The 57,671-nt window shown below is 49.5% G+C and carries 51 protein-coding genes and 9 tRNA genes (1 of these 60 running past the window's edge); 21 read left to right on the top strand and 39 right to left on the bottom strand.

Annotated elements, in window-relative coordinates; genetic code table 11:
* Nucleotides 1-854 carry the 5' portion of a methyl-accepting chemotaxis protein gene (locus G5S52_RS18655; protein ID WP_002542333.1) on the bottom strand. It extends 787 nt beyond the left edge of the window, so 854 of the gene's 1,641 nt are visible here — the first part of the coding sequence; it begins with the start codon at nucleotides 852-854; its stop codon lies off the left edge, out of view.
* A gap of 991 nt (nucleotides 855-1,845) precedes the next feature.
* On the opposite strand from G5S52_RS18655, the gene G5S52_RS18650 reads away from it, so the two are divergent.
* From G5S52_RS18650 to G5S52_RS18620, 7 genes are all read left to right on the top strand, one after another.
* Nucleotides 1,846-3,132, top strand: coding sequence for an NCS2 family permease (locus G5S52_RS18650; protein ID WP_165017283.1), 1,287 nt, complete (start codon nucleotides 1,846-1,848; stop codon nucleotides 3,130-3,132).
* 63 nt (nucleotides 3,133-3,195) lie between these two features.
* Nucleotides 3,196-3,654, top strand: coding sequence for a xanthine phosphoribosyltransferase (gene gpt, locus G5S52_RS18645; protein ID WP_002542331.1), 459 nt, complete (start codon nucleotides 3,196-3,198; stop codon nucleotides 3,652-3,654).
* A gap of 143 nt (nucleotides 3,655-3,797) precedes the next feature.
* Nucleotides 3,798-5,051: an esterase FrsA gene (gene frsA, locus G5S52_RS18640; RefSeq protein WP_165017280.1), complete on the top strand. Its 1,254-nt coding sequence runs from the start codon at nucleotides 3,798-3,800 to the stop codon at nucleotides 5,049-5,051.
* A gap of 210 nt (nucleotides 5,052-5,261) precedes the next feature.
* Nucleotides 5,262-5,666, top strand: coding sequence for a sigma factor-binding protein Crl (gene crl / locus G5S52_RS18635; protein WP_165017277.1), 405 nt, complete (start codon nucleotides 5,262-5,264; stop codon nucleotides 5,664-5,666).
* Between the two features lie 105 nt (nucleotides 5,667-5,771).
* A complete protein-coding gene (gene proB, locus G5S52_RS18630; protein WP_165017274.1) occupies nucleotides 5,772-6,929 on the top strand; it encodes a glutamate 5-kinase in 1,158 nt (385 codons plus the stop codon).
* A gap of 51 nt (nucleotides 6,930-6,980) precedes the next feature.
* On the top strand, nucleotides 6,981-8,234 hold the full coding sequence (locus G5S52_RS18625; RefSeq protein WP_165017272.1) for a glutamate-5-semialdehyde dehydrogenase: 1,254 nt from the start codon (nucleotides 6,981-6,983) through the stop codon (nucleotides 8,232-8,234).
* A 110-nt stretch (nucleotides 8,235-8,344) separates the two neighbouring features.
* Nucleotides 8,345-9,259, top strand: coding sequence for a LysR family transcriptional regulator (locus G5S52_RS18620; protein ID WP_165017269.1), 915 nt, complete (start codon nucleotides 8,345-8,347; stop codon nucleotides 9,257-9,259).
* Between the two features lie 25 nt (nucleotides 9,260-9,284).
* Here G5S52_RS18620 and G5S52_RS18615 read toward each other — a convergent pair whose 3' ends face one another.
* Complete coding sequence (locus G5S52_RS18615; protein WP_165017266.1) at nucleotides 9,285-10,166, bottom strand: YjjW family glycine radical enzyme activase; 882 nt, start codon at nucleotides 10,164-10,166, stop codon at nucleotides 9,285-9,287.
* 26 nt (nucleotides 10,167-10,192) lie between these two features.
* A complete protein-coding gene (locus G5S52_RS18610; RefSeq protein WP_165017263.1) occupies nucleotides 10,193-11,734 on the bottom strand; it encodes a YjjI family glycine radical enzyme in 1,542 nt (513 codons plus the stop codon).
* 408 nt (nucleotides 11,735-12,142) lie between these two features.
* Here G5S52_RS18610 and G5S52_RS18605 point away from each other — a divergent pair, with 408 nt between their 5' ends.
* On the top strand, nucleotides 12,143-13,459 hold the full coding sequence (locus G5S52_RS18605; protein ID WP_165017260.1) for a serine hydrolase domain-containing protein: 1,317 nt from the start codon (nucleotides 12,143-12,145) through the stop codon (nucleotides 13,457-13,459).
* Nucleotides 13,460-13,564: 105 nt separating this feature from the next.
* On the opposite strand, the gene lipA is transcribed toward G5S52_RS18605, so the two are convergent.
* The 12 genes from lipA to leuS all read right to left on the bottom strand — a co-directional run bounded on the left by lipA (nucleotide 13,565) and on the right by leuS (nucleotide 26,286).
* Nucleotides 13,565-14,530: a lipoyl synthase gene (lipA, locus tag G5S52_RS18600; RefSeq protein ID WP_165017257.1), complete on the bottom strand. Its 966-nt coding sequence runs from the start codon at nucleotides 14,528-14,530 to the stop codon at nucleotides 13,565-13,567.
* Nucleotides 14,527-15,180 (bottom strand): lipoyl(octanoyl) transferase LipB, encoded by a 654-nt coding sequence (gene lipB / locus G5S52_RS18595; RefSeq protein ID WP_165017255.1) that lies wholly within the window; start codon nucleotides 15,178-15,180, stop codon nucleotides 14,527-14,529. The genes lipA and lipB overlap by 4 nt, the downstream gene beginning before the upstream one ends.
* Nucleotides 15,181-15,305: 125 nt before the next feature.
* Nucleotides 15,306-15,575 (bottom strand): DUF493 family protein YbeD, encoded by a 270-nt coding sequence (ybeD, locus tag G5S52_RS18590; RefSeq protein WP_002542316.1) that lies wholly within the window; start codon nucleotides 15,573-15,575, stop codon nucleotides 15,306-15,308.
* 372 nt (nucleotides 15,576-15,947) lie between these two features.
* Nucleotides 15,948-17,120 carry a serine hydrolase gene (locus tag G5S52_RS18585; protein WP_165017252.1) on the bottom strand — a complete coding sequence of 391 codons (1,173 nt, stop codon included), beginning with the start codon at nucleotides 17,118-17,120 and terminating at the stop codon, nucleotides 15,948-15,950.
* Nucleotides 17,121-17,244: 124 nt separating this feature from the next.
* The gene (locus tag G5S52_RS18580; RefSeq protein ID WP_165017249.1) at nucleotides 17,245-18,060 is read right to left on the bottom strand and encodes a septal ring lytic transglycosylase RlpA family protein; all 816 of its coding nucleotides are present in this window, start codon (nucleotides 18,058-18,060) and stop codon (nucleotides 17,245-17,247) included.
* Entirely contained in the window at nucleotides 18,060-19,181 is a 1,122-nt protein-coding gene (gene mrdB, locus G5S52_RS18575; protein ID WP_165017246.1) for a peptidoglycan glycosyltransferase MrdB, read from the bottom strand. Before mrdB ends, G5S52_RS18580 begins: the two co-directional genes overlap by 1 nt.
* A complete protein-coding gene (mrdA, locus tag G5S52_RS18570) occupies nucleotides 19,178-21,079 on the bottom strand; it encodes a penicillin-binding protein 2 (protein WP_165017243.1) in 1,902 nt (633 codons plus the stop codon). Before mrdA ends, mrdB begins: the two co-directional genes overlap by 4 nt.
* Nucleotides 21,080-21,082: 3 nt before the next feature.
* Nucleotides 21,083-21,553, bottom strand: a complete 471-nt coding sequence (gene rlmH, locus G5S52_RS18565) for a 23S rRNA (pseudouridine(1915)-N(3))-methyltransferase RlmH (protein WP_062660649.1) — start codon at nucleotides 21,551-21,553, stop codon at nucleotides 21,083-21,085.
* Nucleotides 21,554-21,557: 4 nt separating this feature from the next.
* Entirely contained in the window at nucleotides 21,558-21,875 is a 318-nt protein-coding gene (gene rsfS / locus G5S52_RS18560; RefSeq protein ID WP_002542309.1) for a ribosome silencing factor, read from the bottom strand.
* A 122-nt stretch (nucleotides 21,876-21,997) separates the two neighbouring features.
* Entirely contained in the window at nucleotides 21,998-23,026 is a 1,029-nt protein-coding gene (gene holA, locus G5S52_RS18555; protein ID WP_165017240.1) for a DNA polymerase III subunit delta, read from the bottom strand.
* Nucleotides 23,023-23,697: an LPS-assembly lipoprotein LptE gene (locus G5S52_RS18550; RefSeq protein WP_165017237.1), complete on the bottom strand. Its 675-nt coding sequence runs from the start codon at nucleotides 23,695-23,697 to the stop codon at nucleotides 23,023-23,025. Before G5S52_RS18550 ends, holA begins: the two co-directional genes overlap by 4 nt.
* A gap of 15 nt (nucleotides 23,698-23,712) precedes the next feature.
* On the bottom strand, nucleotides 23,713-26,286 hold the full coding sequence (gene leuS / locus G5S52_RS18545) for a leucine--tRNA ligase (RefSeq protein WP_165017234.1): 2,574 nt from the start codon (nucleotides 26,284-26,286) through the stop codon (nucleotides 23,713-23,715).
* 107 nt (nucleotides 26,287-26,393) lie between these two features.
* Here leuS and G5S52_RS18540 point away from each other — a divergent pair, with 107 nt between their 5' ends.
* Nucleotides 26,394-26,879 (top strand): zinc ribbon-containing protein, encoded by a 486-nt coding sequence (locus G5S52_RS18540; RefSeq protein ID WP_002542305.1) that lies wholly within the window; start codon nucleotides 26,394-26,396, stop codon nucleotides 26,877-26,879.
* A 96-nt stretch (nucleotides 26,880-26,975) separates the two neighbouring features.
* Here G5S52_RS18540 and G5S52_RS18535 read toward each other — a convergent pair whose 3' ends face one another.
* The 6 genes from G5S52_RS18535 to miaB form a co-directional block, all read right to left on the bottom strand.
* Nucleotides 26,976-27,563 (bottom strand): lipid-binding SYLF domain-containing protein, encoded by a 588-nt coding sequence (locus G5S52_RS18535; RefSeq protein WP_165017231.1) that lies wholly within the window; start codon nucleotides 27,561-27,563, stop codon nucleotides 26,976-26,978.
* Nucleotides 27,564-27,660: 97 nt separating this feature from the next.
* On the bottom strand, nucleotides 27,661-29,211 hold the full coding sequence (gene lnt, locus G5S52_RS18530) for an apolipoprotein N-acyltransferase (protein ID WP_165017228.1): 1,551 nt from the start codon (nucleotides 29,209-29,211) through the stop codon (nucleotides 27,661-27,663).
* Nucleotides 29,212-29,218: 7 nt separating this feature from the next.
* Nucleotides 29,219-30,085: a CNNM family magnesium/cobalt transport protein CorC gene (corC, locus tag G5S52_RS18525; protein ID WP_046307981.1), complete on the bottom strand. Its 867-nt coding sequence runs from the start codon at nucleotides 30,083-30,085 to the stop codon at nucleotides 29,219-29,221.
* A gap of 25 nt (nucleotides 30,086-30,110) precedes the next feature.
* The gene (gene ybeY / locus G5S52_RS18520) at nucleotides 30,111-30,575 is read right to left on the bottom strand and encodes an rRNA maturation RNase YbeY (RefSeq protein ID WP_002542301.1); all 465 of its coding nucleotides are present in this window, start codon (nucleotides 30,573-30,575) and stop codon (nucleotides 30,111-30,113) included.
* Nucleotides 30,576-31,652 (bottom strand): PhoH family protein, encoded by a 1,077-nt coding sequence (locus G5S52_RS18515; RefSeq protein WP_165017226.1) that lies wholly within the window; start codon nucleotides 31,650-31,652, stop codon nucleotides 30,576-30,578.
* 102 nt (nucleotides 31,653-31,754) lie between these two features.
* Complete coding sequence (miaB, locus tag G5S52_RS18510) at nucleotides 31,755-33,179, bottom strand: tRNA (N6-isopentenyl adenosine(37)-C2)-methylthiotransferase MiaB (RefSeq protein WP_062660657.1); 1,425 nt, start codon at nucleotides 33,177-33,179, stop codon at nucleotides 31,755-31,757.
* A gap of 294 nt (nucleotides 33,180-33,473) precedes the next feature.
* Between miaB and G5S52_RS18505 the strand changes: the two genes are divergently transcribed.
* Nucleotides 33,474-34,634 carry a 2-octaprenyl-3-methyl-6-methoxy-1,4-benzoquinol hydroxylase gene (locus G5S52_RS18505; protein WP_165017224.1) on the top strand — a complete coding sequence of 387 codons (1,161 nt, stop codon included), beginning with the start codon at nucleotides 33,474-33,476 and terminating at the stop codon, nucleotides 34,632-34,634.
* Between the two features lie 85 nt (nucleotides 34,635-34,719).
* Here the strand turns inward: G5S52_RS18505 and G5S52_RS18500 are convergent, their stop codons facing one another.
* The 15 genes from G5S52_RS18500 to lolB form a co-directional block, all read right to left on the bottom strand.
* A complete protein-coding gene (locus tag G5S52_RS18500) occupies nucleotides 34,720-36,192 on the bottom strand; it encodes a protein adenylyltransferase SelO (RefSeq protein ID WP_165017221.1) in 1,473 nt (490 codons plus the stop codon).
* Between the two features lie 145 nt (nucleotides 36,193-36,337).
* Nucleotides 36,338-36,412 (bottom strand) — tRNA-Gln (locus tag G5S52_RS18495).
* A gap of 28 nt (nucleotides 36,413-36,440) precedes the next feature.
* Nucleotides 36,441-36,527: transfer RNA gene (locus tag G5S52_RS18490), tRNA-Leu, on the bottom strand.
* Nucleotides 36,528-36,585: 58 nt separating this feature from the next.
* Nucleotides 36,586-36,672, bottom strand: a tRNA-Leu gene (locus G5S52_RS18485).
* A 56-nt stretch (nucleotides 36,673-36,728) separates the two neighbouring features.
* Nucleotides 36,729-36,815: transfer RNA gene (locus G5S52_RS18480), tRNA-Leu, on the bottom strand.
* Between the two features lie 91 nt (nucleotides 36,816-36,906).
* A tRNA-Met gene (locus G5S52_RS18475) sits at nucleotides 36,907-36,983 on the bottom strand.
* Between the two features lie 11 nt (nucleotides 36,984-36,994).
* Nucleotides 36,995-37,069, bottom strand: a tRNA-Gln gene (locus G5S52_RS18470).
* Between the two features lie 26 nt (nucleotides 37,070-37,095).
* Nucleotides 37,096-37,182: transfer RNA gene (locus tag G5S52_RS18465), tRNA-Leu, on the bottom strand.
* Between the two features lie 21 nt (nucleotides 37,183-37,203).
* A tRNA-Met gene (locus G5S52_RS18460) sits at nucleotides 37,204-37,280 on the bottom strand.
* 496 nt (nucleotides 37,281-37,776) lie between these two features.
* Nucleotides 37,777-38,868 carry a redox-regulated ATPase YchF gene (gene ychF / locus G5S52_RS18455; protein ID WP_002542409.1) on the bottom strand — a complete coding sequence of 364 codons (1,092 nt, stop codon included), beginning with the start codon at nucleotides 38,866-38,868 and terminating at the stop codon, nucleotides 37,777-37,779.
* Nucleotides 38,869-38,919: 51 nt separating this feature from the next.
* Nucleotides 38,920-39,510, bottom strand: a complete 591-nt coding sequence (pth, locus tag G5S52_RS18450; protein WP_165017219.1) for an aminoacyl-tRNA hydrolase — start codon at nucleotides 39,508-39,510, stop codon at nucleotides 38,920-38,922.
* 175 nt (nucleotides 39,511-39,685) lie between these two features.
* On the bottom strand, nucleotides 39,686-40,510 hold the full coding sequence (locus G5S52_RS18445) for a hypothetical protein (protein WP_165017217.1): 825 nt from the start codon (nucleotides 40,508-40,510) through the stop codon (nucleotides 39,686-39,688).
* Between the two features lie 200 nt (nucleotides 40,511-40,710).
* Nucleotides 40,711-41,658: a ribose-phosphate pyrophosphokinase gene (locus tag G5S52_RS18440; RefSeq protein ID WP_002542407.1), complete on the bottom strand. Its 948-nt coding sequence runs from the start codon at nucleotides 41,656-41,658 to the stop codon at nucleotides 40,711-40,713.
* A 42-nt stretch (nucleotides 41,659-41,700) separates the two neighbouring features.
* On the bottom strand, nucleotides 41,701-42,564 hold the full coding sequence (gene ispE / locus G5S52_RS18435; RefSeq protein ID WP_205743976.1) for a 4-(cytidine 5'-diphospho)-2-C-methyl-D-erythritol kinase: 864 nt from the start codon (nucleotides 42,562-42,564) through the stop codon (nucleotides 41,701-41,703).
* Nucleotides 42,546-43,154: a lipoprotein insertase outer membrane protein LolB gene (gene lolB, locus G5S52_RS18430; RefSeq protein ID WP_165017215.1), complete on the bottom strand. Its 609-nt coding sequence runs from the start codon at nucleotides 43,152-43,154 to the stop codon at nucleotides 42,546-42,548. The genes ispE and lolB overlap by 19 nt, the downstream gene beginning before the upstream one ends.
* A gap of 553 nt (nucleotides 43,155-43,707) precedes the next feature.
* Between lolB and hemA the strand changes: the two genes are divergently transcribed.
* From hemA to kdsA, 6 genes are read left to right on the top strand one after another with little or no spacing between them, the layout of a single operon-like run.
* The gene (hemA, locus tag G5S52_RS18425; RefSeq protein WP_002542404.1) at nucleotides 43,708-44,967 is read left to right on the top strand and encodes a glutamyl-tRNA reductase; all 1,260 of its coding nucleotides are present in this window, start codon (nucleotides 43,708-43,710) and stop codon (nucleotides 44,965-44,967) included.
* 14 nt (nucleotides 44,968-44,981) lie between these two features.
* Entirely contained in the window at nucleotides 44,982-46,070 is a 1,089-nt protein-coding gene (gene prfA, locus G5S52_RS18420) for a peptide chain release factor 1 (protein WP_046307270.1), read from the top strand.
* Nucleotides 46,070-46,915 carry a peptide chain release factor N(5)-glutamine methyltransferase gene (prmC, locus tag G5S52_RS18415; RefSeq protein ID WP_165017213.1) on the top strand — a complete coding sequence of 282 codons (846 nt, stop codon included), beginning with the start codon at nucleotides 46,070-46,072 and terminating at the stop codon, nucleotides 46,913-46,915. Before prfA ends, prmC begins: the two co-directional genes overlap by 1 nt.
* Nucleotides 46,916-46,955: 40 nt before the next feature.
* Entirely contained in the window at nucleotides 46,956-47,339 is a 384-nt protein-coding gene (locus G5S52_RS18410; protein WP_002542401.1) for a SirB2 family protein, read from the top strand.
* Nucleotides 47,340-47,341: 2 nt separating this feature from the next.
* Entirely contained in the window at nucleotides 47,342-48,151 is an 810-nt protein-coding gene (locus G5S52_RS18405) for a SirB1 family protein (protein WP_062712748.1), read from the top strand.
* Between the two features lie 13 nt (nucleotides 48,152-48,164).
* Nucleotides 48,165-49,019 carry a 3-deoxy-8-phosphooctulonate synthase gene (gene kdsA, locus G5S52_RS18400; RefSeq protein ID WP_165017211.1) on the top strand — a complete coding sequence of 285 codons (855 nt, stop codon included), beginning with the start codon at nucleotides 48,165-48,167 and terminating at the stop codon, nucleotides 49,017-49,019.
* A 77-nt stretch (nucleotides 49,020-49,096) separates the two neighbouring features.
* Here kdsA and G5S52_RS18395 read toward each other — a convergent pair whose 3' ends face one another.
* Entirely contained in the window at nucleotides 49,097-50,971 is a 1,875-nt protein-coding gene (locus G5S52_RS18395) for a methyl-accepting chemotaxis protein (RefSeq protein ID WP_165017209.1), read from the bottom strand.
* A 321-nt stretch (nucleotides 50,972-51,292) separates the two neighbouring features.
* On the opposite strand from G5S52_RS18395, the gene G5S52_RS18390 reads away from it, so the two are divergent.
* The 5 genes from G5S52_RS18390 (at nucleotide 51,293) to G5S52_RS18370 (ending at nucleotide 56,188) form a co-directional block, all read left to right on the top strand.
* Nucleotides 51,293-52,642, top strand: coding sequence for a Na+/H+ antiporter NhaC family protein (locus G5S52_RS18390; protein ID WP_438590728.1), 1,350 nt, complete (start codon nucleotides 51,293-51,295; stop codon nucleotides 52,640-52,642).
* A 214-nt stretch (nucleotides 52,643-52,856) separates the two neighbouring features.
* Nucleotides 52,857-54,533 carry a bifunctional UDP-sugar hydrolase/5'-nucleotidase UshA gene (gene ushA, locus G5S52_RS18385; RefSeq protein ID WP_165017205.1) on the top strand — a complete coding sequence of 559 codons (1,677 nt, stop codon included), beginning with the start codon at nucleotides 52,857-52,859 and terminating at the stop codon, nucleotides 54,531-54,533.
* Between the two features lie 141 nt (nucleotides 54,534-54,674).
* Nucleotides 54,675-55,154 carry a Cys-tRNA(Pro) deacylase gene (gene ybaK, locus G5S52_RS18380; protein WP_165017203.1) on the top strand — a complete coding sequence of 160 codons (480 nt, stop codon included), beginning with the start codon at nucleotides 54,675-54,677 and terminating at the stop codon, nucleotides 55,152-55,154.
* A 3-nt stretch (nucleotides 55,155-55,157) separates the two neighbouring features.
* Nucleotides 55,158-55,577, top strand: coding sequence for a lysozyme inhibitor LprI family protein (locus G5S52_RS18375; protein WP_062660668.1), 420 nt, complete (start codon nucleotides 55,158-55,160; stop codon nucleotides 55,575-55,577).
* On the top strand, nucleotides 55,574-56,188 hold the full coding sequence (locus tag G5S52_RS18370) for a LysE family translocator (RefSeq protein ID WP_165017201.1): 615 nt from the start codon (nucleotides 55,574-55,576) through the stop codon (nucleotides 56,186-56,188). The genes G5S52_RS18375 and G5S52_RS18370 overlap by 4 nt, the downstream gene beginning before the upstream one ends.
* A gap of 64 nt (nucleotides 56,189-56,252) precedes the next feature.
* Here the strand turns inward: G5S52_RS18370 and smrA are convergent, their stop codons facing one another.
* Both smrA and G5S52_RS18360 read right to left on the bottom strand, forming a co-directional pair.
* Nucleotides 56,253-56,837: a DNA endonuclease SmrA gene (gene smrA, locus G5S52_RS18365; protein WP_165017199.1), complete on the bottom strand. Its 585-nt coding sequence runs from the start codon at nucleotides 56,835-56,837 to the stop codon at nucleotides 56,253-56,255.
* Nucleotides 56,838-57,521: 684 nt separating this feature from the next.
* Nucleotides 57,522-57,598, bottom strand: a tRNA-Pro gene (locus G5S52_RS18360).
* Nucleotides 57,599-57,671 lie beyond the last annotated feature (73 nt).

Below are 57,671 nucleotides of genomic sequence, written 5' to 3'. Positions count from 1 at the left end.
ATTTCGTCTGCGGATTTTGCCAGTGTGTCAGAGACTGGGTTTATCTCTCCAACTATGCCGCGAATTTGGTCGATAAAGCGGTTAAAGAATCGGGCTATCTGGCTGAGCTCATCGCGACCAGAAGAAGATAATCTATGTGACAGATCTCCTTCACCGCTGGATATGTCCTTTAGCGCTTTGGCTGTTTGGGCACTTGGCGCGACGATGGATTGTCCGATCGCAGCGCTGATAAGCAGAACGATTCCGAGAATGACGGCCACACAGGTGACTAGGAACTTAAGCTCGCCAATAAAAGTGGTCTTTACATCGTCGACATAAATGCCTGTTCCCAGAATCCAGCCCCAAGGTTCGAAAAGCTTTACGTAAGACGTTTTTTGTACTGGTATCTCTGAGCCTGGTTTACTCCAAAAATAATCGACGAAACCCGCACCAGAGCGTTTTGCTGTCGCTGCCATTTCCACAAACAGACGGTTACCTGCTTTATCCTCAAATTGGGAGAGATCCTGACCGTTCAGCTGGGGCTTGATGGGATGGAGGACCATGGCAGGTTTACTGTCGTTGATCCAGAAGTAGTTACTTTGGTCATAGCGTAAAGCAGCAATCGCATCTAACGCGGATTGTTTCGCTTCTTGTTCAGAAATATCCCCATTTTTAAATCGGTTGTAGTGGTGTTCAATCAGCGAGTGTCCGCTATCAACCAGAACCTTGGTTTCGTCTTTTTTATATTCCATCAGCGTTTGATAGTTATGACTGGCAAACAGATAGATGGGAACAACCATGGCACTGAGGGTGATTGCGACCAGAATGAAAACGCGGTGGCGGATTTTGATATTACGAATAGCGTCAACAAGCATCAAAGTACATTCCTATGTTGCGGCTGAAGTGGGCGAGCCCGTTTCAGCCTGTCGCCTCCCTGTACCGCTGATTGCGGCCTAGTGGGAGCGAGTCCTTATTGTTGGTGTCTCATTTATGGTTATGATGTCTACTTTTTCAGCAAGTTGGGGGCGATTCAAGCGATTAAGACTAAATAGCTGGTTGTCTTAACATTTTTCTCAATAACACCTGAAATCGTGTGTAATTAAATTACATAATAGGAAGCTGATCGATAAAAAGTGTGATCATGATCGCTTTTATGGTTGTAATAAAATAACAGATAGGCTAGTATCTCACCGTCCCTTGGATTGGGCTGTTTGCCCGGGACATGGCCATGCGCTTTCATTTGTTTATGGATAAGCCCGAAATTTATTCGTCTCCACGGAACCGAGCTTTTAACGAAGCTGCATTCTTTTCGAATTTTTTTGAGGTAATAAACTGATGAAAGGTAGTTCAGCGTGTCACTACTGGAACCGCGGTTCTGTATACACCACGAATTTTCGGTATCCGGCGACGTTCGGATACAACCGCAAGTAAGCTTACTTGTTCCCCCTGAGGGCTGAGGTCCTCAACTGTAATACCCCGCTCTAACAGATACTTTGTTTCCGCAGTTTGGAAACGCCATTTTTATCTGGCGCCACTTTTAAAGTGGCGTTTTTTTTGCCTGTAGGCTGGTGAAATATTGAGCACCTCTCATTCTGTTGAGTCACTTCTTTATATATCTCTCAGATTTCAACTCAGTACATTTCTTAAGCAGTATTTCCCTCTAACATAATGTGCATAGACCCTTGAGACCCCGGGGTCGCGAAATGTCGTTTAATTCGTCAGCAATCAAGATTTTTAAACAGTTATTCACGCTGGAAATTTTGTGATGTGGCGGGTAATATTCGCGTCAAATTTTCACGCAAACGTTTGTGGAAAACGTTTGCGTCAACTTTTGCCAAATTCTTACTTTCCAAGGAACCGAAAGCCATGCTTGAGCGTCTTTTTAAACTGAAAGAGCAAGGTACAGATATTAAAACCGAGGTTATTGCAGGACTGACAACATTCCTGACAATGGCTTACATCATTTTTGTAAACCCTGCGATTCTGTCTGAAACAGGCATGGATCGTGGTGCAGTCTTCGTTGCAACCTGTTTGGCGGCGGCGATTGGCTGTTTCATTATGGGTCTGGTCGCAAACTATCCTGTTGCTCAGGCACCAGGTATGGGTCTGAACGCCTTCTTCACTTATACCGTTGTTTTCCAAATGGGCTACTCATGGCAGGTCGCACTGGCTGCGGTATTCCTGTCTGGCGTGTGTTTTATCGCGCTGAGTCTGTTCAAGGTGCGTGAGTGGATTATTCATTCTATTCCATTATCGCTGCGTACCGGTATCTCTGCCGGTATCGGTATGTTCCTCGCGCTGATTGCACTGCAAAACTCTGGCATTGTTGTCGATCATCCAGCCACTTTGGTTTCAATGGGTGACCTTTCTTCTTTTGGTCCTGCGATGGCAGCTCTGGGGTTCTTCCTGACCATTGGCCTGGTTAACCGCGGTATCAAAGGTGCAGTAATGATCGCGATTCTTATCGTGACTGCGCTGGGTGTATTGTTTGGTGAAATCCAATACGGCGGCATCATGTCTGTGCCACCAAGCATCGCGCCAACCTTTATGCAGCTCGATTTTGCCGGTGCGATGGAAGTGGGTTTGATTTCTATCGTGTTCGCTTTCTTGTTTGTTGACCTGTTTGATACAGCGGGCACCTTGGTCGGTGTGGCGCAAAAAGCAGAGCTTTTGGATAAAGACGGCAAACTGCCGCGTCTGAACCGTGCGCTGTTGGCTGACAGTACGGCAACTACTGTGGGTGCGGTACTGGGTACATCGAATACCACGTCTTACATTGAAAGCGTGTCAGGTGTTGCTGCGGGTGGCCGTACCGGTCTAACAGCAGTGACAGTAGGCATTATGTTCCTGCTGGCACTTTTCTTCTCGCCACTGGCTGGAATGGTTCCTGCGTATGCGACAGCTGGTGCGCTGTTTTACGTTGCTATTCTTATGATGTCAGGTCTGGTAAGCGTTAACTGGCGTGACCTGACTGAAGCAGCACCTGTTGTGGTTGTGTGTTTGCTGATGCCGTTGACCTATTCAATTGCTCACGGTATCGGTCTGGGCTTTATCTCTTACTGTGCTATCAAAGCGTTCAGCGGTAAAGGACGTGATGTGCCTATCAGTATTTGGGTTCTTGCTGCCCTGTTCTTGCTGAAATTCGTTATGTAAGACACAATACGCCGCAATCGTTTGACTGAGTTAAATTGGCGTCTAACGCCTGAGGTTTTCTAAATGAGCAACAAGTTTGTTATCACCTGGGACAACATGCAAATGTACACCCGTCAACTGGCTGAAAAACTGCTACCTGCAGATCAATGGAAAGGCATTATCGCGGTAAGCCGCGGTGGTCTGGTTCCTTCAGCGATTTTGGCGCGTGAACTGGGTATTCGCCATGTGGATACAGTTTGCATTTCTAGCTACGACCACGATCACCAGCGTGATATGCGTGTTCTGAAGAAAGCAGACGGCGACGGCGAAGGCTTCCTGGTAGTGGACGATCTGGTTGATACTGGCGGTACTGCAGAAGTCATTCGTGAAATGTACCCGAAAGCGAAATTCGTGACTGTTTGTGCGAAGCCAGCAGGTAAACACCTGGTAGATGACTATGTTGTAGACATCCCTCAGGATTGCTGGATTGAGCAACCTTGGGACATGGGCGTAACTTTCGTTGAGCCAATCTCAAAGCGTTAATTGCTAAAGAACTTGAAAAGCCCCTTTATGGGGCTTTTTTTATGTCCAAATTTAGGTGTCTATCATTCAGGTGAGGTCATGGTTTTAAGCATTTTTGGGTATACAATGGTGTCAGTTCAGTTATCTAATCAAGGAGAGGTTCCGTGAGCGAAACCGAATCCGAAAACCTTTCAGTAAAGCTCTTCAAACAGCATAAGCACGCTAGAGAAACATCGACCATTGTTGGGTCGGTCAATCAATCACCAAATGGTGTACACAATGCATTAGATGGGGACAGCGATAACAGCTGGTACCGCACACTTCGTCGTCCACAGTGGATTTGGCAAGGTGTTGACCCGATTGATATGGAAGCCACTCTGGCGCGTATTGCAGGTTCTGATAACAATCGAAGCAATGAGACTCTTCTGGATACCGTTGTTGGCTATCGTCCTGGCAACTGGTCTTATGAATGGACACAGGGGGGCATGAAGCACCAAAAGCTGGCGCAGGACTGTGAAGAACAGGGAAACAAAGTGGAAGCAGCTGAGCATTGGCTACGTGCTTGCACCCATTTCAGTATTGCTGCCTATCCGCACCTAAAAGGCGATCATCTGTCTTTGCAGGCTGAAGTGCTAGCGAACAAAGCATTTCATTCAGCCATTGAAAAGTCCCCATACAAAATCAAAAACGTTGTCACTAAGGTTGATGGCAAGCCGCTGGAGGGCTTTCTGTATCTTCCTCACACTGATGAACCTCTACCGACTGTCATTCTCAGCGGTGGTTTAGATGCGCTGCAAACTGACCTTTGGCGATTATTCGAAACCTACTTTGCTCCGGCGAATATCGCCATGCTGACATTGGACATGCCGTCAGTGGGTCGTAGTAGCCATTGGTCTTTAAGCGAAGACACCAGCAAACTGCATCAGGCGATGCTGAGTGAGCTCGCCTCAGTACCTTGGGTTGATCATCATCGTGTTGGCTGTATGGGTGTGCGTTTTGGTGGTAATGCTGCGGTTCGTATGGCGTTTGTTGAGCAAAACCGGATTAAGTCGTGTGTCTCCATCGGCGGTGTTCTGCATTCAATGTTGAGCGATATGCAGCGTCTTAAGGCTATTCCTCCTATGTATTTGGATACTATTGCTTCGCGTATGGGGAAATCGCAAGCGTCAGCCTCTTTTCTCACCCAGCTCCAGGCGTTGTCTCTTAAAAATCAGGGGCTACTGACAGGCAGGAAAACCAAGGTGCCGGTACTGGCAATGAGTCTTGAAGGAGATCCTGTCTGCCCAGATACAGACAATCAACTGGCCGCGCTTTACAGCTACGGTGGTAAAGCCAAGACGCTTCCCAATAAGCCACTCCATGACGGATATCACAGAATTATGACTGAGGCTGTGAAATGGTTTAAGGATACCTTGTGATCTAGATCTTCTTAACGGCGTGGGGCGTTCATTAAATGCTCAAAGCATTGCTCGATGGGACGATATATTGATCGTAGCGTGTTATACAGACATGAGCTGCTGGTGAAATTACACATAATAAAAACAGGGGCTTTGCGCTAATCAGCCTCTCTTTTTGCCTATATGCAGTCGTGTTGAAACGGACTTTTTCTCGTATTATGGGAGCTTGCTATGACCGATGAAACCAAAACGCTTTCTCATGGGCGTCTGCTGACGCGTTTCGCTCAGATAGGGCCTTACCTGCGCCAAAATAAATGTTCAGAGGAAACCTATTTCTTTGACTGTCTGTCCGCCTGCGTCAATGCTAAAAAATCGCCAGAATGCAGAGAATTCTGGGGCTGGTGGATGGAAATCTCACCCAAAGAGGGCGGGTTTGAGTACGCGTACACTTTCGGGAAATTCGATACCGAGGGTGCGTGGAAAGCGGAGAATGTGCCAAATAAATCCTCTACCGAAGTGAAAGCCTCGCTAGATGCTTTTTATTCAAAAATAACTGAATTTGTCGAAGGTGAACTGGGATTGGAAATCACTGCCAAGCCCTCACTGAAAGAGCCTAAACTGGGTTCTGCAGCCTAAACCTCTCCTTTTGGTGAATTATGTGATTGAGTTGCTTTAATCACTTGTTATCTTGGTCTGGGATTGATAAAAGAAGGGCTTAATCGCTTTTATGTTGTCAATGTCATGTCAGGCCAAGAAAACGTTTCATCTGTCTATTCTGGTGCTGGCGATACTTCTGATCGCCAGACCATTGTCGTCAAACTCGGTACCAGCGTACTGACCGGCGGCTCCAAAAAAATCGACCGCGCACACCTTGTTGAATTGGTGCGTCAATGCGCCATGCTTATCCGTCAGGGACACAAAGTCATTGTTGTCACCTCTGGTGCGATTGCAGCGGGTCGTGAACACCTCAATTATTCCGAACTTGCGCCGACCATTGCCAACAAGCAAATGCTGGCTGCGGTTGGTCAAAGCCGGCTTATTCAGGAATGGGAAAGCATGTTTGCCATTTATGGCATTAACATTGGTCAAATGCTGCTGACCCGTGCTGATTTGGATGACCGCGAACGTTACCTCAATGCACGCGACATGTTGCAAGCTCTGCTGGCAAATAACATTGTGCCTGTGGTGAATGAGAACGATGCGGTTGCGACGGCAGAAATCAAAGTCGGCGACAATGATAACCTGTCAGCACTGGTCGCGATTTTGGCGGAAGCAGACAAGCTTTTATTGCTGACAGACCAACCGGGCCTATTCACTGCTGATCCACGCAGCAATCCTGATGCAGAGCTTATTCGCGAAGTACATACCATCGACGAGACCCTGCACAAACTGGCTGGCGGCAGTGTCAGTGGGTTAGGTACAGGTGGCATGGCAACCAAACTGCAGGCAGCAGATGTTGCCCGCCGTGCAGGTATTGAAGTGACGATCGCAGCAGGCAGTCGTCCGGAAGTGATTCAACATTTGGTGGATGGCAAAGAAGCGGGTACGCGCTTCCTTCCATTGGAATCACCTTTGGAAAGCCGCAAACGCTGGATTCTGGCTGGGCCTCCTCCAGCGGGTAACATCATTATTGACGACGGCGCTGCGAAAGCAGTGGTTGAGCGTCACAGCAGCCTGTTATCAAAAGGCATTACTGGCGTAGAAGGTCATTTTGACCGTGGTTCAGTAGCACGCATCTGTAACCAGAAAGGTAAGCAGCTGGCGCGCGGTATTTGTCGCTACTCAAGCAAAGATCTTAGCGCGATCGCGGGTCGACACAGTCAGGATATTCAAGATATTCTGGGATACGCTCACGGCGCGGTCGCAGTACACTGCGACGACTTGGTCGTTATCGATTAATCAGACTGTGGCAGAAGCCGCAGTTATTCAGGAAGAGCAATAGAGGCTGAAATGAGTCTTCAACAAATGGGACGTGCAGCGAAAGACGCTGCTTACGCACTGGCAACGGCACCGACAGCGCAAAAGAACAAAGCGCTGGCAGTCATTGCTGACGAATTGGAAGCGAACGCAGCAACTATCCTTGCTGCCAATGCAAAAGACATCGATGCGGGACGCGAAGCGGGTTTGCCTGATGCGATGCTGGATCGTCTTTTGCTGAACGAAGCGCGTTTAGCAGGCATTGCTGCTGACGTTCGCAACGTGATTTCGCTATCTGATCCCGTCGGCAGCGAGATTGACTGCAAAGTGCTGGAAAATGGCATGACACTGAGCCGTCGCCGTGAACCCATTGGCGTGATTGGCGTGATCTATGAAGCGCGCCCGAACGTGACCATTGATATCGCTTCTTTGTGTCTGAAAACCGGCAATGCAAGCATTCTGCGCGGTGGTCGTGAAACCTTCCACTCAAACGTTGAGTTAGTGAAAGTGATTCAGACCGCGCTGGAAAAAGCCGATTTACCAGCCGCATCTGTGCAGTACATTGAAAAGCCAGATCGCGAGCTTGTGGGTGAGCTGCTTCGCCTGGACGAGTATGTTGACATGATCATCCCTCGTGGCGGCGCGGGTCTTCACAAAATGTGTAAGGAAAACAGCACGATTCCTGTGATCATTGGCGGCTTCGGCATCAGCCACCTGTTCGTGGACAAAACTGCGGATCTCGAGCGCTCGCTGGATGTGATCATTAATTCCAAGGTTCAACGTCCTTCTGCGTGTAATGCGCTGGATACCTTGCTGGTACACCAAGCAGTTGCCGCTGACGTGCTGCAAAAACTGACGCCACTGTTCAATGACAACAAGCTGAAAATCGTTGCTGATAAAGCGTCGCTGCCATTGCTGGGCGGCGTTGCAGATCTGCAAGAAGTGGCAGAAGGTGATTTCGACACCGAATGGCTGAGCTACACACTGGGCGTGGCTGTCGTCGCCGATGTGCACGCAGCGCTCAAACACATGCGTGACCACAATGCGAGCCACTCAGATGCGATCCTGACTAACGATCTGGCAGCAGCAGAAGCCTTCATCAACGGTGCAGGTTCTGCGGCGGTATACGTGAATGCATCTACTCGCTTCACAGACGGCGCACAGTTCGGTCTGGGTGCAGAGGTTGCGGTATCTACTCAGAAACTGCACGCCCGTGGTCCTATGGGCTTAGAAGAGCTGACCACCTACAAGTGGGTCGGTAAAGCAGACTACCTGCCACGCGCTTAACCTGCGCACCGAATGAATATTGAAAGGCACGCGAAAGCGTGCCTTTTTCTTTTCTGCCAATCTCTTTGAAGGTAATCTCTCGCCAACCTTCACGATTGAAAAAGACCGCCATGGATTACACCACGCTTTCCCGCATCAGCCTGAAAAACCTCACTGTGATGCATGTGCTCTTGATGACGCACAGCGTGACACAAACGGCAGAGATCCTTTGCGTGACGCCATCAAGCGTCAGTAAGGCATTGGGGCAGCTTAAATCCGATTTGAATGACGAACTCTTTTTCCGTCGCGGCAACCAACTGATGCCGACGCAATACGCGCTCAGCATGGGTCCTGCTATCCATAACGTGCTTTCCAATATCAGCGGTATCTTTGAGCAGGGTGAGTTCGCACCGGAAAGGTTTGGCGGCAGTCTGTCGCTCGCCATGCGGGAAAGTACTTTCGAACTTTTCGCGCCCACGCTATGTGATATTTCCCAAAAACTGGGTGCCAATGCGCAGCTCAGTATTTCCACCAAGGAGCAATTCAGTTTCGAAGCGCTGCTGAGTGGGAAACTGGATTTTCTCTTACTTCCTCACGATGTCAGTCAGCCACCGACGCTCAGCAAAAGCCTTGTCTGGCAGACGATTCTGGAGGATGAAATGGTGTGTTTGATGAACCCAAACCATCCTTTGGCAAGTGTGGAGTTAGACATTGATGGCTACCTGAGTTGTCGCCATATCAACGTGATAGATAAAGATTTGTCAGAGCCGTATTTCGAACAAACCCTGACCCAGCACCATGGTGCGCGCCAGATAGCCATGCGCGTGGCGGACTTTGGGTCGGCAGCATCCACCTGTCACCACTCAAACTATCTCTTTACCTGCTCTAAACGTTGGGCGGAAACCGCCTTGCAGGCAAAAGGGCTGGTGGCGAAACCTCTGCCGTTTGATTATGGGCAGGTCGCGTATAGCTTGGTGTGGAATACGGTGAGCCTGAACAACCCAGCCTGTCGTTGGCTTCATAGCCAGCTTATTGCCAAAAGCTAAACGCCGTTCGAAATAGTATGGTGAGTTAGGTATAAATGGTCGGTTTCAGCATGGGGCGTTGAATGCGTGCGAACAGCAAATCGTGGAAGCGATCCATTTCCGCTTCGCTGCATTTTTCCCAATCCAATGCCTGACCCATTACGCCATGGTGCTGAAAGGCATTGAGGCGAATTTGAACCGACTCCGGCAGTTTATTGAGATACGCGCCGACGGCATCTACTTCTGTATCCAAGTCACTTTTCCCCGGAATATGAAGTAAACGCACTTCGTGCAGTTTTCCCATCTCAGCCAACAGGTCGATAGTCTCAATCACACGGTGTTTGTCGCGGCCAATGAGCCAACGGTGCGTCTCCGATTGCCACGATTTTAAATCAATCATTGCACCATCAAGGTAAGGGGCAACACGCTCCCAACCTGCACGCGACAATGAACCATTGCTGTCGATAAAGCATGTCAGGTGTGACAACGCAGGATCAGATTTTACGGCTTTGAACAGCTCGATAATGAATGGCAATTGCAGCGTGGCTTCACCGCCTGACACGGTAATGCCGTTCAGGAAAAAGTGGTGTTGGCGAACCAAGGCCAGCATGTCGTCCAAGCTGTAGCTGACAATTTTTGGGTTGGATTTGTGAGGGCACACGTCGATGCAAAGATCGCAGTGGGTGCACTTTGCTGCGTCCCACACCACTTTGCCTTCAGCACTGAATGAAAGGGCATCAGCCGGGCAGGGCGACACGCAATCGCCACAATCGGTGCAGTGATTGATGGTATGCGGATTGTGGCAGGTAATGCAGTCGAAATTGCAGCCCTGCAAAAAGATGACCAGGCGGTTGCCCGGTCCATCGACGCAAGAGAATGTCAGGATACGGCTGACTAAGGCGTTTGTCTTACTCGGTTTCACTGACATTCTCCGGTGGTTTTGCTTTCTATCGCTTATTTGTAAACAGGCGTGGTCTCGAAGCTCACCACACGAGGTGCGCGGTCAAGAATACCCGTGTTGCAAGCTGCTTCTGCGCCCAGCCACGTGGTGTTCTTACGCGAACCTTCATCGTCATATTTCGCGATGTCAGACAGTTTGATCATGTAACCCGTTACGCGCACCAGATCGTTTGACGCAACGTTCGCGGTGAACTCACGGTAGCCCATGTTGATCGCACCTTTACACAGGTTGAACATGGCTTCTGGGTTTGATTTTACTGTCTCGTCGATGGTCAGAATGTCACTGATACCCGAGGTGTAGTATTTGTGGTGACCAGCGGTTGCGTGAACGTAAGTCACTGGGTCTGGTTCAGTACCGTAAGGGATACGAACGCCCGGCGTTACGTCTTTATCGATGCTGATGCCACCTTGTGAGTGCAGTACCGCTTTACCGTTCAGGCCGTACTTCACAGGGCTTGCTTCAACAATCTCAGCCAGTTTTGCAGATATAGCATGGCCCAGTTCGTTTGCCGCGATGTCGTGACCGTACTTCAGTGATTGACCGTCTTTCTCCATCAGGATGTTTACCGCTTCCGCCATGCCGTAAATACCGAACATAGGCGCGAAACGGCCTTCTTCAATCAGACCTTCTGTTGCCAGGAAGTGTTTGAAGTAGTTTGAAGATTCGTGCAGGAAGCTGCTGCGAACGTCCATCAGTTCAACCATCAGCTTGCTGTAGGTTGGCAGCACTGCGTTCAGGAAGTCTTCAGCACTTTCCGCTTTCTCAGCAGCATGCTTCAGGTTCATACGCACCAGAGTGTTAGAACCGCCAGCTAGTGGCAGTGAGTTGTAGCAACTTACGATACCGAAACGCTTGTCGCCGTATGCTTCAGCGTGCATTGGGTAGTTCGCGATGTGCGGCTTGCTGCACTCAACGATGTTTGAGGTCGCTTGACGCAGCAGGTCGTCAGACGTTACCGCTGGGTCGTACATGAACGTCAGGTTCGGTGCGATTTGCTTCAGCTCAGCATCCACACGCAGGATAGTGCGACAGATGATGTTGTCTGCTGGGCCGATGTTAGCGTGCATGAATGCGTCTGGCAGGGTGCGGTCCAGCATGATCCAGAAACGCTTAATTTTTTGGTAGATCTCTTCGTCTGACAGATCGCCCACGTAAGGCATCAGCACGTCATCCATTTGACCCACATATACAGGAATGTTGGTCACAGACGGTACGTGGTGGTAGATGATGTTCAGCATGTTCAGCGCATCATCAAGGTTCTCTGCTGGAGACAGCTCCAGGTACTCAGAGCCCTGAGACAGGAACTTTGCGTAGTCTGGCAGTACGTAGCGAGGTTTGAACGGTGCGTGACCTTCAAACATGTCACAGATAACGCCGTCTTTCATCGCCTGCTCGATATCGTCAGAGATATCCATGTAAGGCAGGCTTGCTTCTGCTTCCAACGCCAGCCATTGGTTTTTCTGCTTTGGCGACAGGGTTGGGTTGTTGATGATTTCGTAAAAGCGTTGCTGAAGTGGGGAGAGATTGCTGCTCATAGAAAAGACCCTACAGTTGTTTGGGTCTATTTTACGCTGGGCTGTGACTTGCGACTATTGATTAAATCGACATGGCGGATGTCTGATTTGGAAATCCATTTTTATTATATAAACACACGGACATTAATTTAAGGATAAGGTTCGGTAATGCATGCATTGTAACATTCATTAATACAAATGCAGTTAAAGTCAATGTTGATTTTTATTTTTTAGGTTGATGTCGCTTTGAATGAAATTTTTAGTGATTTATTCATAGGTAATTGTTAAGTGATTCCTGACTATAAATTTGTCAATCTAAGGGAAGTTGTTTTTTTATATCGAGGAAGTACTCTTTTATTGTGTTCAATGAACTAATCGGTTCCGTTCTCTCTTCCTGATTTATCTTCTTTTTTCTAAGGTTTTTCCATTGTGAATCATATTCTTTTTATTATTGCTTTTGTTTTTCCCTTGTCGTGTTTAGCTTCTAATTATAATGCTTTTGAAAATGATACCTTGCATGACTATGAAGCTAGTGAACGCATTAATACGTATACAGACATCATTGTTTTTAAAAATGGAGTTGAAGTTTATAGGAGTAATTCGCATGGAAGTGATGACTTCGCAATAGCATCCGTAACCAAGCTTATTACAGCAACGTCAACACTTCGGATACTCAATAAGAATCAAATTGATGTCGACTCCAAAGTCGGTGAGCTTTGGGGAGAATTTCCTCAAAGCTTGAAACAGATTACAATTGGCCAGCTTTTTTCTCATACTTCTGGCTTAAATGATCTTCCGATAGGCTTTGAAGGAATGGCTCGTGAGGAGGTCTTGAATGCAATTTCAAAGGAACCATTGGCATTTGAACCAGGAGAGTCTTGGCACTACTCAAATGCTGGCTACTATATACTGGGGCTGTTAATCGAAGAGCTGTCTGGGGTTTCATGGGAGAAATTTGTGACCTCCGAAATACTTCGCCCTTTGGGTATGAATGATACTCACTTTTCTAGCGATGCATTGAGTGGGTGGACAATTGAAGGACACAATATTACAAGAAGCGAGCCTTTCGATATTAAAAGCTCTTACTCAGCTGGCTCAATAGTGAGTACAGTAGATGATCTTTCTATCTTTATTTCTGCACTATTAGAAGGGAGGATTATTCCTGAGGATGATTTTTCAAAAATGACATCAAATCATAGCCCTAATGGATTTATTGAGTTTGGGTATGGTGTGAACATTAGCAAAAGTGAAAATTCCGTTATATTAGGGCATGATGGATGGTTGCCTGGATTTACTTCTAGTGTAAAGTTTGACAAAGATGGAAAGTGTGTGGTTGTTATTTTATCCAGACTCGATAGTGTACGACCTGGAGAGTTATCAAACGATTTGATAGATAAGTGCTTAGGTGTTGAAACTAAAAAGTTAAATATGAAAGAACACCAAGGTTTGTCGCCACATCTATTTTTGTCTAGCTATAAGCTTGTTCCATTGCCGAAAGAAGTTGAGGATATTTTGGGGGCTGAATTGGTTTCTCAAATATCAGAGATGATTATCTCTAAAAACGGTAAGAGCTTTGAAGTGAGTTTTAATTCAGAAGGCCAAGAACCCGCCACATTAAAATTAGATACTTCGGGACGATTGATAAACGGACAGTTGGATATAAGTATCGAAGCGAGAGAAAACTACAACTATGTCATCTTCAAGCAGTCTGGATTGGCGATTAAGTATCAAAAGAAAGCTGATTAACTAAGAAGGTAAAACTGATTTCAGGCTAATTAGAGTTAAATATTACCGTAGCAAAATACAAAAAGCCCACAAACCATTTCTTGGCTTGTGGGCTTTTTAGTTGGATTACTTAATTTCCACGCCCTGCGCTTGCAGGTCAGCATGGTAAGAAGAGCGAACGAAAGGACCACAGGCTGCGTGGGTAAAGCCTAGATCCAGCGCGATCTCTTTCAGCTCATCAAACTCTTCAGGTGGCACGTAACGCTCTACCGGAAGGTGGTGACGGCTTGGTGCCAAGTATTGGCCCAAAGTCAGCATGGTCACACCGTGTGCACGCAAGTCTTTCAGTACTTCGATGATCTCTTCTTTGGTTTCGCCCAGACCCATCATCAAACCTGATTTGGTTGGGACGTTTGGATGCATCTCGCCGAATTTCTTCAGCAGCTCCAGAGACCACTTGTAGTTCGCACCCGGGCGCGCTTTACGGTAAAGGCGTGGTGCGGTTTCCAGATTGTGGTTAAACACATCTGGTGGATTGTCTTTCAGCAATTCCAGCGCAGTGTCCATGCGGCCACGGAAATCAGGTACCAGCGTTTCGATACGAATCTCTGGGTTCAGCGCACGGATTTCGCGGGTACAGTCAGCAAAGTGTTTCGCACCACCATCACGCAGATCATCGCGGTCTACTGAGGTTACAACGACGTATTTCAGCTTCATGTCGCTGATGGTTTTTGCCAGTTTCGCTGGCTCATTTTCATCAGGCTGGTTTGGACGGCCGTGTGCCACATCGCAGAAAGGACAGCGACGGGTACAAATCGCACCCAGAATCATGAAGGTTGCGGTGCCGTGGTTGAAGCATTCCGCCAGGTTAGGGCAGGACGCTTCTTCGCATACCGAATGCAGATTGTTTTTGCGAAGCGCTGACTTAATGTCTTGGATACGCTTGCTGTCCGCAGGCAGCTTGATCTTCATCCACTCAGGTTTGCGCAGCATCTCTTTTTGTTCGGTCGGCATGTTCTTGACCGGGATGAGCGCCATTTTGTCTGCGTCGCGGTACTTAACACCGCGTTCCATCTGGATCGGTTTGCTCATAGTTGATTGCTTTCTGTTAGGGACTCGACCTGATCATAGCCCAGATGCGAAGTCAGTTTTTCTACTAACACAGGGTATAGCTCGGTCAATGAAGCCGGGCCCCCTAAATCGACGGTTTGTGTCATTGCCATGCCTTCATAACCGCAAGGGTTGATACGAAGGAAAGGTGACAAGTCCATATTGACGTTAAGCGCCAGCCCATGGAAAGAGCAGCCTCGGCGGATACGAAGACCCAGCGAGCAAATTTTGTCGTTACCCACATACACGCCCGGCGCATCAGGACGCGCACGGGATTCAATACCGTAATGGGAGAGGGTATCGATCACTATATTCTCAATCGAAGTGACCAGCTCGCGCACACCCAGCTTTTTGCGTTTCAGATCGATCAGGATGTAAGCCACCTGTTGGCCGGGGCCATGGTAAGTCACCTGACCACCACGATCACTCTGTACTACCGGGATATCCCCCGTTGCTAACAGGTGTTCAGCTTTTCCCGCCTGTCCTTGGGTAAACACAGGTTCGTGCTCTACCAGCCAGATTTCGTCAGTTGTATCGGCGTTACGTTCGTCAGTGAAAGCATGCATGTCTTTCCACGTTGGTTCGTAAGGACGCAATCCGAGTTGTCTGATAATGAGGCGGTTCTGCTGCAATGTATACCTGCCAGAATTGAATATGATGGGGATAGCTGTCTCAGTCACGACATTATAATGACAGACGGCTGAAATAACAGCCGCCTAATCGTATGGGTATTGTGGTTCTTTAGTCTGATAGAGGATTACAGAACCATGCGCACGATTTCAATGTCACCCAGTTCTTTGTACAGCGTTTCAACTTGTTCGATAGAAGTGGCTGTAATGGTGACTGAAACTGCGTTGTAAGTGCCTTTGCCGCTTGGCTTAACGCTTGGGCTGTAATCGCCCGGTGCGTGGCGCTGGATCACTTCCAAAACCAGATCTGTCAGCTCTGGCTTCGCGTATCCCATGACCTTGTAAGTAAACTTACACGGGAATTCCAGCAGGTCTTTTAGTTTTGGTTGCTCTTGCATTTATAACTCCAGAATTGGTCACAGATCTTTCTCTGTTGACCCAAAATATATGTGCAGATGATCACGCAATTTGTTGGGAACGAATAGTAATCGTCCTGTGTTGAGAAAACAAGTTGGTGACTTTTTCTTTGATTCCTGCTTATACCAATCACAGTAGGTAGTTGCTCATAAATAGCGTAGGAAAAATGCTTGAGAACAAGGCGAAAAATTTCGATAAGTAGTTACTCTACAATCAAATTTTTCAACGCAGTTATCGAGCATTTTAACAAGCTAGGATGAGCAGATATTTACTACGATTGGTATTATATTGGGGTGGAGATGAGAAATAAAAAGGGCAGCCATTGGCTGCCCTTGAAAGTTGTAGCTTGAGTCTTAGAACAAGTTCTTGAAGAACATAATGATGTAGTCCATCAGACGGCTGAACAAACCACCTTCCTGCACATCATTCAATGCTACCAATGGGTATTCCGCGATATCTTCGCCGTCAACCTGGTAGTAAAGCTTACCAACCACATCGCCTTTCGCGATTGGTGCTTCCAGTGTTTTCTCAAGTACAAAGCTTGCTTCCAAGTCTTTTGCTTTACCGCGTGGCAGGGTCACGTAGGTGTCTTCAGAAACGCCCAGAGCAACTTGGTCGGTGTCGCCCATCCAGACTTTCTCGGTCACGAAGGTTTCGTTCGCTTTGTGTGGTGCGACGGTTTCGAAGAAACGGAAGCCGTAGTTCAGCAGTTTCTTACTTTCGGCCTTACGTGCGTTTGCACTGTTGGTGCCCATCACAACCGCGATCAGACGCATGTCACCTTCAGTCGCTGAACTGACCAAGCTGTAGCCTGCTTTGTCGGTGTGGCCAGTTTTGATACCGTCCACGTTCATGCTCTTGTCCCATAGCAGGCCATTACGGTTGTACTGGGTAATGCCGTTATAGGTGTAAGACTTCTCGTTGTAAATGCGGTACTCGTCCGGCACGTCTCGGATCAGTGCCTGACCCAACAGCGCCATGTCATAAGGCGTGGTGTAGAGGTCATCATCATCTAGGCCATGGGAGTTCGAAAACTTGGTGTCATTCATACCCAGCGTTTTCGCCCAGCCATTCATCAAGTCGACAAACGAGTCTTCAGAACCTGCAATATGCTCAGCCATTGCCACACAAGCATCATTACCAGACTGGATGATGATGCCGCGATTCAGGTCTTCCACTTTTACCGTGGTGCCGACTTCGATGAACATTTTCGAGCTGCCAGGGAAGTTTTTCGCCCAGGCGTTTTTGCTGATAACGACATCATCATCAAGGCTGATGTTGCCGCGTTCAACTTCCTGGCCAATAACATAGCTGGTCATCATCTTGGTCAGGCTGGCCGGGTTAAGACGTTCGTAGGCGTTGTTTTCCGCCAGGATCTTACCCGAGTTGTAATCCATCAGTACGTACCCTTTTGCCGCGATTTGAGGCGCATCCGGGACGACGGTTGGGGCTGCAACGGCTGCAGCAGAAGAAAAGACAGCAGTCGATAAGACTAAAGAGCGCAACAATGAGGGTGATTTTTTCATATATATAGGTACTTACTTGGTATTTCTTCAGTCAAAAAACTGCCAACACTATAACAGATAGCCCGTGTAGTGTCAGACAGGGTTACAACAACTTACTAAATTGAAACTATTAGGCCAACAGACCCTAATTACTGACACCCGAATTCTTGCCCGGTTCATCAGCAATTGGCTCAACAACGACGAATGCCTCATTTATTTGCTGCTCTCTGGCAAGCAATGCGGCTTTTTGTGTCTGGTCGTAGTCGTAAAATGGCCCTAAACGCACGCGATAAACACTGCCGGACTGGTTGATATCTGTTGGCAGTTCAAACTGCTTTTGGAACGTGTCAGCAGCCTGCTTCGCTTTGTCCTGACTGGATATCGCGACCAGTTGTACAAAATAGCGGTTTAGGCGTGCACCTTGCCACTCATTATTGTCTTGAGGTTTATCAACCTTGAGTAGCGTCACTTTTACAGGTGCCGTCCCTGTTTTGAGGATATCTAGCTTGGATGCCGCTGCATAGCTCAGGTCAATAATGCGCCCCTCGTGAAAAGGACCACGGTCATTGACGCGGACAATGGCTTTTTTGCCGTTAGCGGTGTTTTCTACTTCTACATAGCTAGGCAGTGGCAGCGTTTTGTGGGCAGCAGACATGGAGAACATGTCGTAAATCTCGCCATTTGACGTTTTATGGCCGTGGAACTTCTTGCCATACCAAGATGCAATGCCCTCCCCGGTGTAATCCTCAGGGTCTTTCATTACCTGATAACTCTCACCACGGACGGTGTAGTCTTTGTTACCGGCTCGGCTGTAAGGCTCGTATCGTGGTTGCGCATCCTCGACATGATCCAGCGTTGGAATCGCTTCCGGCGCTTTATCGTGCTCCAGGCTGTAGCGGTCATCGCTTTGCGTGGCACAGCCGGAAAGTACGAGAGCAGTCATCACTAATATTTTTTTCATTACAGAGCCTTAGAAAGCATTTTTCTGTGTGTGTGGATAGACATTAAGATGCCGAAACCTGCCATCAAAGTCACCATGGAGGTGCCTCCATAGCTGACGAGGGGCAGGGGAACACCAACAACGGGTAAGATCCCGCTTACCATGCCGATGTTAACGAAGACATAAACGAAGAAGCTGAGCACGATACTGCCCGCCATCATACGACCAAACGCCGTTTGTGCGCGGCTGGCAATTAGCAGGCCACGGCCGATGATGAAAAGGTAAAGCGCCAGCAAGCATGCGACACCAATCATTCCCCATTCTTCCGCAATAACGGCGAAGATAAAGTCGGTATGGCGCTCTGGCAGGAACTCCAACTGAGATTGTGTGCCTTGAAGCCATCCTTTACCGCCAATTCCCCCGGAACCAATGGCAATTTTTGACTGGATGATGTGGTAACCCGCGCCCAATGGGTCGGATTCTGGATCAAACAGGGTGCGAACGCGGACACGTTGGTATTCGCGCATCAGGAAGAACCAAAGTACTGGGATGAAAGCGGCCACCAAAGTACCGGCCCCTAAGATGATTCGCCAACTGATACCGGACAGAAACAAAACAAAAATACCTGATGCCGCAATCAAGATTGAGGTTCCTAAATCCGGCTGTTTGGCAATGAGAATGGTGGGAACAAAGACCATCACCAAACCAATAATCAGGGTTTGAAAACGCGGTGGTAGAGGTTCTTTACCGATAAAGCGGGCCACCATTAATGGTACGGCAAGCTTAATCAGTTCTGATGGCTGGAAGGTGACAACGCCTAAATCCAGCCAGCGCTGTGCGCCCTTGGCAGTTTCACCAAACAAAAGCACGGCAATCAGCATCAGAATTCCCGTCACATATAGATAGGGAGCCCAGAACTCGTAATGCCGGGGAGAAATTTGGGCGAGCACAAACATCACGCCCAGCGAAAGAAAGATCCGGAAGACCTGACGTTCCATCATGGCAACGCTCTGGCCACTGGCACTCCACATCACCATCAGGCCAAAGCCCATCAGTGCGAGGATGCCGAGCAAAAGAGGCAAGTCTATGTGCAACCGCTCAAACGCAGTCTTTTTCTGACCCGTGGATGCAAACAGGCTCATTGGACTAGCTCCTCCTTGCTATCTGCGTTCTTTTTGTCTTTGTAGCCATCAACCAGCATATGATCGAAGATGCGACGGGCGATAGGTGCACCATTGCTTGAACCGCCACCGGCGTTTTCCAATACCATAGAGACAATCACTTCTGGATCATCAAATGGTGCGAAGCCGGTGTAGAGCGCGTGGTCGCGCAGGTGTTCCGCAATTTCATCCGCGTTATATTCTTCGTCTTCAGCTAGGCCAAAGACCTGTGCAGTGCCGGATTTACCACCAGTAACATATTCGGCATTGGCAAAAGCACGACGAGCCGTCCCTTTCTTGCCGTGGTTGACGAGACGCATCCCTTCAAGAGCCGCATCCCAGTATTTCTCATCCACGTTTTCAATCGGTGGATAGGGAGAAACCGGTGCGATTTCCATGACGCCGTCGTTCTCCATGCGTTGGAGCAAATGAGGCGGATTGACTTCACCACGGTTGACCAACACTGAGGTCGCTTTCGCGATCTGCATTGGTGTCGCCGTCCAATAACCTTGACCAATACCGACGGGAATGGTGTCACCCTTGTACCAAGGCTGGCGATGACGTGCCATTTTCCATTCGCGGGTTGGCATATTGGCTTTGCTTTCTTCATGGATGTCGATACCGGTGTAATCACCGAAACCAAAGCGGCTCATCCAAGTGGATAGCTTATCGATGCCCAAATCATAGGCAATTTGATAGAAGAAAGTATCCACCGACTCTTCAATCGATTGAACGATATTCACCCGACCATGACCCCATGCGAGCCAGTCGCGGAAAGGACGTGAGGTTGAATTTGGCAAACGCCAGTAACCTGGATCGTTTCGCGTAGTATTGAGCGTGATGGCTTTTTCTTCCAACGCAGCGACAGCAATGAATGGCTTAACCGTCGATGCAGGCGGATAAATACCCAAGGTGGCGCGATTCACCAGCGGACGGTTTTTGTCGTTCAATAGCGCGCGGTAGTTTTTGCCAGAAATGCCGTGAACGAAAAGGTTCGGGTCATAGCTTGGCGTCGATACCATTGCCAGCACTGAAGAGTCTTTCGGATCGAGCACCACAACTGCACCGCGGCGATCGCCGAGGATAGAGCGGATGTACAGTTGCAGATCGACATCGAGGTTCAATACCAGATCTTTACCCGGCTCAGGTGGGACGTACTTCAGTGTACGGATAATACGTCCACGGCTGTTGACTTCGACTTCCTGATAACCAGCGGTGCCGTGCAACTCCGATTCATAAAACCGTTCAATGCCGAGTTTTCCGATATCACGGGTCGCTTTGTAGTTGTTGAGTACGCCTTCACGATCAAGACGGTTTATGTCTTTATCGTTGATTTTTGCCACGTAGCCCAAGACATGGGTTAACGCGTCACCATAGGGGTAGTATCGCTTGAGGTAACCTTTGATCTCTACGCCGGGGAACTTGTGCTGATTGGCAGAGAAAATAGCCACTTCCTCTTCCGTCATCTGGTTTTTCAATGTGACGGCGTTGAAACGGCGGGTGCGTTTCTTGTCACGCTCAAACGCCCGGATTTCGTTTTCAGAAATCGGCAGAAGCTCCTGCAAGCTGGCGATGGTGCCGGGAATATCTTTCACCTGCTCGGGTGTAATTTCCAATGCATAAACAGGGCGGTTTTCCGCGAGCAATTTTCCATTGCGGTCGTAAACCAATCCACGGTTTGGCGCAACAGGAACGACTTTGATGCGGTTATCATTGGAGCGGGTGATGTAATCATCATGATCTTCCACCTGAATGTTATACAGGTTAAGAAGTAGGACGCCGACAAGAACGAGAATACCGCCGAAAGCCACAACGGCCCGGCGGAAAAAGAGGGAAGACTCGGCCTGATGATCGCGTATAGGACTACGCTTGTGCTTCATGAATTATTCCCGGTGATAAGGGTGATTTGCTGTGATGCTCCAGGCGCGGTAGAGACTTTCAGCCATCACCACACGTACCAGCGGGTGAGGAAGTGTCAAAGGAGACAATGACCAGCTTTGGTCTGCAGCCGCTTTACAAGCTGGCGACAGGCCTTCAGGGCCTCCAATCAGAATAGACACGTCACGAGCATCCAGCTTCCAGCTCTCCAGCTGCCCTGCCAGTTGCTCTGTGTCCCAGCGCTTGCCCGGAATATCCAACGTCACGATGCGGTTACCTTTTGGAACGGCGGCCAACATGGCTTCCCCTTCTTTTTGCAGAATACGCGCAATATCGGCGTTTTTGCCGCGCTTACCTGCTGGGATTTCTACCAGTTCCAGTGGCATGTCTTTTGGGAAGCGACGGCTGTATTCTTTGTAGCCTTCCTCAACCCACTTCGGCATCTTTGTGCCGACCGCAATCAGTTGTAACTTCATTGCATCAGTTCCACAGCTTTTCTAGCTGGTACAACTGACGTTGTTCATCTTGCATGATATGAAGCATCACATCACCGAGATCCAGCACGACCCACTCGCCTTCGTTTTCACCTTCCATACCCAGGGTATCAACGTTAGCTGCACGCGCTTCATCAGCGACATGCTCTGCAATGGAAGAGACATGGCGTTTTGAGTTACCGGTGCATAGCACCATGAAATCGGTAATGCTGCTCTTTTCACGGACATCGAGTGTCACGATGTCTGCGGCTTTCATATCATCTGCTTTATCGACAACAAAGTGTTGAAGTTGTTCCGGAAGCAATGTTTTCCCCTTATCGGTGTTCGGTGCATTGTTCTGCAGAAAGTGCAGGACAGCCCCTAAGAATCTAAAAATTATACCACTGGCTGAGATGAATAAAATACAGCGGTGTCGCGGTTTGACTGTCAGTTGACAGGTGACAGCGGAAGCGGATGACCACACATCTCAAGACAAAACGCTGAAAGTGCCGGCCAAGGTTGGCTGTCGAAATCGGTTTTCACCATCACCTCGATGGCTGCAAGGCTTTGCAGAAGGTGCATCAGTGTTGGCAACGTTAAACGGTGAAGCGCCGTGGTCATCGCTGGGCGGCGTGTTTGCCAGACCCGGAAATGGTCAAAGATTTTGCTGAGCCCCATACCAGACGCCCCGTACTCCTGCATTTTGCACAGCTGGATTAACTCTTTTTGAATGACCCGTAGCAAGATGGTGATTTCCACGCCTTCAGCTTCAAGCTGACGAACGATACGAACAGCGCGCTTGGCTTTGCCTTCAATCAGTGCGTCGGTGAGCTGGAATGGCGTGTAGTGGTTGTGACGTGATAAGGCATCCTGAAGCCTTGGCAGTGTCAGTTCACCATCTGGATAGAGCAGTTGAAGCTTCATCAGGCTTTGCGATAGCGCCAGAAGGTTACCTTCATGCCATTGCGCCAGCAGCATCACAGACTCGTGGTCAGGATGCAGTCCCAGACCATGACAGCGATTCTCTATGAATCGTGGCAGCTGCCGGCCATCAGGTGTGTTGCATGGCACATACAAACCGTTTGCCTGGAAACTGGTGAACCACTTGGCTGATTCCTGCTTTTTGTTCAGGCGAGGACCATCAAGGATCAAAACCAAATCCTGATGCAGCATAGGCTGCAGCTCTTTCAGCGCATTAGCTTGAGCCGTGGTCAGCGGATTTTCAGGTAATGCCAGAATGATGATTTGTCGGCTGGCGAACAGACTCAGAGCCTGACAAACGTCGTAAACGTCCTGCCAGTTAAGCTGATTATCGATGACGAAGCGGTGCTTTTCATCGAAGCCCTGTTTTTGTGCGACATCAATAATGCTTTGCTTGGATTCTTCTTTCAGCAGCGGTTCGTTGCCGAAGATAAGGTAAGTCTGACACAGCCCTTGATTAAGACGCTGTGTCAGTTGTTCTGGGTAGATCCTCATTCTGTGCTTTCTTCACCGCTGGTGGTGAAGCTCGACAGAGGCTTACCGCGGGTCTCGTCATCTTTGCCATCGAAGCGGGTTTCGATGGTCATCGAGGACTTTTCTTCATCCACACCCTGATACAGTTCACGCAGTGCTTTTTCTTCCGCTTCTTTGCGCTCGAAAGCTTCGATGTGCGCATTCAGACGGGCAAGCTGTCGCATGATCTGTTTGGTTGCTTCAACGCGCATTTCCTGCGCCAGCATTTCCTCTTCCACCGACTTCGCCAAGGCGGTCAATGGGTTATCAAGGTAGGTGCGGCTAAGCGATGTCGAGAAGTTGTAGCTGCCTTTTTCCGGCACTGTCACTGAGTAGCTGACGGTATAAGCAAATTGCTTTTCCGCTACGCGGCTGTTCTGGTAAAGCGACAAGGTGCTTTCGCCATAGCTCTCACCTTTCAGGTGCAGGTTGGAAATGGTTTGGGCAGGCGAGATGACATCGATGTCATGAAGACGCAGTTGAGTCTTCATTTCACGGGTGAGTTTGCCGTATTTATCGAAACTGGTGACTGACAGTTTCTGGATTTCGTCTGGCAGATTGTAGCTGCCGCGAAGATGGAATCCGCAAGAAGCGGTGGCCAAAGCGGCCACCACAACCAGCAGGGTTCGGAGAGAGCGAAAGATCGATTTCACCGAATACTCCCTGTGTTAGTTAGCAACGATATTAACCAGTTTGCCCGGTACGTAAATCACTTTGCGTACGGTTTTACCCTCGGTGTGCTTCACAACGTGCTCGTCGTTCAGCGCCATCGATTCTACTGATTCTTTAGCTGCGTCTGCTGCAACGGTGATTTTCGCGCGAAGCTTGCCATTCACCTGAACGATGATCAGCTTCTCGTCTTCCACCATGGCGTCTTGGTCAGCAACCGGCCATACCGTGTTGTCGATGTCAGTTTGACCCAGCGCAGCCCACAGCTCAGTGCTGATGTGCGGAGTGATTGGGTACAGCATCGCAACAATTGCTTTCACTGCTTCATCCAGGATAGCGCGGTCAGCATCAGTGTCTTGAGGTGCTTTAGTCAGACGGTTCATCAGTTCCATGATCGCAGCGATCGCGGTGTTGAAGGTCTGACGGCGGCCGATATCATCGCCCACTTTCGCGATAGTCTTGTGAACTTCACGACGCAGTGTTTTCTGATCAGCGTTCAGTGCTGATGTATCCAGCGCAGCCACTTCACCTTTTGAAGTGTGCTCGAATACTAGTTTCCAAACACGCTTCAGGAATCGGTTCGCACCTTCAACGCCAGACTCTTGCCACTCAAGGGTCATGTCTGCTGGTGATGCGAACATCATGAACAGACGCACGGTGTCAGCACCGTATTTATCAACCATCTCTTGTGGGTCGATACCGTTGTTCTTCGACTTAGACATTTTGGTCATGCCTGAGTGAACAAGGTTGTTACCTTCAGTATCTACGGCTGTGGTAATGCGGCCCTTCTCGTCACGCTCAACGGTCGCTTCAGTAGGAGAAACCCAAACTTTCGCGCCTTTGTCGTTGTTGTAGTAGTACGCATCAGCAAGCACCATGCCTTGACACAGCAGGCGCTTGAACGGTTCGTCAGACTTAACGTAGCCTGCATCGCGTAGCAGTTTGTGGAAGAAGCGAGAGTAGAGCAGATGCATAACAGCGTGCTCGATACCACCGATGTACTGGTCAACTGGCAGCCAGTAGTTTGCTGCTTCTGAATCCAGCATCTCGTCTGCTTTTGGTGAACAGTAACGTGCGTAGTACCAGCTTGATTCCATGAAGGTGTCGAAGGTATCTGTTTCACGCAGTGCAGGTTGACCATTGTAGGTGGTTTCTGCCCAGCTCTTGTCTGCTTTGATTGGGCTGGTTACGCCGTCCATCACAACATCTTCAGGCAGGATAACTGGCAATTGGTCTGCCGGTACTGGATGCACTTCACCGTCTTCAGTGGTCACCATTGGGATTGGAGAACCCCAGTAACGTTGACGTGAAACACCCCAGTCGCGCAGACGGAAGTTAACAGTTTTGTGACCTTTACCTTCTGATTCCAGTTTTGCTGCAATCGCATCGAACGCTTGCTCGAAGCTCAGGCCGTCGAACTCACCTGAGTTGAACAGAACACCTTTCTCGGTGTGCGCCGCTTCAGAAATGTCTGGGGCATTGCCGTCTTCCGCCAGGATCACAGGCTCAATGTTCAGGCCGTATTTGGTTGCGAATTCGAAGTCACGCTGGTCGTGACCCGGTACTGCCATCACTGCGCCTGTACCGTAATCCATCAGCACGAAGTTCGCGATGAAGATTGGCACTTCACGGCCGGTCAGAGGGTGGATAGCCTTCAGGCCGGTATCCATACCCTTTTTCTCCATGGTCGCCAGCTCAGCTTCAGCAACCTTGGTGTTTTTACATTCTTCAATGAACGCGGCCAGCTCAGGGTTGTCTTGCGCTGCTTTCGCTGCCAGAGGGTGACCTGCTGCAATACCCACGTAAGTCACGCCCATCAGAGTGTCAGGACGGGTGGTGTACACTTCCAGATCGCTTTCGCCAGCTACTTGGAATTTCAGCTCAACACCTTCAGAACGGCCAATCCAGTTACGCTGCATGGTTTTAACCTGCTCAGGCCAGCCGTCCAGTGTTTCCAGATCATCCAGAAGCTCTTGTGCGTACGCAGTGATTTTGATGAACCACTGTGGGATTTCTTTTTGTTCTACAGGCGTGTCACAACGCCAGCAGCAACCGTCTTCAACCTGCTCGTTCGCCAGAACGGTTTGGTCGTTCGGACACCAGTTAACCGAAGAGGTCTTTTTATAAACCAAACCTTTCTCGTAGAGTTTGGTGAAGAACTCTTGTTCCCAACGGTAGTATTCAGGCGTACAGGTCGCGAATTCGCGATCCCAGTCGTAGCCGAAGCCCAGCAGTTTCAGCTGGTTCTTCATGTAGTCAATGTTCTCGTAAGTCCAAGGTGCTGGTGCAGTCTTGTTCTTCACCGCTGCGTTTTCTGCCGGCAGACCGAACGCATCCCAACCGATTGGTTGCATGACGTTCTTGCCTTGCAGACGCTGGTAGCGGGAGATTACGTCACCGATGGTGTAGTTACGTACGTGACCCATGTGTAGTCGACCGCTTGGGTACGGGAACATGGAAAGGCAATAAAACTTTTCTTTGCTTGGGTCTTCTTGAACTACGAAGGTTTTGTTCTTGTCCCAATCGGCCTGAACTTTAGGCTCGATGTCCTGTGGACGGTATTGTTCTTGCATCGATGACATCCGGGAATTTGTGAGATAGGTATAAAATGAACCAAAATAATCGACATAGAATAACTAAAGGTAGAAGGCGCAACAACAGTTGAATGCAGAGGTGGCCTATGTCAGAGCAAAAAGCGGAGTACAAGGTGCTGGTCGAACGGATCAGCGAAGCACTAAAGCACAGCCCGGAAGAGTTACAACGTTGGCTGGATTTGTCTGAAAAGTACGTGAAAGCGGCGTCGGATATGACCAAAGATGAGCTTGCACTTATCGAAGCTTATTTTAAACGCGATGTGCAGGAGTTTGGTGCACGTTACAACGAGCCCGAAGAAAACAAAGATGATGGTGCGCTGTTTCGTGACCTGATTGCCAACACGTTGTGGGAGCAGCTTGCGGAGATCACTGATAAAACTCAACTCGAGTGGCGCGAGGTGCTTCAGGACATTCAGCATCATGGCGTCTACAACGCCGGTGAAGTGGTAGGGCTCGGCATTTTGATTTGTGAGAAATGTGGCAATCAGACTGAGCACACCCATGTGGATGTGCTGACGCCATGCATTAAATGTGGCAGTAAACAGTTTAGCCGAAAGCCGTTTCCTGCATAGTCGGCTCTGACGCTGAGAGCTGATGGGCAAAGAGGCTGAACACTGGTTTGTTTACCCTTCAAATTTTTAGGACCTAGGACCCAGGATCGGTTTGTCTTAATTCCCCAGCGGCTCGATATTGAACTTTTGGCCTGCCAAGGCCGCTTCGATCATCAAGCCGCCCTTAGCTTGGGTGAAAATGGCGGTGCCATTGATGTAATAGGCTTTGGATTGCGCACTACCTGCACTGGCAGAGGTGCCTGTCGTGCCGACATGTGCCGCAGCGCCTTCAGTTAAAGCGGTGGCAGAAGCCTGCGCTCCGAGCTCAAAGCTGCCCGACATAAAACTGTCGAAGGTTTCTTTGTCTTCAAAGAAAAGTATCTCGCTGAATGCCTGCCCACCGAAGGTCAGTCCTACCGACACTTGAATCAATTCGGCTTCGGCGACAGTTTGATTACCCTGATAAACCAGTCCATTGCCATATGCGCCGCCGATCCAGAAGCCACCTTTGCCGACAGAAGGGAATACCGCGTAGCCATAAGCTTTTTCAAAGAAAGGTTTTACCTGTTCAAAGCGATGAAAGTTCGCCAATGCAGCACGGGTATCAGCAAAGAGTTCGGCATCTGGCTCGGCATGGGAAAGTGGAGCAAAGACTGATGCCAAAAGGATAACAATGGAAGACGCAATTCTGGCCAAGGCGCGCATAAGACTCTCCATATCAAACAAAATCAATCAACAAAAAAGCCAGAGGAATAAATCCCTCTGGCTGATTAAGACATGATTTTACGTTGCTTGTTCGCTCTTATTGTTGCGACTGAGTGCTAACGGTTGATTTTTGACCGCGGGTTAACAGAACCAGTGCCAACCCTGACAGAACAATCCATGCATAGAGAGGCCAGTCTCCGAAGCGGGTGTAAGGTGTCTGGCCTGCCGTCGTCGGCACATCAGTTCTAAGAACTACCGTTTCGAACTGCGGGATTTGGTCGATAATGTCCCCTTTGTAGCCAATAGCAGCGGTCAGGCCGGTATTGGTCGCTCGCAGAACCGGCTTGCCGTTTTCCAGCGCGCGCATGCGGGCGATTTCTAAATGCTGATGGGGACCAATCGAGGTACCAAACCATGTGTCATTGGAAAGGGTCAGAATGAAATCCGACTCTTCTGTGAGGCTATGCCTAACCTGATCGCTGAAGGCGATTTCATAGCAAATCGCGGGTGCAAGCTGGTAGCCTTTGGCGTCAATGTTTGACTGAGTGTAATCACCGCGACTGAATGATGACATGGGGAGATTAAACAGCGGCGCTAGAGGGCGTAGGATATCTTCAAACGGCACAAACTCACCAAACACCAACAGGTGGTGTTTGCTGTAACGCTGAGAAGATGGGTAGCTGTAACCGCCTTCACCATTGTCACCAAGAGTAATCACATTGTTGTAGGCCTGCCCGTCTGAGTTGATATCCAGAACGCCTGTGACTAGTGCTGTGTCATTATTGATGGCCGCGGCATCCAAACGCGCGAGGAAATCCGGTAAATCGCGCTCCAGAGCAGGGATGGCCGCTTCCGGCCAAATCACAATGTCTGCATCCCAGTTCTGGCGTGTCATGTCCTGATATGCCAGCAGGGTAGGCCAACGCTGGCTCGGCAGCCACTTTAGCTCTTGGGGCACATTACCCTGAACCATTGCCACATCCACACTCTCTCCCGTTTCCTGAACCCAAGGTACAAAAGAGGCACCAGTTGCAACTGCGCCAACAACCAATGCTGGAAGAAGCGCAGACGCTTTTCGGTTTATCAGCGTGATAGCGATTGAGCCTGAAATGATAAGCAGTGCGAGCGTAATACCTTGTACACCAAACATGGGCGCAAAGGAGGCTAATGGCCCTTCAATCTGACTGTAACCCGGCCAGAGCCATGGGAAACCTGTCAGGAACCAGCCACGGAACCAGTCAACCAACAGCCAGAGCGATGGTGCCAGTAGCAAATAGGAAAGTGCCAGCGGCAGTTGAACACGGCGCAGGATATAGGAAAAAAGCGCAGGGAACAGTGCGAGATAAGCAACCAACAGACCAATCAAGGCCAGTCCAATTGCGGTAGGCAGCCCACCGAATTTCTCGATAACGACGTAAACCCAGCCGACGCCAGTGCCGAATTGACCCAGTCCCCAGAAAAATCCGATGTAGCCGGCACGCTTCGGAGATTGTCCATGAATAAGAAGGAGAAGTGCCACCAGAGAGACCAGCATGGCTGGCCAGAAGGAGTAAGGCGCGAAGGCGAGGGTGGCGAGTGCACCTGAAAAAGCGGCCCCGAAGATCCGCATGAATACTTGGGGCCGCTTAAATGTTTCGATGTTTAGCATTTGACGTTTATGCCGTTTCCTCTGCAGTAGTATCTGGAATAGTAACCTGCAATTGGATGATGCGTCGACTGTCAGCTGCCGTCACCTTGAAGTGGAAGTTCTCAATGTCCACTTCTTCACCACGTCCTGGCAGGTGACCAAAGCTGGTCATCACAAGGCCACCGATGGTGTCGATGTCGTCATCGCTAAACTGAGAACCGAACTTCTCATTGAAATCTTCCAGTGTAGTCAGTGCCTTCACCGCGAAGGTGTGCTTGCTGAGCTGGCGGATTTCCTGCTCTTCTTCGTCGTCGTATTCGTCTTCGATGTCGCCGACGATTTCCTCAAGAATATCTTCGATAGTCACCACGCCAGATACGCCGCCAAATTCGTCGACAACAATCGACATGTGGTAGCGTTCTTCCTGGAATTCTTTCAGCAGTCGGTCAACACGTTTGCTTTCCGGCACAACCACGGCTGGGCGGATCACTTTGTCGATGTCGAACGGTTCGCTGTCCGGCATCAGGTAACGCAGCAAGTCTTTTGCCAGCAGGATGCCTTCAACGTGGTCTTTATCATCGCTGATCACCGGGTAGCGTGAATGCTGGGCGTCGTTGATGATGGTGATGATTTCTTCGAGAGGTTGTGAGCGCTCGATGGTCACCATCTGCGAACGCGGAATCATGATGTCTCGGATGCGCATTTCAGAAATCTGCATAACGCCTTCGAGCATATCCCGTGTATCGTGATCGATCAGATCGTTCTGTTCTGAATCACGGAATACATCTACCAGTTCCTGACGATCTTTAGGCTCACCCTGAAAGATCTGTCCTAAACGTTCGAAGAAGGTCTTTCTACTCGGACCTTCAGAGCTTTGTGAGTTGTCTTCGTTCATTGTCTCTATTTTTACAACGTTGATATTAGATGAAGTCCGCCGCATAAGGGTTTTCGAAACCCAGTGCGTTCATGATAGAAATCTCGAGAGACTCCATCTCTTCGGCTTCTTCATCGTCTATATGGTCATAACCTAGCAGATGGAGACTGCCGTGTACAACCATGTGCGCCCAGTGGGCAAGTAGGTCTTTATTCTGTTCTTCCGCTTCTTTTTCGACGACTTGACGACAGATAATTAGATCGCCCAGCAGATCCAACTCCACGCCCGGAGGCGCTTCGAACGGGAAGGACAGCACGTTGGTCGGCTTGTCTTTTCCGCGATAGTCGCGGTTAAGAGACTGGCTCTCAAACTCGTCCACCAGACGGATTGTGACTTCCGCCTGCTCTTGGAAAGATTTGACGGCTTGCTCAAACCACTGCTGAAACTGCTGTTCAGTGGGCAGATTGTCAGTGCTTTGTGTCGCAATTTGAAGGTCGACAAAATATTGCATTTACGGTTGCTTCTCTTCTGAAGGCGGTGCGGCATTTAATGCTGCTTCGCGTTCCTGGCGACGTCGCTCTTCCGCTTGTTTACGGGCACGGGCGTCTTCCGCTTCCCATGCATCATAGGCCTGTACGATACGTGCAACGACAGGGTGACGAACCACATCATCCGCTTGGAAGAAGTTAAAGCTGATTTCGTTCACATCTGCTAACACTTCTATCGCATGACGAAGGCCAGATTTTGCATTACGTGGCAGGTCAATCTGCGTCACGTCACCGGTGATGACCGCACGGCTGTTAAAACCGATACGTGTCAGGAACATCTTCATCTGCTCCACGGTGGTGTTCTGGCTCTCATCAAGAATGATGAAGGCGTCATTGAGCGTACGGCCACGCATGTATGCCAACGGCGCGACTTCAATGACGTTGCGTTCAATTAGCTTCTCTACGCGCTCAAAACCCAGCATTTCAAACAGGGCATCGTAGAGCGGGCGCAGGTAAGGATCGACTTTCTGGCTCAGATCGCCTGGCAGGAAGCCCAGTTTCTCACCAGCTTCAACCGCAGGACGGGTAAGCAAAATACGGCGGATTTCCTGACGCTCCAGCGCATCAACTGCTGCAGCAACCGCTAAGTAGGTTTTACCTGTACCGGCAGGACCAATACCAAAGGTGATGTCATGCGTCACCATATTGGCAATATATTGTGCCTGATTGGGTGTACGCGGCTTGATCACGCCTTTCTTGGTTTTGATGTTGATCTCTTTGCCGTAAGGGATCGATGACTCGATGCTTTGCTCCAGCACACCACTTTCTTTGATCGCCAGATGTACCTGCTCTGGCTCGAGGTCAACGAAATTGCCTTTTACCGGTGCGGTTTCAACGTAAAGTCGTTTGAGAATGTCGATAGCGGCAGTGGCGGTGTGAGATTGGCCGACCACGGAGAATTGATGATTTCGGTGATTGATTTCCACACCTAAACGGCGTTCGAGCTGTTTGATGTTGTCATCGTAAGGGCCGCAGAGGCTGGCCAGGCGCGAATTATCAGCTGGTTCCAGTGATACTTCTAAAGTAATGACTTTGTTCAATGCTTCCTCGCAATGGTTATCGGCGTCTGTATAGGACGCCGATAACAGGTGATTACCCTCGCTTCTGCGAGGCTTGGGATGGCTTTATTGGCCTCCGTATATTTACGGAGTATACACGCCTACGCCAAGATCATCTTCTTTGCGTGTTTTTGCCATCATCTCTGCAGGCGAAACCGCCACACGCAGATTCATGTCCTTTTCAGTACGAACCAGCTCACCGCGTAGTGAGTTTGGCAGTACTTCGGTGATTTTTACATCAACGAACTGACCGATCAAATCGACAGAACCTTCGAAGTTAACTACGCGGTTGTTTTCAGTACGGCCACGCAGCTCCATCAGATTCTTCTTCGATGGTCCTTCAACCAGAATACGCTGCTCAGAGTCCAGCATCTGGCGAGAGTAGATCATCGCCTGTGCGTTGATCTGCTGTTGCAGTTCATACAGACGCTCTTTCTTGGTTTGTTCTGGCGTGTCATCAGGCATGTCTGCTGCAGGTGTGCCTGGACGCGGTGAGTAAACAAAGCTAAAGCTCATGTCGAAGTTAACATCGCGGATAAGCTTCATGGTCGCTTCGAAATCCGCGTCAGTTTCACCTGGGAAACCGACAATGAAGTCAGAGCTGATAGCGATGCCTGGACGTGCTTCACGCAGTTTACGGATCTTCGACTTGTATTCGATCGCTGTATGCGGACGCTTCATCATAGTCAGGATACGGTCTGAACCGCTTTGAACTGGAAGGTGCAGGAAGCTCACCACTTCTGGGGTGTCTTCGTACACTTCGATGATGTCGTCGGTAAATTCGATTGGGTGGCTGGTGGTGTAGCGAATACGGTCAATACCGTCGATCGCCGCTACATAACGCAGCAGTTCTGCGAATGAGCAAATTTCGCCGTCGTGCATTTCACCACGGTAGGCGTTAACGTTCTGACCCAGCAGGTTCACTTCACGAACACCTTGCTCAGCAAGCTGTGCGATTTCGTAAAGCACATCGTCCAGTGGACGGCTGACTTCTTCACCACGGGTGTAAGGCACTACGCAGAAGGTACAGTACTTAGAACAGCCTTCCATGATTGAAACGAATGCCGTTGGGCCTTCTGCACGTGGCTCTGGCAAACGGTCGAATTTCTCAATCTCAGGGAAAGAGATATCCATGACCGGTGCTTCGTCCTGCTGAGATTTTTTGATCATTTCAGGCAGACGGTGCAGGGTTTGCGGACCAAAAATAACGTCAACATAAGGTGCGCGTTCACGAATGTGGTCACCTTCCTGAGTAGCTACACAGCCGCCTACGCCGATCACCAGACCTGGCTTCTGATCTTTCAGGTTTTTCCAGCGACCCAGCTGGTGGAACACTTTTTCCTGGGCCTTTTCACGGATAGAACAGGTATTCAGAAGCAGTACATCTGCTTCTTCCGGCTCCTCGGTCAGCTCGTAGCCACCGGCCGCATTGAGCAGATCCGCCATTTTTGATGAATCGTATTCGTTCATCTGGCAGCCCCAGGTTTTGATCAGCAGTTTCTTAGCCATGTAACTCATTGCTCATGTTGATGTTTTACGTGTTCCGGCCGGGAGGCACTTAATCATCGCTGGCTGTTCGCCGCGGAAATCCCAACCGGAAATCATGGTTCTTTGTTCGGCTTGAGGCAACGAAAAATAGCCCCAACCGTTGATAAGCCGCGTATTGTACTGCTTTAGTCAATCTGTGACCAGATCACGTTCTCCCCAAATTTTTTAGTGGATTTAGGGATGAGCAGCGCCTGCAGGAGTCGCATTTAAGTGAGGTGGCGCTAGAATGGGCGCAGGAATTTTAGAGATTGTGTTATGAAACAATTCGATATTATCGTCGTTGGCGGTGGCATGGTCGGTGCTGCCACAGCATTGGGCCTTGCTAAGCAGGGTAAACGCGTCGCCATGGTTGAGCGAAGCGAGCCAAAAGCCTTTTCTCCTGAGCAGCCGATGGATCTCCGTGTGTCTGCGATTTCTCCTGCCTCTGTCTCTTTGCTCAAATCCCTGAAAGTTTGGGATGACGTGCTGAACATGCGTCTTTGCCCGTATCGACGTCTGGAAACCTGGGAACATCCTGAGTGTCGTATCCGCTTCAGTGCAGATAGCATGGATTTAGCAGAACTCGGTTTCATTGTCGAAAACCGTATCCTGCAACTCGCACTTTGGAATGCTTGCTTGGCGCAAGAGAATCTGGAAGTACTTTGCCCGGGCAATATTGTCGCTATGCTTGCCGACTCCGAAGGGCACGTTGTTGAATTGGAAGATGGCACTTTGCTTCATGGCCGTTGGCTGGTCGGAGCGGATGGGGCGAATTCCCGTGTACGTGATTACGCCAAAATTGGTGTGACTGCGTGGGATTACCGTCAGCATTGTATGTTGGTGAATGTTAAAACTGACCTGCCACAGCAAGATATTACCTGGCAGTGGTTCACCCCTGATGGCCCGAGATCTTTCCTACCTTTGCCTGGGCATCAAGGTTCACTGGTGTGGTATGACAGTCCATCACGCATAAAAGCCTTGTGTGCCATGTCGCCAGAGGCGCTAAAGGAAGAGATCCTTGCGCACTTCCCGCAAGAGCTGGGTGATATTGAAGTCATCCAACAAGGCGCGTTTCCATTAACCCGTCGGCATGCCCAGCGTTACTTCAACAAGAATGTGGTGATATTGGGAGATGCTGCCCACACTATCAATCCGCTGGCAGGGCAGGGTGTAAACCTCGGCTTTAAAGACGTGGATGCTTTACTGGATGTGGTCGCCGATGCAGGTGTCGAGTGGCTGAATGAAGACGTATTGGCATCTTACGAGCGCAAACGTAAACCGGATAACCTCATCATGCAAACCGGTATGGATGTGTTCTATGGCGGGTTTAGCAACGAAATTGCGCCGCTTAAACTATTGCGCAATGTCGGCTTAAAGTTGGCGGAAAACAGTGGGCCGGTTAAGCAACAGGTTCTTAAGTACGCTATGGGCCTTTGAATTACCTGAATGGCGATAAACTGTCTTGTGTATCGCCATTTATCCAGCGTCAGTCATGTCGCTAAATCTGCTCGTTGAGCTACGACTATGTACCACAGAATGTTCTTAGTACACGCTCTTCCGGTGCTGGTGGCGTTTGTAAATCACGGTTTTCTTCGCTGATGGTATAAGGCGTTTTCAGTGCTTCTGCCAGTCGGTGGAATAGCGCAAAGTCGTTCCTTTCCATCGCATCCTCAATCGCTTTTTCCACCTGATGGTTTCGGGCAATTAAAGCGGGGTTGGCTTCTCGCATTGCCTTTAGTGCTGCTTCACTATCATCTTTAAGTGAATGCCACTCACTGATCCAAATCTGACCTTTTTCCTGATTGTCGAACAGGGAAAGCAGTTCAGTTTCTTCCTCTCCATTGGCAACACGTGTCAGCGCATCGAAGAACAGTGTGAAGTCGATACGCTCAGATTCCAGCGTTGGCAGTGCTTGATTAACAAAGGCATCAGCTTCTTTGGAATTCGAAGTGATCGCGAGCTTGGTCATCAACCCCTTTTGGAACAGCTCCTGGAAGGTGACGATATAGGTTTGTAGTTTATCTTCCGCAATCTTCACCGCCTCATCCGAGTCGTCAGCAAACAGCGGCAGTAAAGTTTCTGCAAAGCGTGACAGGTTCCAGTAGCCGATATTGGCTTGCTGATCCCAAGCGTATCGGCCATCGCGGTCTATCGAGCTGAATACTTTCTTGGCCTTGAATTCATCCATAAAGGCACAAGGGCCAAAGTCGATGGTTTCGCCAACCAGAGACATATTGTCGGTGTTCATGACGCCATGGATAAAACCAACCAGCATCCATTGAGAAATCAACTGTGCTTGCCGAACGGCAACGGCTTCAAGTAAGGCTGGGTATTTATCTTCATGACTGGCCACTTCCGCGAAGTGATGTTCGATAAGGTGATCGGCAAGCGCTTGGACGCCATCTTTACCCATCTTGGCATAAGCATATTGAAAAGAGCCCACGCGAATGTGACTGGCACCTGTGCGAACCTGAATACCGCCCGGCACCATTTGGTAATCGCGCATCACGGACTCGCCAGTACCCAGAATGGCAAGGGTGCGGGTGGTTGGTATACCAAGCCCCGCCATGGCTTCGCTGATGAGGTATTCGCGTACTACAGCCCCAACCGTTGCTCTTCCATCGCCACCTCGCGAATAAGGGGTTCTGCCGGAGCCTTTCAGTTGCACATCAATGAATGCACCATCCGCGTTTTGAAGTTGACCCAGCATATGTGCGCGGCCGTCCCCAAGCAGTGGCGAGTAGTGCCCAAATTGGTGACCCGCATAAGCCATGGCAACAGGGCTTTCACCGTCATAGTCGCCATTGCCTGCAAGAAAGTGAATGCCTTTGGCATCTTCAAACCAGTTGCTCGACAAGCCATATTCATCAAGTAATGCTTTGTTAAGGGCTAAAAGAGAAGGCGACTCCACGCGACGCGGCGCGAGGGGGGAATACATCTCTTCCGGTAATGAAAGATAGACTTGATGCTTGATAGGATTTTCGAACGACGCCATGACTGCTAATTCCTTGTTCCGAATACTTCAAGCGTACAGGGATTGCAGCGGCTTTCAACCACGTAAGGTTTGGGGAGAAACTCTTAAGATCAACTGACCCTAGGTCTAAAACGAGAAAAGCCCGCTAGAAGCGAGCTTTTAAATATGGCTGGGGTACCTGGATTCGAACCAGGGAATGGCGGCATCAAAAGCCGCTGCCTTACCGCTTGGCGATACCCCAATTGTTTTTATGCTTCTCAGCAAAGGTTTGGTGCGAAGGGAGAGACTTGAACTCTCACGTCCGTAAGGACACTAACACCTGAAGCTAGCGCGTCTACCAATTCCGCCACCATCGCAAACCTAATTGTCTGTCAGTTTTTAACCTTGTCTGACTCTCTTTTAGAGCAAGGGGATTGGTGCGAAGGGAGAGACTTGAACTCTCACGTCCGTAAGGACACTAACACCTGAAGCTAGCGCGTCTACCAATTCCGCCACCATCGCAATCCGAATTGTTGTCAGTTTTTAGCCTTGTCTGACTCTCTTTCGAGCAAGGTATTTGGTGCGAAGGGAGAGACTTGAACTCTCACGTCCGTAAGGACACTAACACCTGAAGCTAGCGCGTCTACCAATTCCGCCACCATCGCAAATTTTGTTTTCCCAGACTGAAAGCCTTCGCTTTCTGAGAATCGGTAGTTTCTCTTATCTGGCTGAAAGTCTCAAGACCTTCAATATTAGTGGTGGCTACGACGGGATTCGAACCTGTGACCCCATCATTATGAGTGATGTGCTCTAACCAACTGAGCTACGTAGCCAACCTGAAATATGGCTGGGGTACCTGGATTCGAACCAGGGAATGGCGGCATCAAAAGCCGCTGCCTTACCGCTTGGCGATACCCCAACAGTTACTTTGCCTTAGCAAAGATTTGGTGCGAAGGGAGAGACTTGAACTCTCACGTCCGTAAGGACACTAACACCTGAAGCTAGCGCGTCTACCAATTCCGCCACCATCGCATATTTGCATAGGAAAGAAGATGGTGGCTACGACGGGATTCGAACCTGTGACCCCATCATTATGAGTGATGTGCTCTAACCAACTGAGCTACGTAGCCATCTTTACTTTCTGGGGTCTCCCCCTGAGTGCGGGGCGCATTATGCGAAGAAGGGCTGACAACGTCAACCTTTTTTCTTGGCTTTTTTTACCCATTTGGTGAGTTCGGTGTGAAATTGAGCAGGAAGGTTGAAATTCTAACAACTCAAGCTTGAAAGCGTTGCAAGTCCTTAACTTCGGGAAATAAAAAAGCTGGCAGAAGCCAGCTTTTTAATATACCCAAACACCCTGAAGATGCAGGATTCAGCGAGTTTGACTGGCGTTGTGATCGCGGCGTTCCTTTGTAGGTGTAGTCACCTCCATCAAAAAGGAACAACAAAGAGCACGGCGTCAGTCAACTCGCCCGAAGGGAGACCCTCAATGCGCCCACTTCTTCGTTAAATTCCACGGAAATAGAATGACTATTCCTCGTAAAATTTGCCTCGAATTGAACGCATTGATGGCCTCTGAATACGAGCATCTTCAGGTCGTTTGGGTATAAGAGATTGTATTTGTAATTACACGTTAAAGCGGAAGTGGATAACGTCGCCGTCTTTAACGATGTAATCTTTACCTTCCAAACGCCATTTGCCCGCTACTTTCGCGCCTGCTTCACCGTTGTTTTCGATGTAATCGTCGTATCCGATGATTTCTGCACGGATAAAGCCTTTTTCGAAGTCAGTGTGGATCTTACCCGCAGCTTGTGGCGCAGTTGCACCGACAGGGATAGTCCAAGCGCGTACTTCTTTCACGCCAGCGGTGAAGTATGTTTGTAGCGTCAGCAGGTCGTAACCTGCGCGGATCACGCGGTTCAGACCAGGTTCTTCAAGCCCCATTTCTTCCAGGAACACTGCCGCTTCATCAGCGTCCAGCTCAGACAGTTCGCCTTCGATTTCTGCACAAACTGCCACAACAGTTGCGCCTTCTGCTTCAGCGATCTCGCGAACGATGTCCAGGTATGGGTTGTTTTCGAAACCATCATCATTCACGTTTGCGATGTACATGGTTGGCTTCATGGTCAGGAAGTTCAGGTAGTCAACCGCTGCGTGTTCTTCTTTGGTCAGTTCAACAGAACGCAGCATTTTGCCTTCTTCCAGCACTGGAAGTAGCTTTTCCAGTACCGCGATTTCGAATTTCGCATCGCGGTCACCGCCTTTCGCTTTCTTCGCTTGGCGCTGGATAGCGCGTTCACACGCTTCCATGTCAGACAGTGCCAGTTCGGTGTTGATAACATCGATATCGTCAGCTGGGTTCACTTTACCCGCAACGTGGATGATGTTGTCATTTTCAAAACAACGAACAACGTGGCCAATCGCGTCGGTTTCACGGATGTTAGCTAGGAACTTGTTACCCAGACCTTCACCTTTAGAAGCACCAGCTACCAGACCAGCGATGTCTACGAATTCCATTGTGGTTGGCAGGATACGTTGTGGGTTTACGATTTTAGCCAGTGCGTCCAAACGCAGATCTGGCACTGGTACCACGCCAGTGTTTGGTTCGATGGTACAGAACGGGAAGTTAGCCGCTTCAATACCTGCTTTGGTCAGAGCGTTGAACAGAGTTGATTTACCGACATTTGGCAGACCAACGATACCGCATTTAAAACCCATGAGATGGTAACCTTTCGTTGTATAAACAGTGAAAGCTCAGTCAGCTGACGCTTACTGAGCCTTAAATGTATGCAGGCGATTTTGCGCCTTGGCCAGATCTTCTTTCAGCAAAATGTCGATGCAGCGAACTGCTTCATCAACGGCTTGCTCGATTTGGCTTTGTTCGTTGGCAGGTGCTTTTGTCAGCACAAAACCCGCCACTTTGTCTTTGTGCCCTGGATGCCCGATCCCGACACGAAGACGATAGAATTCTTTGTTGTTGCCCATTTTGCTGATGATGTCGCGAAGACCATTATGGCCACCGTGACCGCCACCTTTTTTAAATTTGGCAACACCTGGTGGCAAATCCAGCTCGTCATGAGCCACCATGATTTCTTCCGGTTTGATTTGGAAGAATTTCGCCAGTGCAGCGACCGACTTGCCTGACAGATTCATAAATGTGGTTGGAACGAGTAGACGCAGGTCTTCGCCACCCACACTGATTCTGGCAGTCAAACCGAAGTATTTTTTGTCTTCTTTCAGCGACACGTTATGAATGCGCGCTAATTCTTCAACTACCCAGGCACCCGCATTATGACGGGTTTTTGTATATTCCGGCCCTGGATTTGCCAGACCCACTAAAAGACGAATTTTATCGCTCACGGTGAGATTCTCATTATTCTGTGTAGACAGTTTTATGCACAACGGTAAACCGCCCTGTGCCAAAAGCGGCTTATCCTACCACCAAGAGGCAGTTTTGCTCAAACGAAGAAACCATTTTGGGTGGGGTATGTTGGCCCTTCGATACGAATGTCGAAGGGCCGGAGAGTCTACCTATTTAAAACAGCGGTACTTCAACCATATGTGTGCTGAAAGCATGAATCCCAATATTCCGGTGACTTTCAGTTACGTTGATTGCTTCAGATCTGGCTAGCAGAAGAACTGAAACTTTGCATGATTCATAATCATTTTGCAGTTCAGAGAAATTGTAGCCGAACATATTAATTATCGAGTTTCGGTAGTCACTGTTAAGTCTTGTGGTGTCTTCATCAATGAAGACATTATGTTTAATAATATCGTAGCTGTATTCACCTGCAACTCTACATTGGAGCATTTCAGCGTTGTACGAATATATGTGGTTGGCGGATTCGGTTATCTCAATGTGAATATCGTTTCCGTTTGCTACGCCATTGGCAAAAATGTAGTCTGGCAGAGAGTCAATACTACCTTCCGCTACAGTCACGTCACCTCGTGCAAATGTGAATTCGTAAATGTTTGCAGTTCTGGAAATCGGAAAGGTGTAGTGGTTTCCCATTATGTCATTCCAATTATCTTCCAACATTAATGCAGAACCATCAGCATGAGCGGATATTTTGTCTGTGTCGCTCACCAGCAACCCTTTAATGCGGCCTGTTGAATTGTAGGCTGCGATAGTAGCCGTTCCTGTCACTGTATTAAAATTGTTATCGTAAACGATGTTGATACTGTACGAGAGATCTTTTGTGTCATAACCGGATGAGGTTTGGCTACCTGGAGTTGTTGCCGGGATGCTAACGATGTCTCCAGTGTTTGGTGATGTCACTCCATCGCCACCACCACCACCACCACATGCTGATAAAGCCGACATGCTTGCTAAAATCAAAAGTCCTTTTTTGCTTTTCATCTACAACACCTCAAATATAGAAATTAAATATATGTAACGGATTGCTGTGCGATTAAATAGGTATTGTTGGTGTCGTGTTGCGGCGCGGGAATGGTTTTTACAATTTGATACAGGCAGATAGGGTAGGGTGTTTTTTTCTGCGAATTGCTTAACAAAAACGCCCCGCGAAAGCGAGGCGTTTCATCTGCAAAAGGGAGCGATTAAGAATCGAACATTGCAGAGATAGATTCTTCATTGCTGATGCGGCGGATTGCTTCAGCCAACATGCCTGACAGAGTCAGCTGAGACACTTTACCGGTCGCCTGCATTTCTGCGCTCAGCGGGATTGAGTCAGTGACGATCACTTCGTCAATCACAGATTCTTTGATGTTTTGAGGCGCGTTGCCAGAGAACACTGCGTGCGTTGCGTAAGCGAATACACGCTTCGCGCCACGGTTTTTCAGTGCTTCTGCTGCTTTACACAGAGTGCCACCGGTGTCGATCATGTCGTCAACGATGATGCAGTCACGGCCTTCAACGTCACCGATCAGGTGCATAACCTGAGAAACGTTCGCGCGTGGGCGGCGTTTGTCGATGATCGCAATGTCAGTGTCATCCAGCAGTTTTGCAGTTGCGCGTGCGCGTACAACGCCACCGATGTCTGGAGAAACAACGACTGGATCTTCCAGTTTCTTCGCCAGCATGTCTTCCAGAAGTACCGGCGTACCGAAGATGTTGTCTACTGGTACGTCGAAGAAGCCTTGGATTTGCTCTGCGTGCAGGTCAACAGTCAGAACGCGGTCAACACCTACGTTAGACAGGAAGTCTGCGATAACTTTTGCAGTGATTGGCACACGCGCAGAACGCACACGGCGGTCTTGGCGAGCGTAGCCGAAGTAAGGGATTACTGCAGTGATTCGGCCAGCTGATGCGCGACGCAGTGCGTCGATCATCACAACCAATTCCATCAGGTTGTCATTGGTAGGCGCACAAGTCGACTGGATAACGAATACGTCGCTACCCCGTACGTTTTCATTGATTTGTACACACACTTCACCGTCAGAAAAACGACTAACAGTAGCGTCACCTAGTGACATATATAGGCGATTCGCAATGCGTTGGGCGAGTACAGGCGTTGCATTACCAGCAAACAGCTTCATATCAGGCACGGTGGAAAACCTCGGGGTTGCATCCATTGAGTGTTGTCTGTCTCATTGTACTTTCAGTGTCGATAGCAGTGGTGAGGTATTCACACCACGTGCGACAAAGCCAGTGAGCCAGTCGGGCAATTTGTTTAAGGTGGCTCGCGCGTCCTCTTCGTTTTCGAATTCTGCGAAAACGCAGGCGCCGGTCCCGGTCAGTCTCGACGGCGCGTATTCTAGCAGCCACGAAATAGCCTTATCAACCTCTGGAAACAACTCTCTGACTATCTTTTCGCAATCGTTTTCGTAATTTGCCGCCAACAGCGCATTTAGTGTGCGTTTTGGTGTATTGCGAGTCAGTGAGGGGTGACCAAAAATTTTTGCGGTGGCAATGCTCACCTCAGGCTTGGCTACCAGATACCACTTCTCTTCTGCTTCGGCAGGTTGGAGCAATTCTCCAACCCCTTCTGCAAACGCTGTGGTACCGCGCACAAATACAGGGACGTCCGCGCCCAGTGCCAGCCCCATACCGGTTAACTCATCAACAGAAAGCCGGGTTTCCCAGAGGTGATTGAGGGCGACTAATGTGGTGGCAGCATTGGAGGAACCACCACCTAAACCGCCGCCCATTGGCAACACTTTTTCGACGTGAATGTGCGCGCCCAAGGTACATCCGGTTTTTTCTTTGATTGCCATCGCTGCGCGATAGATCAGATTTTCTTCAACCGGGACGCCTTCAATTTCCGGTGACAGGGTGACTTCGCCACTGTCATTGGGGGTAATGGAAAGCGTGTCGCCGTAATCTAGAAACTGAAAAAGGGTTTGCAGATCGTGATAGCCATTATCGCGCTGGCCGGTGATGTACAGGAAAAGGTTAAGTTTGGCCGGTGCTGGCCAAACAGACGTGGTTTGTGTCATTGAGGTAAAACCCATTCAGAAATCACCAGATTCACTTTTTGCTGGTGCTGATTCATTTTGATTTTCGATGGCAGTAGGTTGTTGGTATCAGCATCGTAGCCAGTGTATTCCAACTGCCAGCCAGCCTGATTGGTATCGGCTTTGTCTTCACTCAGGAATGCCAAGCGGTTATCTGCGCCAAGCGTATATTCGTTTTGTTCTGCAGGCAGCCCTTTGACCCACTGCATCATCTCGTCAACGGGCAGGGCAATACCTGTCAGTTGCTTTAAAAGACTTGCGGCGTTTCTACCGACATAACGTTCACCGTCGCCATCGACCAAAACTGCAATGTCGGGGGTGGCATCCAGTTTAAACAGGGTAGTACCAAGGAAGTTGGTCAGGCGGAGTGAAAGCTCGTCATCTTTTTGCTCCCAAACAAAATTGGCAGAAACGCGCTGTTCTGGACTAATCAGCGCTACTTTGCCTTTAGCAGTGAAGTCAGTAATTTCTGCCAATGCCTTTTGATGAGTTTGCCACTCGGTTTGAGGAATAGGTTGGGTGGAACATCCGGTCAAACCCAATAGGGCGAAGAAAAATACAACCAAGACGCGATGACGTCTGAACATAGGCAAACTCCGTTTTCGGTTTTCTCAATCGAGAAGTGGTCTGATTATATACCCAAACGACCTAAAGATGCTCGCATTCAGAGGTCATCAATGCGTTCAATTCGAGGTAAGTTCTACGAGGAATAGTCGTTCTATTTCCGTGGAATTTAACGAAGAAGTGGGCGCATTGAGGGCCTCCCTTCGGGCGAGTTGACTGACGCGGTGCTCTTTGTTGTTCCTTTTTGATGGAGATGACTACACCTGCAAAGGAACGCCGCGATCACAACGCCAGTCAATCTCGCTGAATCCTGCATCTTCAGGTTGTTTGGGTATATCTGCGGCAGAGGTAAAAATCTCTCCAATACGATGTAGATATCACACCACTTGGACAAAGCCACATAATGCAATTTGTTACTTGTTGAAAAAATGGACGAATATGTTGTTGCGAAAGCGGAAAAGTCACACTTCTGCTTGCTAACGAGAAGAGGGAGCTAATGTTATCTTTTATTCGACGGGCCCATAAAGTAAAATCCACGGCTCGGATTTCATCTGGTGCTGTCGGTAAACCTGCTTAATGAGCTTGTTAGTTCTCGGAATCAATCACAAGACCGCTGCGGTCGACCTGCGTGAGAAAGTCGCTTTTTCTCCGCAACAACTTCGCGATGCATTGCACCAGCTAAAAGAAAAGCAGGTAGTGCAGAGTGGGGTGATTGTGTCTACCTGTAACCGCACTGAAATCTATTGTGAAGTTGACCAGCCAAGCCCGGGTGTCGTCGTGGACTGGCTTCAGGACTTCCACCAACTCGACAGCGAAGCTTTGCTTCCTTGCCTTTATACCCACCATGACCAAGCGGCGGCGCAGCATTTAATGCGAGTGGCGAGTGGCCTTGATTCGCTGGTATTGGGTGAACCTCAGATTTTGGGGCAGGTTAAACAGGCTTACGCAGAATCTGTTGAGCAAAATTCAGTTAACGGTTCGCTGGAGCGTTTGTTCCACAAAACCTTTACCGTGGCTAAACGCGTTCGCACGGAAACAGATATTGGTGGCAATGCCGTATCAGTGGCTTTTGCAGCCTGTTCGCTGGCGCGTCAGATTTTCGAGTCACTCGAAACCTCTACTGCATTGCTGGTGGGAGCAGGTGAAACCATCGAGTTGGTTGCCAAGCATCTTTTCGAACACGACTGTAAGAACATTATTGTTGCTAACCGCACCCGCGAGCGCGCTAAACCGTTCGCAGAGGCGTTTGGTGCGGAAATTATTTCTCTGGAAGAGATTCCAGAGCACATGCACAAAGCGGACATCGTGATCAGCTCAACTGCTGCGCCATTGCCAATCATCGGTAAAGGCATGGTGGAAAAAGCTATCAAAGCGCGTCGTCATCAGCCAATGCTGTTGATTGATATTGCCGTGCCGCGTGATATCGAAGAAGAAGTGGGTGAGCTGAACGATGCTTACCTCTACACCGTCGACGATTTACATTCGATTGTTGAGCGTAACCGTGAGCAGCGAAAAGCGGCCGCGATTCAGGCTGAAGCGATTGTTGATGAAGAAAGCGAAGGCTTTATGACATGGATGCGTTCCCGCGGAGCGGTGGACAGCATCAAACAATACCGTGCTCATTCGGAAGCACTGAAAGATGAATTGCTTAGCAAGAGCTTACAAGCCCTCGCCAGTGGCGCCGATCCACAGAAAGTGGTCGCCGAGCTGAGCAATAAATTAACCAATAAACTGATCCATGCCCCTACTCAGGCCATGCAGGAAGCTGCCAGAAATGGCGACGAGCGTACACTGGAAACGCTACGTCAGAGCTTAGGTCTGGATCCCCTGAAATAGTTTAAAGACCCACTATGAAATCATCGATTATCGCGAAACTGGAAGCACTCAGTGAGCGCTATGAAGAAGTGCAACATCTGCTTGGCGATCCGGGTGTTATCTCCGATCAGGACCGTTTCCGTTCACTGTCGAAAGAATATAGCCAGCTTGAAGAAGTGACCAAATGCTTCACTTCCTACAAACAAGCGGAAGAGGATCTGGAAGCGGCGCAGGAAATGGCGAACGAAGACGATCCTGAAATGCGCGAAATGGCGCAGGAAGAAGTGAAAGCAGCAAAGGCGGAAATTGAACGCCTGAGCGATGAGCTTCAGGTACTGTTACTGCCAAAAGATCCTAACGATGAGCGTAACTGTTTCCTTGAGATCCGCGCGGGTGCGGGCGGTGATGAAGCAGCGATTTTTGCCGGTGACTTGTTCCGTAGCTACAGCCGCTTTGCTGAGAAGAAAGGCTGGCGTGTTGAAGTGGTTAACGCCAACCACGGTGAGCATGGCGGTTACAAAGAAATGATTGCCAAAGTCAGCGGCGAAGGTGCTTACGGTGTGATGAAGTTCGAGTCAGGCGGTCACCGCGTTCAGCGTGTTCCTGCTACTGAATCTCAAGGCCGTGTTCACACCTCAGCGTGCACTGTTGCTATCCTGCCGGAAATTCCAGAAGCAGAAATCCCGGAAATTAATCCGGCTGATCTGAAAATCGATACCTTCCGTTCATCAGGAGCGGGTGGTCAGCACGTTAACACCACTGACTCGGCAATCCGTATTACCCACTTGCCAACCGGCACCGTGGTGGAATGTCAGGACGAGCGTTCACAGCACAAGAACAAAGCCAAAGCGATGGCGGTTCTGGCGGCACGCTTGATCAAAGCAGAAGAAGAAAAGCGTGCAGCTGAACAGGCTAGTACCCGCCGTAATCTGCTAGGTTCCGGTGACCGTTCAGACCGTATCCGTACCTACAACTACCCGCAAGGCCGAGTGTCTGACCACCGTATCAACCTGACGGTTTACCGTTTGGACGAAGTGATGGAAGGCGATCTGGATTCACTGATCCAGCCAATCATCCAAGAGTTCCAGGCAGACCAACTGGCGGCGTTGGCTGAGCAACACTAATGCCAACCAGCATTGAAAATGCGCTGCGTGGTGCAGCGCTTTTGTTAGCAGAGCATCAAAGCCCTTCTCCACGCATTGATGCCTCTGTGCTGCTTTGTCATGTCCTCGATAAGCCAAGCAGTTACCTCTACACCTGGTCAGACAAAGCGCTGAGCGACGAAGAGGAAACTGTGTTTAACGCACTGCTCGAGCGTCGCAAAGTCGGCGAGCCTGTTGCTTATATCATTGGCTACCGTGACTTCTGGTCGTTACGCTTGAACGTGGAGCCCAGCACCCTTATCCCAAGGCCGGATACCGAAAGGTTGGTAGAGCTGGCATTGGAGCGCTTGCCACAAGGTGAGGGCTCTGTGTTGGACTTGGGCACAGGCACGGGCGCGATTGCGTTAGCGATTGCCAGTGAGCGCAAAGACATGGCCGTGACCGGTGTTGATCTTCGTGATGAGGCGGTTGCACTGGCTGAGCGCAACAAGGTTGAAAACGGCATCACCAATGCCCAATTTATGCAAAGCAGCTGGTTTGGCAATGTGCCTGAGCATCGCTTTTCCATGATTGTCAGCAACCCTCCGTATATTGACCCGGAAGACCCGCACCTTTCGCAAGGTGACGTTCGCTTTGAACCGAAGTCTGCATTGATTGCGGATGAGCACGGTTTAGCGGATATCCGTGTCATCTGTCAGCAGAGCCCTGAGTATCTGACAGATAATGGCTGGCTGCTTATCGAGCATGGCTACGATCAGGGCGAAGCGGTTCGCGCGATTTTTTCTGAAGCAGGATTCAGTGATGTTGAGACGCAGCACGATTATGCTGGGCTGGATCGTGTTACCTTAGGGCGTTTTATTCGCTAAAACCCAAAACAACAAATCAAAAAGAGAGACCTACGGAATTATGTACGTTGCATTGAAGCATACTCACCTGATGTTTATCGCCCTGAGCGTGATCCTGTTTATCATCCGTTTTGCATGGCGCATGATGGACAGCAAAATGCTTGAGAAGAAATGGGTGAAGGTCGTCCCTCACGTGATTGATACCATTTTGCTGGGAACCGGTGTGGCACTGATTTTTGTCACCGGCTTCTATCCGTTCACGCCTCAAGGGATGTGGATGACTGAAAAACTGACGTGTGTTCTGGCATACATCGCTCTTGGCTTTGTTGCCATGAAATACAGTCAGGGAACCATGTTCCGACTCTTTGCTTTCTTTGGTGCTTTAGGTTGGGTATTTGCCGCCGCTAATTTGGCTATCACCAAAACACCACAGCTGTTGGGGTAAAAATGATCGGTTTTACTGACCAGGAATTAGATGAGCTGACCTTGGTAGAAGGTGCGCTTGCACTGAATGCTGCTATTGATCCGGCGACATCCATGCATTGGGTTCGGGCAGAGCTCGAACGGCTGGCAAAGGACGCTGAACATTTACTGGCTGGAGAAGCTAACGACGAATTGCGATTGGAAGGTCTGCTGCGCCTGTTCTACAAAGAATGGGGCTTCAAAGGCGATTTCGAACAGTACTTTTCGTCTGAAAATGCTTTTGTAGATAAAGTGCTGGAACGTCGCAAAGGCATTCCAGTGAGTCTGGGCGCAATCTTCCTGTTTTTCGCAGATCGCCTGGATTTACCGGTTGAGCCGGTCGGCTTTCCGACCCAACTTGTTCTGAAAGTAGATTGGTTCCACCGCGAGCCGCAATACATCAACCCGTTTGATGGCGAGTTTCTGTCTGAACGTGTATTACGCGGTTGGCTGGTGGGCAAAGAAGGCCCAACGGCTCAGCTTGAAGAAGAACATCTTGAGGTCTCGGACAACCCGACACTGATTGGCCGCTGGCTGGCGGTGATCAAAAGTGCGCTGCTTCGTGAAGAAAACTACGCGATGGCACTTCGCTGTAGCGAACTTGCGCTGACATTCAGTCCGGATGATCCTTATGAAATCCGCGACCGTGGCTATATTTTCCAGCAATTGAAATGTGACTGGGTTGCCGCGGAAGACTATGAATACTTTATTGCTCAGTGCCCGGATGATCCGGCAGCTGAGCTCCTGAAACTGCAGGTCAAAGTGTTGACTGCAGAAGCTCCTATTTTCCACTAATCAGGAAGTCACCATGACAACACAAAAAACGGTTCAGATTGGCGATACTCAAGTTGCTAACGACAAGCCATTTGTTCTTTTTGCCGGGATGAATGTGTTGGAATCTCGCGATCTGGCGATGCAGATCTGTGAGCACTATGTAGAAGTGACCCAGAAGCTGGGCATTCCATACGTGTTTAAGGCGTCTTTTGACAAAGCAAACCGCTCTTCTGTGCATTCTTACCGCGGTCCAGGCCTGGAAGAAGGCATGAAGATTTTCCAGGAACTGAAAGACACCTTCGGCGTGAAAATCATCACTGACGTTCATACCGAAGCGCAGGCACAGCCAGTGTCTGAAGTGGTTGACGTTATCCAGCTTCCAGCGTTCCTTGCTCGCCAAACTGACTTGGTTGAAGCAATGGCGAAAACCGGCGCAGTGATCAACGTGAAGAAGCCTCAGTTCATGAGTCCTGGTCAGGTGGGCAACATCGTTGATAAGTTCGCTGAGTGTGGTAACGAAAACATCATCCTGTGTGAGCGCGGCTCATGCATGGGTTATGACAACCTTGTTGTCGACATGCTGGGCTTCGACGTGATGAAGAAGGCGAGCAATGGTAGCCCAATCATCTTTGACGTGACTCACTCACTGCAATGCCGCGATCCTCTGGGTGCTGCATCTGGCGGTCGTCGTGAGCAAACCGTTGATTTGGCGCGTGCTGGTCTGGGCACCAAGATTGCAGGCCTGTTCATCGAAGCGCACCCGGATCCAGACAACGCACGTTGTGATGGCCCTTCAGCGCTGCCTTTGGACAAGTTGGAGCCATTCCTGAAGCAAATGAAAGCACTGGATGATCTGGTGAAAAGCTTCGACGATCTGAACATCCGTTAAGGATTGATTGTTCGAGAGATAAAAGAAAGCCGGCGAATGTGCCGGCTTTTTCGTGTCTGCGATTGAGTGACCGAACGTTATAACCTGAATCTGGCCAGTTCGTCATTGAGCTGACGAGACAGGCTCGATAGCGCCCTCGCTTGCTCTGTTGCATGATTGGCTTCGTCAGCCAGCTCATCCGACGCATTGCGCACAGCTTCTGTGTTGCGGGTGATTTCTGCGGTCACCAAAGATTGTTCTTCAGCAGCAGAGGCAATCTGGGTCGCCATGTCACTGATGGTAGAAACCGAAGTGGTGATTTGCGACAAGCTGTTGGTGGCGAAGTTAGCGTCTTCCACGCTGGTGGTCGCCAAATGACGGCTGTCTTCCATGATTTTCACTGCTGACTGGGTCGTGTTTTGCAGCGTTTCAATCGTCGCCTGGATTTCGCGGGTCGAGTTGTGTGTGCGCTGACTTAATACACGGACCTCATCGGCAACCACGGCAAAGCCTCGGCCTTGTTCACCTGCGCGGGCTGCTTCAATCGCCGCGTTCAGTGCCAACAGGTTGGTTTGCTCGGCAATATCTTGAATCGTAGAAAGAATAGAGTTGATGCTCTGAGTGTGGGAGTCCAGCTCAGCAATCACGCTGGTGGCAGACTCCACTTCCGTAGACAGGTTACCGATGGACTGCTGGCTTTGGTTCACTTGAGTTGCGCCTTCCTCTGAACAGCCGACAGCTTGCTTGGAAAGCTCAGCGGTGTTTTCTGCACTGCCTGCGATCTCCTGGGTTGCCGCGGCCATTTGATTAATCGCCGTCGCTACCATATTGATCTCATCCTGCTGACCGCGGATGCGGGTACTGCGTATATTCGCCTGCTCTGCGGCATGGGTTGCCTGCTCAGAGAGCGATTCACCGACACTCTTCAGGTGGGTCACCATGGTATGCATGTTGGCAACGAAGGTGTTGAAGTTATGCGCCAGTTGGCCGACTTCATCGTTGCTGTGTGGCGTCAGGCGCTGGGTGAGATCAGCATCGCCGCTGGCAATCTCTTCCATGGCTTTCGATACGCGGATGAGATCGCGGAAAAGTACGTTCACTAGCCAAGCTGACAGTGCCAGCACGACAAGTGTGACAGCAAAGCTTGTCAGGATCAGGGTTGTGACTGCTGAGTTATGTGATGAAAGCTCCGTGTCCATGTCCACTTCGATACCAATAATCCAATTGGCTTCCGGCAGCTCAGTAAAGAAGTAAGCCTTTTCCGTACCATTGAGAGAACTATTCAGCAGCGTGCCTTGTGCCATGGCTTCACGCACTTCTGTCATTGTCAGCGCGGCGTTGTACTGTGTTAGCGGTTTACCGTTCAGTGACGCATTGTTGTGGGCAATCAAGGTGCCATCTGCTGCGAACAGCATACCAAAGGCATTTTTCCCAAAATTGAATTGAGACAGGTCACCGACAATCTTTTGAAGGCTAATATCGCCACCTAGCACGCCTTTGAGCTTCCCGTTTTGATAGACAGGAGTTGCCAGCGTCACCATGGTTTCGCCAGTCAGGGCGTCGCGATACGGAGCGGTACAGATTGTTTTGTTCTCTCGCACCGCTTCGATGTACCAAGGACGCTGACGTGGATCGATATCAACGCTGGCACCGTTTGCGAGCGCCAAAGAACCATTGGTTTCTGCGAAGAAAGTCATCGCAAAGTCACCAGAAACCTGAAGCATGGCCAGTGCATTGATTTCGTCGTCGTGAGGTAGGGTTTCCACATAGCCTTCCATTGCCACATCATGGGCTTCCAGCCAGTTGGCAAAGCCTACGCGAGCGACTTGAGACATACTTTCTACGCGGTTTTCTAAGCCTTGATGAGTTTGGGTAGATAATTGGTTAGCAGCTAAGAAAGATAGGATAGTTGCCATCGCGACCACGGCGATAAGGCAGGTGCCTATCAGCTTCTGCTTGAGAGTCAGCGTCATGTTACATTCCTTGCATCGAACTCTTTGAAAAATAGAGGTGGGTTGTGCTGAGAATTTTTATTTTTCGCACAACATTCCGTATCGGCCTGACGAGAGGTTGCTTTAGGGGAAATGCGTAGTTTTTTACTGTCTTAAGCTAAGAAAATGTGAGTTTGCTTCAGCGTTGATTTTGGAGGGAAAAATAAACAGGAAAAGCGGCACTGGATGAGTAGCTCACAGAAGAGTATTTTCGCCTGTTACAAATTAGCTTGGACGTTTAGACGTCTATATGTTGACGCTCTATCGCTTTGGGATTACCCTGCGTTTCACTTCACAAAAAATATGCAACACAACATGACACAGAAGCAAACGAATATCGCGCCATCGGCGTTAGCACTTTTGCCCTTTGGGCTTTTCCTGTGCCTGTTTATAGGTACGGGCATTTATTTCTCGACCCAGAATGTCGATTTCGCCTTTTACCAACTTCCTGCACCGATTGCGGTATTGCCAGCCATTATGCTGGCCGTGCTGATGAGCAAAGAAAAGCTCAACGGCGCGATTGGTCAGTTTATTGAAGGTGTTTCCCATCGCGACATTACCGCGATGTGTCTGATTTACTTGCTGGCGGGGGCTTTCTCAGCAGTAGCAAAAGCAACTGGCGGTGTGGATGCTACCGTCAATTTAGGTCTGGCCATTCTTCCTTCCAGCTTTATTTTACCGGGCCTGTTTTTGATTTCTGCATTTATCGCAACAGCAATGGGTACCTCAATGGGCACCATCGCTGCGGTCGCGCCTGTGGCTTTAGGCATTGCTGATACGACAGGTATCGATGCGGCTCTGATGGCAGGTGTAGTGCTGAGCGGTGCGATGTTTGGTGACAACCTTTCTATTATTTCAGACACCACCATCGCGGCGACACGCTCTCAGGGCTGTCACATGAAAGACAAGTTCCGTGAGAACGTGAAAATTGCGGTACCTGCGGCTCTGGTAGCGCTGGTGATTTTCTTCTTTGCCAATGAAGTGACTCAAGCACCTGTTGCGGGTGAAATCGACTGGCTGGCGGTGCTGCCTTACCTGACCATTCTTGTATTGGCAGTATATGGCATGAATGTGTTTGTTGTTCTGACCATCGGTATCTTGTTTGCGGGTATTGTTGGTATGGCGCAGACGGCAGATTACAGCGTGATGGCATTCAGTCAGGACATCTACAAAGGCTTTGGCAACATGCAGGAGATCTTTCTGCTATCGCTGCTGATCGGTGGTTTGGCCGAGCTGATGCGTCAGCAGGGCGGCTTGGCGTTCGTAACAGATAAACTGAGCAAACTGATCCTGTCCCGTGCGGACAAAGAGACTGACAAAGGCTCTCCTCGTGCAAGTGAAGCGGGTATTGCTGCGCTGGTCAGCATGACTAACCTGTGTACCGCGAACAACACCGTTGCAATTATCGTGGCTGGTGGCGTGGCAAAAGAACTGGCTACCCAGCATGATGTTGAACCAAAACGCAGCGCCAGCTTACTGGATATCTTCTCTTGTGTGATTCAGGGCATTCTGCCTTACGGTGCGCAGGCGTTATTGCTTGGCTCTATTTTTGGGCTATCTCCATTGAGTGTTGTTAGTCAGTCGTATTACTGCTTTTTACTGGCTGTATCGGCGGCATTCGCGATATTACGAAGCAGAAAACAGCAAGCTTAAGACACTTTCCTGAGTCGTCATACACCTCAATTGTGGTCGATTTGTCTGCAGTTGAGGTGTTATTCGGTGATCCATGCGTCACTTTGCCTCTACCCATCTTTGATACCCAAACGAACTATTTAAACTACCCTGTGAAAAAAGCGGTTTTGTGTTCGCGCTGACATTAATTCGGCGCGGCTCTCGCTTCGTAGTAATAACGAATATAGGTATCACCATGAAAGAACGCCTCTCTCTAAAACTGGCCATTAGTGCTGCGTTACTTGCCTCAGTGGCAGGCTGTTCAACCACCACTGAAACAACGGAAGTTGTACCAGGTTGGCAACCAGATACCACTTACAAAGTGACCATTCTTCATACCAACGATAATCACGGTCGCTTCTGGCACAACCGCCACGGCGAGTACGGCATGGCTGCGCGTAAAACGCTGATCGACAATTTACGCGATGACGCCGAAGCTCAAGGTGCAGCAGTGCTGCTTCTGTCTGGTGGTGATATCAATACCGGTGTTCCTGAGTCTGATCTGCAAGATGCAGAACCCGACTTCAAAGGCATGACCATGATCGGTTATGACGCAATGGCTTTGGGTAACCATGAATTCGATAACCCGTTGGATGTGCTTGAGCAGCAAATGGAGTGGGCTGATTTCCCAATGTTATCAGCAAACATCTATGACAAAGCCACTGGCGAGCGTAAATATCAGGCTTACCAAATGTTTGAACGCAACGGCTTGCGTATTGCGGTTATAGGTCTGACAACAGAAGACACCGCGAAAATCGGTAACCCTGAGTTCATCGGTGAGTTGGACTTCCGTGATCCTAAAGAAGAAGCGAAAAAGCTGATTGCTGAACTGGAAGAAACCGAGAGCCCTGACATCATCATCGCTGCAACGCACATGGGCCACTACGAAGATGGCCGACGTGGTATCAATGCTCCCGGTGATGTGGCACTGGCTCGCTACCTGAATGAAGGCTCGCTGGACATGATTGTGGGTGGTCACTCACAAGAGCCTGTTTGTATGGAAGGCCCGAACATGTACAACAAGTCGTTCAAGCCGGGCGACGAGTGTAAGCCAGACAACCAAAACGGCACCTGGATTGTTCAGGCGCATGAGTGGGGCAAGTATGTAGGTAAAGCGGACTTTGAATTCCGCAACGGCGAGTTGAATCTGGTGTCTTACGACCTTATCCCAGTGAACCTGAAGAAGAAAATCAAGGTTAACGGTGAGAAGAAACGAGTCTTCATCCAGAACGAAATTCCTAAGGACAAAGCGCTGTATGACTTCCTGAAACCTTATCAGGATAAAGGTCAGGAACAACTGAGCGTGAAAATTGCAGAAACCAATGGTCATCTGCAAGGTGAGCGTAACGTGGTTCGCTTCCAGCAAACTAATCTGGGCCGCCTGATTGCAGCAGCGCACAAAGATCGTGCTAAAGCAGACTTCTCGGTAATGAACTCCGGTGGTGTGCGTGCGTCAATCGAAGAAGGTGATGTGACCTACAAAGATGTGCTGACCGTTCAGCCATTTGCGAACATGGTGACTTACACCGACATGAGCGGTGCAGAAGTGCTTGATTATTTGAACGAAGTGGCAACCAAGCCAGTTGACTCAGGTGCTTACGCGCAGTTCTACGGCATCTCAATGACAGTGTCACCTGATGGCGTGAGTGATGTTGTGATTGGCGGTGAGCCGCTGGATGCAAACAAAACTTACCGCTTTACCGTGCCTAGCTACAACGCAGCCGGCGGCGATGGTTACCCGAAACTGACTGACCACCCTGGCAACGTGAACACCGGCTTTGTGGATGCAGAAGTATTGAAGGATTACCTGGAGAAAAATTCTCCAATTGATGTGAACAAGTACGCGCCAAATGGCGAAATTACTTACAAGTAATCACATTATTCCCTCGCGAGGAAGCTCGCGATAGAGACAAAAAGGCACTGGTGACAGTGCCTTTTTTTATGTCATTATCAGCGGGATAAAGCCCTGAACTCTTGATGGTTTATTTCAAGAGCAGAATCAGAGAGAAAGGATATGACACCGGCAATTAAACTGGCGGAAAAATCAGGCATTCACTTTCACGTTCACAGTTATGAACATGACCCGAATAACACCAACTTCGGGTTAGAAGCGGCAAGTGTGATGGGGCAAGACCCGGCGCGCGTTTTTAAAACCCTGCTGTTTGCGATGAACGGTGACCCGAAAAAGCTGGCTGTTGCCATTGTGCCGGTTTCTGGTCAGTTGGACTTAAAAGCAGCAGCGAAAGCTGCGGGTGCAAAGAAAGCCGAAATGGCGAACCCAACCATCGCAGAAAAGACGACAGGTTATGTCGTAGGTGGCATCAGTCCGCTAGGTCAAAAAAGGCGTTTACTGACGCTTTTGGATGATACAGCTCAAGCCTTTGAAACCATTTACGTCAGCGCGGGCAAACGTGGCCTTGAAATTGAACTTTCTCCCTCAGATATACTCTCACTGACACAAGGAAAATTTGCCGCGATCGGCAAGGAGGGGTAGTTCATGCGCAAGAGTTGGTGGGTATTCGTTATGTTGGGTTTACCTCTGACGGCCTTTGCTGGAAAAGAACATTCTGCATTGATGGCATGCTACAAAGCATCTGAGACAAACGTTGAAGTCACTGCCTGTCTGGATAACCACTGGAAGGTGGCACAGGACGCATTGAACAAGACGGAAACCGCGCTTAGAGCACATTTTAAAAAGTTGGATGAAGTATCATCGGCGTCCGACGCGCTCCCCATTTTGACGAGCTCAATGGAAGGGTTCCAATATTGGCGTGAAAACCAATGTAAAATGGTGGAGGCAAGCTATGCCTCAGGCTCCGGCAGTGGGCAGGGTTACCTTAACTGCATGATTGAATTGACGAATGAACAGATCATTCGCCTGAATAGCCTGATGGGCGTGAAAGGAGGCGCTAAGTGACATTTTCCGTGTGGCTTGGTCTGGCATTGGTGTGTATTTTAGGGGCAGTTTCCCCAGGACCGAGCCTTGTGGTGATGATGCGACACAGTCTGGCAGGAGGCCGCTTACACGGCATTGTTGCTGCTTGGTCACATGCGTTGGGTGTTGGTTTCTATGCGTTGCTAACACTTCTTGGTCTAGCCGTTATCCTCAAAGAATCCCCCACGCTTTTTACCGCTATCGCCTATGCGGGTGCCGCTTATCTTGCCTGGCTTGGCATTAAATCTCTACGCGCGAAAGGTGGAGTCGCAGCCAAACTGGAGAAAGGCGAAAAAACCACCCTATGGGAAGCGGCACGTGATGGCGCCATGATCTCCGTTCTCAACCCTAAACTGGCACTTTTCTTCCTTGCCCTCTTCAGTCAGTTTGTTGCCATCGGCACCGATACGTTCAGTCGTGCGGTGATTGTGATAACACCGTTTGCCATTGATGGTCTTTGGTATACCTTAGTGACCTTGGCGCTCTCGTCTCCACTTATGCTGGAAAAACTGAAGCAAAAAGCGGTGCTCATTGATCGTCTGTGTGGCGTCGTGCTCATTGGTCTCGCGCTTCGGGTTGTTGTGACGCTATAGGTAGACAATATCCAGAACAAAAAACAGGAGCCAATGGCTCCTGTTTTCGTTTGGGTATAAGACATTAACTGCGGCGGTTGAGGTGTCGCTCCCGCGTCTCCAGTTTCTTTTCCTGACTCTTTTTAATCATCACATAGACTGCGCCGGTACCACCTTGATGACGCTGTGCAGAGTGGAAGCATTGCACGTCGGTGATCTGTTCCAGCCACTGGCAGACATAGCTTTTCATCATAGCAGGTGGATTAGAGCGTTCGCCTTTTCCGTGCACAATGATCACCGAGCGAATGTCCAAGCGTTGACATTGCTTTAGAAAGCGCAGGATTTCATCTCTAGCATCTTTCAGCGTGTATTTGTGCAGGTCGAGTCGGGCATGAATGTCATATTTACCCAGACGGAGTTTTCTGAACACACCATCCTGTACACCAGGGCGCTTGAAAGCCACGATATCGTCAGGTTTAAGCATCTTGGCGTAATCAATAGATAGATACTCTGGATCACCTTCAGAGAGGCTTTGAGCCGCGAGCTGACGTGCCAGCTGGGCTTCAGTCGGTTTGTGTGATTGTTGGGAGTTATCGACCGTATCGTGCTTGATAGGCGCGACGTCTGCCATCATCTCCCGAAATAAATCGAACTCGTTGTTGCCGTTCATAGTCGTAGCGGGTTGTTGGAGCATAGATTGAGTATAACGGCAAACAATTCTGAGGTCTCGTAGGAAGTGAATAACGCAATAGAGCAAAGAGTTACAACGGAAAATAATACGAAAAAGTCCCGTATGACTACGAGGCTTTGAATATTAGTCTGTGAGGAGTGATTCGATGAGACTTGCCGTCAAGCTGGGCGGCCTTCCGTACCCGACCCATCATGCGGGACGCATGAACATCCGCAGACGTAAAATGAAACGATAAGAAAAAGCCTCGCATTGCTGCGAGGCTTCGAATAGTGGTCGGTGAAGAGGGATTCGAGCGGGGCGGCCTTCCGTACCCGACCCATCATGCGATACGCATGAACATCCGCAGACGTAAAATGAAACAGATACGAAAGAGCCCCGCATTGCTGTGAGGCTTCAAAGAGTGGTTGGTGAAGAGGGATTCGAGCGGGGCGGCCTTCGGTACCCGACCCATCATGCGGGACGCATGAACATCCGCAGACGTAAAATGAAACAGATAAGAAAAAGCCTCGCATTGCTGCGAGGCTTCGAAGAGTGGTCGGTGAAGAGGGATTCGAGCGGGGCGGCCTTCCGTACCCGACCCATCATGCGGGACGCATGAACATCCGCAGACGTAAAATGAATCAGATAAGAAAAAGCCTCGCATTGCTGCGAGGCTTCGAAGAGTGGTCGGTGAAGAGGGATTCGAACCCCCGACCCTCTGGTCCCAAACCAGATGCGCTACCAAACTGCGCTATTCACCGACAATGTTGCTCAAGCTTATCGCTCAAGTCTTGAAAAGTGGTCGGTGAAGAGGGATTCGAACCCCGACCTCTG

The organism is Grimontia sedimenti (assembly GCF_011045095.1).
GTDB lineage: Bacteria > Pseudomonadota > Gammaproteobacteria > Enterobacterales > Vibrionaceae > Enterovibrio > Enterovibrio sedimenti.
The sequence above is the reverse complement of the archived record's forward strand: the minus strand, read 5'-3'. Positions and strand labels throughout refer to the sequence as shown.

What these genes read in the sequence shown, in the direction of transcription:
- G5S52_RS18650 (WP_165017283.1), top strand. Translation starts at nt 1,846, where the DNA reads ATGCTTGAGCGTCTTTTTAAACTGAAAGAGCAAGGTACAGATATTAAA.
- gpt (WP_002542331.1), top strand. Translation starts at nt 3,196, where the DNA reads ATGAGCAACAAGTTTGTTATCACCTGGGACAACATGCAAATGTACACC.
- crl (WP_165017277.1), top strand. Translation starts at nt 5,262, where the DNA reads ATGACCGATGAAACCAAAACGCTTTCTCATGGGCGTCTGCTGACGCGT.
- proB (WP_165017274.1), top strand. Translation starts at nt 5,772, where the DNA reads ATGTCAGGCCAAGAAAACGTTTCATCTGTCTATTCTGGTGCTGGCGAT.
- G5S52_RS18625 (WP_165017272.1), top strand. Translation starts at nt 6,981, where the DNA reads ATGAGTCTTCAACAAATGGGACGTGCAGCGAAAGACGCTGCTTACGCA.
- G5S52_RS18620 (WP_165017269.1), top strand. Translation starts at nt 8,345, where the DNA reads ATGGATTACACCACGCTTTCCCGCATCAGCCTGAAAAACCTCACTGTG.
- G5S52_RS18615 (WP_165017266.1), bottom strand. Translation starts at nt 10,166, where the DNA reads ATGTCAGTGAAACCGAGTAAGACAAACGCCTTAGTCAGCCGTATCCTG.
- G5S52_RS18610 (WP_165017263.1), bottom strand. Translation starts at nt 11,734, where the DNA reads ATGAGCAGCAATCTCTCCCCACTTCAGCAACGCTTTTACGAAATCATC.
- lipA (WP_165017257.1), bottom strand. Translation starts at nt 14,530, where the DNA reads ATGAGCAAACCGATCCAGATGGAACGCGGTGTTAAGTACCGCGACGCA.
- ybeD (WP_002542316.1), bottom strand. Translation starts at nt 15,575, where the DNA reads ATGCAAGAGCAACCAAAACTAAAAGACCTGCTGGAATTCCCGTGTAAG.
- G5S52_RS18585 (WP_165017252.1), bottom strand. Translation starts at nt 17,120, where the DNA reads ATGAAAAAATCACCCTCATTGTTGCGCTCTTTAGTCTTATCGACTGCT.
- G5S52_RS18580 (WP_165017249.1), bottom strand. Translation starts at nt 18,060, where the DNA reads ATGAAAAAAATATTAGTGATGACTGCTCTCGTACTTTCCGGCTGTGCC.
- mrdB (WP_165017246.1), bottom strand. Translation starts at nt 19,181, where the DNA reads ATGAGCCTGTTTGCATCCACGGGTCAGAAAAAGACTGCGTTTGAGCGG.
- mrdA (WP_165017243.1), bottom strand. Translation starts at nt 21,079, where the DNA reads ATGAAGCACAAGCGTAGTCCTATACGCGATCATCAGGCCGAGTCTTCC.
- rlmH (WP_062660649.1), bottom strand. Translation starts at nt 21,553, where the DNA reads ATGAAGTTACAACTGATTGCGGTCGGCACAAAGATGCCGAAGTGGGTT.
- holA (WP_165017240.1), bottom strand. Translation starts at nt 23,026, where the DNA reads ATGAGGATCTACCCAGAACAACTGACACAGCGTCTTAATCAAGGGCTG.
- leuS (WP_165017234.1), bottom strand. Translation starts at nt 26,286, where the DNA reads ATGCAAGAACAATACCGTCCACAGGACATCGAGCCTAAAGTTCAGGCC.
- G5S52_RS18540 (WP_002542305.1), top strand. Translation starts at nt 26,394, where the DNA reads ATGTCAGAGCAAAAAGCGGAGTACAAGGTGCTGGTCGAACGGATCAGC.
- G5S52_RS18535 (WP_165017231.1), bottom strand. Translation starts at nt 27,563, where the DNA reads ATGCGCGCCTTGGCCAGAATTGCGTCTTCCATTGTTATCCTTTTGGCA.
- lnt (WP_165017228.1), bottom strand. Translation starts at nt 29,211, where the DNA reads ATGCTAAACATCGAAACATTTAAGCGGCCCCAAGTATTCATGCGGATC.
- corC (WP_046307981.1), bottom strand. Translation starts at nt 30,085, where the DNA reads ATGAACGAAGACAACTCACAAAGCTCTGAAGGTCCGAGTAGAAAGACC.
- ybeY (WP_002542301.1), bottom strand. Translation starts at nt 30,575, where the DNA reads ATGCAATATTTTGTCGACCTTCAAATTGCGACACAAAGCACTGACAAT.
- miaB (WP_062660657.1), bottom strand. Translation starts at nt 33,179, where the DNA reads ATGGCTAAGAAACTGCTGATCAAAACCTGGGGCTGCCAGATGAACGAA.
- G5S52_RS18505 (WP_165017224.1), top strand. Translation starts at nt 33,474, where the DNA reads ATGAAACAATTCGATATTATCGTCGTTGGCGGTGGCATGGTCGGTGCT.
- G5S52_RS18500 (WP_165017221.1), bottom strand. Translation starts at nt 36,192, where the DNA reads ATGGCGTCGTTCGAAAATCCTATCAAGCATCAAGTCTATCTTTCATTA.
- ychF (WP_002542409.1), bottom strand. Translation starts at nt 38,868, where the DNA reads ATGGGTTTTAAATGCGGTATCGTTGGTCTGCCAAATGTCGGTAAATCA.
- G5S52_RS18445 (WP_165017217.1), bottom strand. Translation starts at nt 40,510, where the DNA reads ATGAAAAGCAAAAAAGGACTTTTGATTTTAGCAAGCATGTCGGCTTTA.
- ispE (WP_205743976.1), bottom strand. Translation starts at nt 42,564, where the DNA reads ATGGGTTTTACCTCAATGACACAAACCACGTCTGTTTGGCCAGCACCG.
- lolB (WP_165017215.1), bottom strand. Translation starts at nt 43,154, where the DNA reads ATGTTCAGACGTCATCGCGTCTTGGTTGTATTTTTCTTCGCCCTATTG.
- hemA (WP_002542404.1), top strand. Translation starts at nt 43,708, where the DNA reads ATGAGCTTGTTAGTTCTCGGAATCAATCACAAGACCGCTGCGGTCGAC.
- prfA (WP_046307270.1), top strand. Translation starts at nt 44,982, where the DNA reads ATGAAATCATCGATTATCGCGAAACTGGAAGCACTCAGTGAGCGCTAT.
- prmC (WP_165017213.1), top strand. Translation starts at nt 46,070, where the DNA reads ATGCCAACCAGCATTGAAAATGCGCTGCGTGGTGCAGCGCTTTTGTTA.
- G5S52_RS18410 (WP_002542401.1), top strand. Translation starts at nt 46,956, where the DNA reads ATGTACGTTGCATTGAAGCATACTCACCTGATGTTTATCGCCCTGAGC.
- G5S52_RS18405 (WP_062712748.1), top strand. Translation starts at nt 47,342, where the DNA reads ATGATCGGTTTTACTGACCAGGAATTAGATGAGCTGACCTTGGTAGAA.
- kdsA (WP_165017211.1), top strand. Translation starts at nt 48,165, where the DNA reads ATGACAACACAAAAAACGGTTCAGATTGGCGATACTCAAGTTGCTAAC.
- G5S52_RS18395 (WP_165017209.1), bottom strand. Translation starts at nt 50,971, where the DNA reads ATGACGCTGACTCTCAAGCAGAAGCTGATAGGCACCTGCCTTATCGCC.
- G5S52_RS18390 (WP_438590728.1), top strand. Translation starts at nt 51,293, where the DNA reads ATGCAACACAACATGACACAGAAGCAAACGAATATCGCGCCATCGGCG.
- ushA (WP_165017205.1), top strand. Translation starts at nt 52,857, where the DNA reads ATGAAAGAACGCCTCTCTCTAAAACTGGCCATTAGTGCTGCGTTACTT.
- ybaK (WP_165017203.1), top strand. Translation starts at nt 54,675, where the DNA reads ATGACACCGGCAATTAAACTGGCGGAAAAATCAGGCATTCACTTTCAC.
- G5S52_RS18375 (WP_062660668.1), top strand. Translation starts at nt 55,158, where the DNA reads ATGCGCAAGAGTTGGTGGGTATTCGTTATGTTGGGTTTACCTCTGACG.
- smrA (WP_165017199.1), bottom strand. Translation starts at nt 56,837, where the DNA reads ATGAACGGCAACAACGAGTTCGATTTATTTCGGGAGATGATGGCAGAC.